Origin of the sequence: Dietzia sp. PP-33, from assembly GCF_033790845.1 — a bacterium.
Lineage (GTDB): Bacteria > Actinomycetota > Actinomycetes > Mycobacteriales > Mycobacteriaceae > Dietzia.
Map to the genome: position 1 here is coordinate 1 of NZ_JAMYEI010000013.1, position 56,688 is coordinate 56,688.

General features: G+C 66.4%; 54 protein-coding genes and 2 pseudogenes (1 of these 56 only partly in view). 29 read left to right on the forward strand and 27 right to left on the reverse strand.

Annotated features, from left to right (window positions below; translation table 11 throughout):
• The first annotated feature begins 149 nt into the window (after window positions 1–149).
• A complete protein-coding gene (locus NJE57_RS17765) occupies window positions 150–401 on the forward strand; it encodes a hypothetical protein (RefSeq protein ID WP_319029838.1) in 252 nt (83 codons plus the stop codon).
• A 289-nt stretch (window positions 402–690) separates the two neighbouring features.
• On the forward strand, window positions 691–1,149 hold the full coding sequence (locus NJE57_RS17770; protein ID WP_319029840.1) for an HTTM domain-containing protein: 459 nt from the start codon (window positions 691–693) through the stop codon (window positions 1,147–1,149).
• On the opposite strand, the gene NJE57_RS17775 is transcribed toward NJE57_RS17770, so the two are convergent.
• Entirely contained in the window at window positions 1,133–3,664 is a 2,532-nt protein-coding gene (locus NJE57_RS17775) for a helix-turn-helix transcriptional regulator (RefSeq protein WP_319029842.1), read from the reverse strand. The genes NJE57_RS17770 and NJE57_RS17775 overlap by 17 nt on opposite strands.
• Window positions 3,665–3,851: 187 nt before the next feature.
• Between NJE57_RS17775 and NJE57_RS17780 the strand changes: the two genes are divergently transcribed.
• Both NJE57_RS17780 and NJE57_RS17785 read left to right on the forward strand, forming a co-directional pair.
• Window positions 3,852–4,283, forward strand: a complete 432-nt coding sequence (locus NJE57_RS17780) for a hypothetical protein (RefSeq protein WP_319029844.1) — start codon at window positions 3,852–3,854, stop codon at window positions 4,281–4,283.
• A complete protein-coding gene (locus NJE57_RS17785) occupies window positions 4,280–5,839 on the forward strand; it encodes an alpha-L-fucosidase (RefSeq protein ID WP_319029846.1) in 1,560 nt (519 codons plus the stop codon). The genes NJE57_RS17780 and NJE57_RS17785 overlap by 4 nt, the downstream gene beginning before the upstream one ends.
• Window positions 5,840–6,047: 208 nt before the next feature.
• Here NJE57_RS17785 and NJE57_RS17790 read toward each other — a convergent pair whose 3' ends face one another.
• A complete protein-coding gene (locus NJE57_RS17790) occupies window positions 6,048–6,899 on the reverse strand; it encodes an endonuclease domain-containing protein (protein ID WP_319029848.1) in 852 nt (283 codons plus the stop codon).
• Window positions 6,900–7,238: 339 nt separating this feature from the next.
• Here NJE57_RS17790 and NJE57_RS17795 point away from each other — a divergent pair, with 339 nt between their 5' ends.
• A complete protein-coding gene (locus NJE57_RS17795) occupies window positions 7,239–7,490 on the forward strand; it encodes an SDR family oxidoreductase (RefSeq protein ID WP_319029850.1) in 252 nt (83 codons plus the stop codon).
• An 8-nt stretch (window positions 7,491–7,498) separates the two neighbouring features.
• Here the strand turns inward: NJE57_RS17795 and NJE57_RS17800 are convergent, their stop codons facing one another.
• Both NJE57_RS17800 and NJE57_RS17805 read right to left on the reverse strand, forming a co-directional pair.
• Window positions 7,499–8,137: a hypothetical protein gene (locus tag NJE57_RS17800; protein WP_319029852.1), complete on the reverse strand. Its 639-nt coding sequence runs from the start codon at window positions 8,135–8,137 to the stop codon at window positions 7,499–7,501.
• 407 nt (window positions 8,138–8,544) lie between these two features.
• Window positions 8,545–9,366, reverse strand: a complete 822-nt coding sequence (locus NJE57_RS17805) for an alpha/beta hydrolase (RefSeq protein WP_319029854.1) — start codon at window positions 9,364–9,366, stop codon at window positions 8,545–8,547.
• A gap of 80 nt (window positions 9,367–9,446) precedes the next feature.
• Here NJE57_RS17805 and NJE57_RS17810 point away from each other — a divergent pair, with 80 nt between their 5' ends.
• On the forward strand, window positions 9,447–10,064 hold the full coding sequence (locus NJE57_RS17810) for a TetR/AcrR family transcriptional regulator (protein ID WP_319029856.1): 618 nt from the start codon (window positions 9,447–9,449) through the stop codon (window positions 10,062–10,064).
• The gene (locus NJE57_RS17815; protein WP_319029857.1) at window positions 10,061–10,876 is read left to right on the forward strand and encodes a CPBP family intramembrane glutamic endopeptidase; all 816 of its coding nucleotides are present in this window, start codon (window positions 10,061–10,063) and stop codon (window positions 10,874–10,876) included. The genes NJE57_RS17810 and NJE57_RS17815 overlap by 4 nt, the downstream gene beginning before the upstream one ends.
• Before the next feature lie 36 nt (window positions 10,877–10,912).
• Here NJE57_RS17815 and NJE57_RS17820 read toward each other — a convergent pair whose 3' ends face one another.
• Complete coding sequence (locus NJE57_RS17820; protein WP_319029859.1) at window positions 10,913–11,581, reverse strand: hypothetical protein; 669 nt, start codon at window positions 11,579–11,581, stop codon at window positions 10,913–10,915.
• Between the two features lie 229 nt (window positions 11,582–11,810).
• On the opposite strand from NJE57_RS17820, the gene NJE57_RS17825 reads away from it, so the two are divergent.
• Together NJE57_RS17825 and NJE57_RS17830 are read left to right on the forward strand one after the other, a co-directional pair.
• Window positions 11,811–12,875, forward strand: a complete 1,065-nt coding sequence (locus NJE57_RS17825) for a TerC family protein (protein WP_319029860.1) — start codon at window positions 11,811–11,813, stop codon at window positions 12,873–12,875.
• A gap of 160 nt (window positions 12,876–13,035) precedes the next feature.
• Complete coding sequence (locus tag NJE57_RS17830) at window positions 13,036–13,905, forward strand: oxygenase MpaB family protein (protein WP_319029861.1); 870 nt, start codon at window positions 13,036–13,038, stop codon at window positions 13,903–13,905.
• Between the two features lie 36 nt (window positions 13,906–13,941).
• On the opposite strand, the gene NJE57_RS17835 is transcribed toward NJE57_RS17830, so the two are convergent.
• From NJE57_RS17835 to NJE57_RS17845, 3 genes and pseudogenes are all read right to left on the reverse strand, one after another.
• Window positions 13,942–15,078 carry an NAD(P)/FAD-dependent oxidoreductase gene (locus tag NJE57_RS17835; protein WP_319029862.1) on the reverse strand — a complete coding sequence of 379 codons (1,137 nt, stop codon included), beginning with the start codon at window positions 15,076–15,078 and terminating at the stop codon, window positions 13,942–13,944.
• Window positions 15,066–15,404: a Rieske (2Fe-2S) protein gene (locus NJE57_RS17840; RefSeq protein ID WP_319029863.1), complete on the reverse strand. Its 339-nt coding sequence runs from the start codon at window positions 15,402–15,404 to the stop codon at window positions 15,066–15,068. The genes NJE57_RS17835 and NJE57_RS17840 overlap by 13 nt, the downstream gene beginning before the upstream one ends.
• 115 nt (window positions 15,405–15,519) lie before the next feature.
• Window positions 15,520–15,819, reverse strand: a pseudogene (locus NJE57_RS17845) (DedA family protein); the annotation flags it as partial.
• A gap of 367 nt (window positions 15,820–16,186) precedes the next feature.
• Here NJE57_RS17845 and NJE57_RS17850 point away from each other — a divergent pair.
• Window positions 16,187–16,396: pseudogene (locus NJE57_RS17850) on the forward strand (transposase); the annotation flags it as partial.
• A gap of 33 nt (window positions 16,397–16,429) precedes the next feature.
• Here NJE57_RS17850 and NJE57_RS17855 read toward each other — a convergent pair.
• From NJE57_RS17855 to NJE57_RS17870, 4 genes are all read right to left on the reverse strand, one after another.
• Window positions 16,430–16,639, reverse strand: coding sequence for a hypothetical protein (locus tag NJE57_RS17855; protein ID WP_319029918.1), 210 nt, complete (start codon window positions 16,637–16,639; stop codon window positions 16,430–16,432).
• Window positions 16,640–16,958: 319 nt separating this feature from the next.
• Window positions 16,959–17,648, reverse strand: a complete 690-nt coding sequence (locus tag NJE57_RS17860) for a DedA family protein (protein ID WP_319029864.1) — start codon at window positions 17,646–17,648, stop codon at window positions 16,959–16,961.
• 154 nt (window positions 17,649–17,802) lie between these two features.
• A complete protein-coding gene (locus NJE57_RS17865) occupies window positions 17,803–18,405 on the reverse strand; it encodes a riboflavin synthase (protein ID WP_319029865.1) in 603 nt (200 codons plus the stop codon).
• An 88-nt stretch (window positions 18,406–18,493) separates the two neighbouring features.
• On the reverse strand, window positions 18,494–19,195 hold the full coding sequence (locus NJE57_RS17870; protein ID WP_319029866.1) for a GntR family transcriptional regulator: 702 nt from the start codon (window positions 19,193–19,195) through the stop codon (window positions 18,494–18,496).
• Window positions 19,196–19,488: 293 nt separating this feature from the next.
• Between NJE57_RS17870 and NJE57_RS17875 the strand changes: the two genes are divergently transcribed.
• Genes NJE57_RS17875 through NJE57_RS17900 form a run of 6 tightly spaced genes read left to right on the forward strand, consistent with a single transcriptional unit; the run spans window position 19,489 to window position 25,245 of the window.
• Window positions 19,489–20,907 (forward strand): FAD-binding oxidoreductase, encoded by a 1,419-nt coding sequence (locus NJE57_RS17875; RefSeq protein WP_319029867.1) that lies wholly within the window; start codon window positions 19,489–19,491, stop codon window positions 20,905–20,907.
• 33 nt (window positions 20,908–20,940) lie between these two features.
• The gene (locus tag NJE57_RS17880) at window positions 20,941–22,056 is read left to right on the forward strand and encodes an ABC transporter substrate-binding protein (protein WP_319029868.1); all 1,116 of its coding nucleotides are present in this window, start codon (window positions 20,941–20,943) and stop codon (window positions 22,054–22,056) included.
• Between the two features lie 28 nt (window positions 22,057–22,084).
• Window positions 22,085–22,933: an ABC transporter ATP-binding protein gene (locus NJE57_RS17885; RefSeq protein WP_319029869.1), complete on the forward strand. Its 849-nt coding sequence runs from the start codon at window positions 22,085–22,087 to the stop codon at window positions 22,931–22,933.
• A gap of 2 nt (window positions 22,934–22,935) precedes the next feature.
• A complete protein-coding gene (locus NJE57_RS17890) occupies window positions 22,936–23,766 on the forward strand; it encodes an ABC transporter permease (protein WP_319029870.1) in 831 nt (276 codons plus the stop codon).
• A 40-nt stretch (window positions 23,767–23,806) separates the two neighbouring features.
• Entirely contained in the window at window positions 23,807–24,826 is a 1,020-nt protein-coding gene (locus NJE57_RS17895; RefSeq protein ID WP_319029871.1) for an isopenicillin N synthase family dioxygenase, read from the forward strand.
• On the forward strand, window positions 24,823–25,245 hold the full coding sequence (locus NJE57_RS17900; RefSeq protein WP_319029872.1) for a hypothetical protein: 423 nt from the start codon (window positions 24,823–24,825) through the stop codon (window positions 25,243–25,245). Before NJE57_RS17895 ends, NJE57_RS17900 begins: the two co-directional genes overlap by 4 nt.
• A 66-nt stretch (window positions 25,246–25,311) precedes the next feature.
• On the opposite strand, the gene NJE57_RS20050 is transcribed toward NJE57_RS17900, so the two are convergent.
• From NJE57_RS20050 to NJE57_RS17915, 3 genes are all read right to left on the reverse strand, one after another.
• Window positions 25,312–25,422, reverse strand: coding sequence for an excalibur calcium-binding domain-containing protein (locus tag NJE57_RS20050; RefSeq protein ID WP_413464435.1), 111 nt, complete (start codon window positions 25,420–25,422; stop codon window positions 25,312–25,314).
• A 1,304-nt stretch (window positions 25,423–26,726) separates the two neighbouring features.
• Entirely contained in the window at window positions 26,727–27,071 is a 345-nt protein-coding gene (locus NJE57_RS17910; protein WP_319029873.1) for a hypothetical protein, read from the reverse strand.
• 63 nt (window positions 27,072–27,134) lie between these two features.
• Window positions 27,135–27,707, reverse strand: a complete 573-nt coding sequence (locus NJE57_RS17915) for a dihydrofolate reductase family protein (protein ID WP_319029874.1) — start codon at window positions 27,705–27,707, stop codon at window positions 27,135–27,137.
• Between the two features lie 95 nt (window positions 27,708–27,802).
• Between NJE57_RS17915 and NJE57_RS17920 the strand changes: the two genes are divergently transcribed.
• A complete protein-coding gene (locus NJE57_RS17920; RefSeq protein WP_319029875.1) occupies window positions 27,803–29,407 on the forward strand; it encodes an alpha/beta hydrolase in 1,605 nt (534 codons plus the stop codon).
• A gap of 82 nt (window positions 29,408–29,489) precedes the next feature.
• Here the strand turns inward: NJE57_RS17920 and NJE57_RS17925 are convergent, their stop codons facing one another.
• Entirely contained in the window at window positions 29,490–30,515 is a 1,026-nt protein-coding gene (locus tag NJE57_RS17925) for an alpha/beta hydrolase (RefSeq protein ID WP_319029876.1), read from the reverse strand.
• Window positions 30,516–30,581: 66 nt separating this feature from the next.
• Here NJE57_RS17925 and NJE57_RS17930 point away from each other — a divergent pair, with 66 nt between their 5' ends.
• From NJE57_RS17930 to NJE57_RS17965, 8 genes are all read left to right on the forward strand, one after another.
• Entirely contained in the window at window positions 30,582–31,190 is a 609-nt protein-coding gene (locus tag NJE57_RS17930) for a TetR/AcrR family transcriptional regulator (RefSeq protein WP_319029877.1), read from the forward strand.
• Between the two features lie 465 nt (window positions 31,191–31,655).
• A complete protein-coding gene (locus tag NJE57_RS17935; protein ID WP_319029878.1) occupies window positions 31,656–31,796 on the forward strand; it encodes a hypothetical protein in 141 nt (46 codons plus the stop codon).
• Window positions 31,793–31,894, forward strand: a complete 102-nt coding sequence (locus NJE57_RS17940) for a potassium-transporting ATPase subunit F (RefSeq protein ID WP_319029879.1) — start codon at window positions 31,793–31,795, stop codon at window positions 31,892–31,894. Before NJE57_RS17935 ends, NJE57_RS17940 begins: the two co-directional genes overlap by 4 nt.
• Window positions 31,891–33,591, forward strand: coding sequence for a potassium-transporting ATPase subunit KdpA (gene kdpA / locus NJE57_RS17945; RefSeq protein WP_319029880.1), 1,701 nt, complete (start codon window positions 31,891–31,893; stop codon window positions 33,589–33,591). The genes NJE57_RS17940 and kdpA overlap by 4 nt, the downstream gene beginning before the upstream one ends.
• A gap of 5 nt (window positions 33,592–33,596) precedes the next feature.
• Window positions 33,597–35,714 carry a potassium-transporting ATPase subunit KdpB gene (gene kdpB, locus NJE57_RS17950; protein WP_319029917.1) on the forward strand — a complete coding sequence of 706 codons (2,118 nt, stop codon included), beginning with the start codon at window positions 33,597–33,599 and terminating at the stop codon, window positions 35,712–35,714.
• Window positions 35,715–35,717: 3 nt separating this feature from the next.
• Entirely contained in the window at window positions 35,718–36,398 is a 681-nt protein-coding gene (locus NJE57_RS17955; RefSeq protein WP_319029881.1) for a potassium-transporting ATPase subunit C, read from the forward strand.
• A 9-nt stretch (window positions 36,399–36,407) separates the two neighbouring features.
• Window positions 36,408–38,918: a sensor histidine kinase KdpD gene (locus NJE57_RS17960; RefSeq protein WP_319029882.1), complete on the forward strand. Its 2,511-nt coding sequence runs from the start codon at window positions 36,408–36,410 to the stop codon at window positions 38,916–38,918.
• Window positions 38,915–39,598 carry a response regulator gene (locus NJE57_RS17965; RefSeq protein WP_319029883.1) on the forward strand — a complete coding sequence of 228 codons (684 nt, stop codon included), beginning with the start codon at window positions 38,915–38,917 and terminating at the stop codon, window positions 39,596–39,598. The genes NJE57_RS17960 and NJE57_RS17965 overlap by 4 nt, the downstream gene beginning before the upstream one ends.
• Window positions 39,599–39,703: 105 nt before the next feature.
• On the opposite strand, the gene NJE57_RS17970 is transcribed toward NJE57_RS17965, so the two are convergent.
• The gene (locus NJE57_RS17970; protein ID WP_319029884.1) at window positions 39,704–40,456 is read right to left on the reverse strand and encodes a hypothetical protein; all 753 of its coding nucleotides are present in this window, start codon (window positions 40,454–40,456) and stop codon (window positions 39,704–39,706) included.
• A 196-nt stretch (window positions 40,457–40,652) separates the two neighbouring features.
• On the opposite strand from NJE57_RS17970, the gene NJE57_RS17975 reads away from it, so the two are divergent.
• Window positions 40,653–41,195: a DNA starvation/stationary phase protection protein gene (locus NJE57_RS17975; protein WP_319029885.1), complete on the forward strand. Its 543-nt coding sequence runs from the start codon at window positions 40,653–40,655 to the stop codon at window positions 41,193–41,195.
• A gap of 100 nt (window positions 41,196–41,295) precedes the next feature.
• Here the strand turns inward: NJE57_RS17975 and NJE57_RS17980 are convergent, their stop codons facing one another.
• Window positions 41,296–41,721: an organic hydroperoxide resistance protein gene (locus NJE57_RS17980; protein ID WP_319029887.1), complete on the reverse strand. Its 426-nt coding sequence runs from the start codon at window positions 41,719–41,721 to the stop codon at window positions 41,296–41,298.
• A 783-nt stretch (window positions 41,722–42,504) separates the two neighbouring features.
• On the opposite strand from NJE57_RS17980, the gene NJE57_RS17985 reads away from it, so the two are divergent.
• The gene (locus NJE57_RS17985) at window positions 42,505–43,197 is read left to right on the forward strand and encodes a class I SAM-dependent methyltransferase (RefSeq protein WP_319029888.1); all 693 of its coding nucleotides are present in this window, start codon (window positions 42,505–42,507) and stop codon (window positions 43,195–43,197) included.
• 356 nt (window positions 43,198–43,553) lie between these two features.
• Here the strand turns inward: NJE57_RS17985 and NJE57_RS17990 are convergent, their stop codons facing one another.
• On the reverse strand, window positions 43,554–44,675 hold the full coding sequence (locus NJE57_RS17990) for a DegT/DnrJ/EryC1/StrS family aminotransferase (protein ID WP_319029889.1): 1,122 nt from the start codon (window positions 44,673–44,675) through the stop codon (window positions 43,554–43,556).
• A 123-nt stretch (window positions 44,676–44,798) separates the two neighbouring features.
• On the opposite strand from NJE57_RS17990, the gene NJE57_RS17995 reads away from it, so the two are divergent.
• Entirely contained in the window at window positions 44,799–45,407 is a 609-nt protein-coding gene (locus NJE57_RS17995) for a sugar transferase (protein ID WP_319029890.1), read from the forward strand.
• 35 nt (window positions 45,408–45,442) lie between these two features.
• On the forward strand, window positions 45,443–46,114 hold the full coding sequence (locus NJE57_RS18000) for an acetyltransferase (protein ID WP_319029891.1): 672 nt from the start codon (window positions 45,443–45,445) through the stop codon (window positions 46,112–46,114).
• A 338-nt stretch (window positions 46,115–46,452) separates the two neighbouring features.
• On the opposite strand, the gene NJE57_RS18005 is transcribed toward NJE57_RS18000, so the two are convergent.
• From NJE57_RS18005 to NJE57_RS18040, 8 genes are all read right to left on the reverse strand, one after another.
• On the reverse strand, window positions 46,453–47,649 hold the full coding sequence (locus NJE57_RS18005) for a glycosyltransferase family 4 protein (RefSeq protein WP_319029892.1): 1,197 nt from the start codon (window positions 47,647–47,649) through the stop codon (window positions 46,453–46,455).
• Window positions 47,649–49,262, reverse strand: coding sequence for a heparinase II/III family protein (locus tag NJE57_RS18010; RefSeq protein WP_319029893.1), 1,614 nt, complete (start codon window positions 49,260–49,262; stop codon window positions 47,649–47,651). The genes NJE57_RS18005 and NJE57_RS18010 overlap by 1 nt, the downstream gene beginning before the upstream one ends.
• 351 nt (window positions 49,263–49,613) lie before the next feature.
• Window positions 49,614–50,882, reverse strand: a complete 1,269-nt coding sequence (gene wecC, locus NJE57_RS18015; protein ID WP_319029894.1) for a UDP-N-acetyl-D-mannosamine dehydrogenase — start codon at window positions 50,880–50,882, stop codon at window positions 49,614–49,616.
• Window positions 50,882–52,048, reverse strand: a complete 1,167-nt coding sequence (gene wecB, locus NJE57_RS18020) for a non-hydrolyzing UDP-N-acetylglucosamine 2-epimerase (RefSeq protein WP_319029895.1) — start codon at window positions 52,046–52,048, stop codon at window positions 50,882–50,884. The genes wecC and wecB overlap by 1 nt, the downstream gene beginning before the upstream one ends.
• Before the next feature lie 168 nt (window positions 52,049–52,216).
• Complete coding sequence (locus NJE57_RS18025) at window positions 52,217–53,566, reverse strand: O-antigen ligase family protein (RefSeq protein WP_319029896.1); 1,350 nt, start codon at window positions 53,564–53,566, stop codon at window positions 52,217–52,219.
• Entirely contained in the window at window positions 53,563–54,924 is a 1,362-nt protein-coding gene (locus NJE57_RS18030; RefSeq protein ID WP_319029897.1) for an oligosaccharide flippase family protein, read from the reverse strand. Before NJE57_RS18030 ends, NJE57_RS18025 begins: the two co-directional genes overlap by 4 nt.
• Window positions 54,917–55,924 (reverse strand): polysaccharide pyruvyl transferase family protein, encoded by a 1,008-nt coding sequence (locus NJE57_RS18035; protein ID WP_319029898.1) that lies wholly within the window; start codon window positions 55,922–55,924, stop codon window positions 54,917–54,919. The genes NJE57_RS18030 and NJE57_RS18035 overlap by 8 nt, the downstream gene beginning before the upstream one ends.
• Window positions 55,921–56,688: the 3' portion of a glycosyltransferase family 4 protein gene (locus tag NJE57_RS18040; RefSeq protein WP_319029899.1), read on the reverse strand. 345 nt of this gene lie beyond the right edge of the window; the window shows 768 of its 1,113 coding nt (coding positions 346–1,113); its start codon lies off the right edge, out of view; it ends in the stop codon at window positions 55,921–55,923. Before NJE57_RS18040 ends, NJE57_RS18035 begins: the two co-directional genes overlap by 4 nt.

Sequence of the window (56,688 nt, forward strand, 5' to 3'; positions counted from 1 at the left end):
CGGACGGCTCGAACACCTGCGCGGCTCCGCACTCGGGTTCCGCAACCTGACCAACTACATCGCCCGAAGCCTGCTCGAGACCGGCGGCTTCAGACCCCAACTCCTACACCCCCGATTGGGATGAGCCCCGTTGGTCCACCGAGGGCTCCATGCCCACGACCGAATACCCCTTCAGTTGGCAGATGTACAGCACCGTCAATCCGGGCACGTACACCGGGACGACCGGTGACGGGTCGCATCGCGAACTGGGCCTTGATGGACTGCCACTGATCACACGGGCCGTCGCCTATAACGATGAGGTGCCGCGACTGTTGTGTGAACAGCATCCTGATCTGGAATCGGTCGCCCGATCCGATGCCGAGGACGGCTTGTCAGACCATGAGATCGACTATCAATGCTGACCATATTCCGATTTGTTTTCGGCGCACTCGTCGCCCTCAAGACCCTGCAATTGACAGCACGGGCATCGATATCAACTGATGGCGGGATAGGCCTCTCGGATCAGGCCTTCCTCGCACTGCCACTGGGCGCTGCCGTGCTCGTCTGCGTGGGCTTTTTGTCCTTAGAAAAGGGATCAGATTAGCCGCTTCGGCGATCCTGTCGGGTTTCCTCGTCTTTGTCTTCGCGTTTGATTTCTACAATCATCACACTTATCTGATCATCACGATCTGCGCCATCTTCGCACTAGGCGTGAGCGTTCCCCAGTTGTTGAAGATCCAGCTCACCATCGTGTACGCGTTTGCCGCACTCACGAAGATCAACGAGACCTATCTGTCGGGTTCCGAGCTCTATTCGTCGATGGTGCAGGCAGCCGCGTGGCAGGCCGTGTTCAGAGACGACCCCTCTCCCGAGTTCCTGATGATCGTGTCGGCGGCGTCCATCATGGTGGAGGCATTCCTCGCCGTCGGCCTGTGGTTCACACGAACCCGCAGCATCGCCCTTGTCGTGGGTCTCTGCTTCCACGCGGGGTTGGTCATCGCGGTCACGGGTGGATTCGACCTGTTCGCCGATCTGTCGATCTACGGAGGACTGATCCTGGCCCTCTACCTCCCCTTCTTCCAGGATGAGCTCGACCCGCTGGTCGGTGGCCGCACAGGGTCGACGACGAGCGTCCGAGACGCGGCCTCCTCGCCTACGAGTTCGGTCTAGAACCGCCCCGGGGGCGTCCTCGAAGGCGGGTGCCGGTCTTGGTGTAGATCCGGTTGAGGTGTCCCTCCACCGTGCGCTTGGACAGGTGCAGTTCAGCGGCGATCTCGGCATTGGTCAGACCCCGCCCCACCAGCTCGGCGATCTGGGATTCGCGGCGGGTCAGTGAGACGCCAGGCGGGACCGAGCCGGGGAGGCCGGCGAGCTCGGCGTGCGGCCCGCTGACTTCGGCGGTCGCGAGCATGCGCTCGGCCAGCGTGCGGTGCTGCGATCCGGGGGCGGCCATGGTGCGGGCGAGCTCGGCGGCCGCCGCGGCCATCATGTGCAGTCCGCAGTCCCGGGCCCGCTGAGCCGCGTCGAGCAGGTGCCGGGGATTCCCGGCCAGGTTGCCCACGGCCACATCCCGCACCAGCACGAGCACGTCTCCACTGACCTCGAGTTCGGCCACGATGCGGCAGCTCTCGGGGTCGGCCATCAGAACTCCGGCCAGTGCGGCGCGGACAGCGGAACCGTGGAGACCCTCGTCGACGAGCGACCGGACGATCCCGCGTGCCTCGTCGTGTTCGCCGAGGCAGTACAGCACCCCTGACTCTGCTCCGCGGATCTCGGGCCCGACCGGCGAGTTGGTATAGCCGACGATCGATCGCAGCCGCCGCAGTTGCTCCCGCGCGGCAGGGGTCCGTCCGGACAGCGCCGAGGTGAGGGCGTACAGGGAGATCGCGCGTGGCAGGAAGTCCTCGGGGCCGTCGGCCTCGATGGAGTCGACCGCGTCGGCGGCGGCGCTCACGGCGGCCGGCAGGTCTCCGGTCGCCAGCGCGATCTCCGCATCGGCGACCCGCCGCATCCCGTGATCGAGGCGGACGGTGTCCTCCTGCTCCACGGCGAGGAAGGGCGCGAGTTCCGAGAGCAGGGCGGTGATCCCGTAGCCGTGCAGGACCACCGTCAGCAGCGACGCCAGGTACTCCTCGGACGCCCACGTCTGGTGCTCCATCGTGCGCGTCCGACGGGCGAGGCGGCGCAGGAGCGCCAACGCGACATCCGGCTGGCCGAGGGCGTCCAGCGCGAGGGCGTGGTTGGCGTCGAGTCGTCGTTCCCACTCCGCCGGCAGGGGTGCGATGTGGGGCTGCGAAGCCAGGGGCGACGAGGCCGACGACTCTGCCGAGGTGAGCTCGGTGTACGCCCTGGCCGCGTCGCGGTACCGCCCGGAGTAGGTCAGGTGCACCACGGTCAGCGCGTCAAGCACCGTGTGCCCGGGATGGTCCGGCGGCAGAAGACCGTGCGCCGCGTCGATCATCGGCAACGAGTTCTCCGGCCCCCGGTCGCCGTAGTGCGCGAGGTCCGCCCGTGCGGTCACGTTCTCGATCAGCACCCGGGTGAACTCCGGCCCACCCGGCTCGTCGTCGTCACCCTCCCGCCGAACGGCCGGGGACCGCAGGCACATCAGCGACCGCTCGAACAGGCCGGCGGCCTCCTGCAGCCTGTCGAGCAGGCGCAGGCACGAGCCGGCTACCAGTGCGAATTCCGCCTCCAGCAGCGGCGTCATCTCGAGGAGGGCCCGCCCCGCGGCCTCGTACAGCTCGGCGCCGGTGAGATAGTCGTGCCCGTCGAGCGCCGCGCGGGCTGCGGCCACAGCGGTGACGGGCTCGACGGGACGCGCGTGGGACAGACCCCACAGCACTATCCGCGGGTCCGGAGGGACCGTCCCGGATCGAGCGAGGACGGCGTCGTACACGCTCTCGCGCCGCCGATGGTCCGCACCGTCGCGGAGCACGTCGGCCAGGACCGGCGGTTGCACGGTGAGCATCTCGACGCCGCCCACCTGACGCGCGACCAGCAGTGCCCGGGCGATCAGGTCGCTCACCGCGTCGTCGCCGTGCATGTCCACCATCTGACGCACGCTGATGCGGCGGGCGAGCGCGGCGGTGGTCATGGCCTCGACGTCGGCGTCGTCGATCCAGAGCCGCGGGTCGATGGCGATACCGGCGATCGCGGTGACCGGGTCCACGGTCAGCTCCAGGCGGTCGCGGGTGCGTCTGGTCAGGCCGCGGGTCGCCAGGTCGTCGTAGGTGGCGCGCAGTGCGGCGACGTTGCCGTGGGAACAGGCCCACAACGTCTCGACCAGCCGCGCCGACAGGGGCATCCCGACGGCGGAGGAGACCGCGGCCTCGGACTCACCGCGTGAGAGGTTCCGCAGCGGCAGCCGGGTGGTGCGGGTGCTCACCTCGTCGTCGTCCTCGGGGTGAAGCGCCGCGCCGAGGCGGGCCGAGGCGACCACCACCGTGCCACCCGGCAGTGCCCGCGTCCCGGAGGCGCCGCGGCGCCGGTCCAGGTCGTCCCACACGACGACGGGGACGCCCGCGGCGCGCAGACCTGCGGCGATATCGGCGGCACACCGGCTGGCTCCCGCACCCGGGGGCCCCACCACGAGCACGCCACGCCGGGTGTCGACGCACAACGCGACCGCGCGGGCCACGGTGTCGGCTCGCAGGGCCGCACGGGTCTTCTTCCACGCGGGCACCAGATCCTCCTCCGGTCATGCCTGGTCGGGGCGCTGAGGGGCGTACCGAGGGGACCCTGCGCCACCACCACTGACAAAAACAGGTGTGCCGCACTCTATCGACACCTGTCTACTCCGTTGGACCATAAGCACAACCTGAGCAGAGCCGCTCCATGAGGGCGCGGACACCGACCCGAGAGGTGCACTCATGACCCGACCGTCCTCCGTCTCCATCGCATCATGGATCTGGCTGTTCTGCGGCCTGTTCACCACGGTCACCATTGCCGAGGTCTTGTCCGCGACTAATGTTCTGGCGGTCCTGACCGGGTTGGCCGTGGACGGGGAGGACCTCGTGGCGGTAGACGTGATCAGCGGGTTCGGCTGGCTGATCGCCGCCACGCTGTTCGCTGCCATGGTGGTGCAGGTGGTGGCGGCGGTGAAGCTGCGCGACGGGGAGGGCTGGGCCCGCGTGCTGCTCTCGATCGCCGCGGTCATCTCGCTGGTGGCGGCGCTGTACGACATCACCATGTGGTCGGCGTGGGTGCTGTTCGTCGCCAACGTCGTGGCGATGGCCCTGGCCTACGGCGACGCCGCGACGGACTACCTGGAGGGGCGGCCGGCGTACCTGGTGTCGGCGTGACGGACCGCCACGAGGCGGGAAGCGGCACGACTGACGACGACGACACGGGCAGCGGCAACTCAGCCAGCGACAACGTGGGCGGCGACAACGTGGGCACAGGCGGGTGGGCGCAGCTGGCCGGGCGCGAGCTGCCGACCTGGTACGACGACGTCAAGCTGGGCGTCTTCATCCACTGGGGCCCGTGCTCGGTTCCCCGATGGGCGCCTCGCGTACCCGACATCCAGGAGCTGATTCGCGACGGCGGTCCGCGCCGGATGCTGCGCGAGAACCCGTACGCCGAGTGGTACTCCAACACCATGAAGATCCCCGGCAGCCCCACCGCCGAGCACCACGCCCGGACGTACGGGCCGGACTACGGCTACCACCGGTTCGCCGAGCAGTTCACGGCCGAGGCGGAGACCGCGGACGTGGACCAGATCGCCGAGCTGGCCGCCGCCTCGGGCGCCGGGTACGTGGTCCTGACCACCAAGCATCACGACGGCTACACCCTGTGGCCGTCCGCGCACCCGCATCCGAGGTTGGGCAGTTACGGCGCCGGTCGGGATCTCGTGGGCGCCGTCGACGCGGCCGTGCGGGCCCGTGGCATGCGGACCGGCCTCTACTACTCGGGCGGGTACGACTGGCCGTTCAACGACGCCACGCTGACGGGACCGGCGGACATGCTGCTGGCCATGCCGGACGATCCCGCCTACGCCGTCTACGCCGAGAACCATGTCCGTGAGCTCATCGAGCGCTACCAGCCATCGATCCTGTGGAACGACATCGGCTGGCCGGCCGCCACCGATCTGGCCGCGCTGTTCGCCGCCTACTACGCGGCGGTGCCCGACGGCGTGGTCAACGACCGCTGGGCGCAAACGGATCTGCCCCGTGGCGGGGCGACGGAGGCGGTACTGCGAGGGCTGGGCAGACTGGCGCAGCTGGCGTGGAAACTGCTCCCCTCCGGCAGCCGCGAGCTGACCTTCCCGGCCTCGCCGCACCACGACTTCACCACTCCCGAGTACGCGAGCTACGAGGAGATCGCGGACAAGAAGTGGGAGACGGTGCGAGGTGTGGGGCATTCCTTTGCCGCCAATCGCAACGAGGACCCGGCGGACATCGTGACCGCCCACGAACTCGTACATCTGCTGGTGGACGTGGTGAGCAAGAACGGCAACCTGCTCATCGGCGTGGGCCCGCTCCCCGACGGCTCCATCCCGCCGGAGCAGCAGGAACCCCTGCGGGCTCTGGGTCGCTGGCTGCACGAGAACGGCTCCGCCATCCGCGGCAGCCGGCCCTGGGATCAGCCCTCGGCCACCGCGGGCGACGGCACGCCTCTGCGCTTCACCCGCACCGGCGACGACCTCAACGTGATCACCCTGGGAACGCCCACCGCTTCCGAGCTGGTCCTGCCGGGGTTGGTCGCGGGGCCGGGTGCGCGTGCGCTTCTGGTGTCCACGGGACTGGAGCTGGAGGTCGGCGGCAGCGACGACGACGTGCGGGTGCTCTTGCCCGGCCGGCTACCCGTCTCGCCGGCGCACGTGGTGCGGCTGAGCGGGCAGGTGCGGCTGGGGTCGTAGGTGCGGCACCGCCGCGCCGGCTCTGGGCGGCGGCGGGCGCGGCGGGCGCAGCGGGCGCGCCGGGCGCAGCCGGCGCAACCCGCCGAGTGGTCGATCCCGTTCACGTTTTCCCAGGTGCGCGCGGCTGCAAACACGCATTTGCGACCACTCGGCGAGAGTGGCCGACTCGGCGAGAGAGTGGCTGGCGCGGCGAGGGCGAGCGCCCGGATCAGCTCAGCGCGGCGCGCAACTGTGAGGCGAGCTCGTGGGGCCGGCGGTACAAGAGGGTCGCCGTCACCGGGATGACCGTCCAGCCGGCCGCACGTAGGCGGTTCCACCGGCGTACGTCGTCTCCGTGCTGGGCGGCGTCCCGGTGGCCGGCTCCGTCATACTCCACCGCGACCTTGCGCTCCGGGTAAGCGAAGTCCAACCGGTACGGCAGCCCGGGGACCCGGTACTGAGCCCGGAACCCGGTCAGGCCCAGATCAACGAGGAACAGCCGCAGGCGCGTCTCCATCGGCGATTCGGTCATCGGTTCGACCAACGCGCAGCGCTCGAGAGCGATCCTGCGGCCCCGCAACCCCGGATACCTGTCGAGCAGCCTCGGTAGCGAGTGTCGGACGTCGTAGCCCGGCCCCATCCGGGATGCCCCGTCCAGGGCTATCACCGCGTTTGTTTTCTCGGTATGCCTGGCCAGGTCGAACAGTGCCCATTCCGGGCTTGCGAGACGGAGGGGCGAGCCGTCGGCGCCGAGGACGGACTCGACCTGATCGTCCGGGATGTCATATCGGCGCGCGATGATCCCCTCCCGGCGCACCCGCTTATCGCCGACTGCCAGGTCGATCGGATACTCGGGCGGCACCCACGGGTGGCCGTGGATCGCGGCGGCCAGCCACCCGGTCGCCACCGCACCCGGGCAGGCCAGCGTCGCCGCAGCCAGCCGGGTGATCGGCGTGGTGACTGTTGCCGCTGGTTCCCATACGCCGTGGTGGGCTCTGCGATACCCGTTCGTGGCCCGGTGCGTCCCGTAGGTCGCCTGCAGCTCGCCACGACGCCTCGGACCTTTCGATGCGAATGCCATGCGGAGCACTGTTGCGCACCGCCTCGTCTGCGTGGCCCGGCGAACGGTCGGTTGGCGGACGCACTGTGGAGAGGCCGAAAGCCTGTGGAAATATCTCGTAGGCGGGGCGACTGGCCTCGTTCGCTCCACCTGACGTCGCCGAGTGGGCGCTTCCGTTCAGATCCTGCGAGGACGCGGCGGCCGGATCCCCGCATTTGCGCCCACTCGCCGGGCGAGCGGGCCGGGCTCGCCGGCCGGGCTCGCCGGGCGCGCGCACCGCACGTATGCGAAACCCCACTACCACTACGACGGCGACGGGGCTGCGCGCTGTATTCGACCACCAAGGCGGCGGTCAGCCGGATGACGGAGACACTCGCCGTGGAGTGGGCCCGCACGTTCATCAACGTCAACGCCATCGCGCCGGTGGTCCTCGAGTCCGAGATGACGGACGGCATGCTCTCGCGCGTCGGCGACATCGCACCCGGGTTCCCGCGCAAGCGCCTCGGCGTGGCCGAACAGCTCGATTCGACGCTGCTCCACCTCGAGTCCGACGCGTCGGAGGCGGCCACCGGCACCGTCATCAAGATCGGCGACGGGCAGCTCCCCCGCTGACGCCGCGGCTACAGATCGGCGCCGCCCGCGTACGCGGCAGCGAGCTTCCGCAGTGCCTCGTGGTCCTCCCCCAACAGCTCCACGGGCGCGCGCCGCCCGGTAAGCGAGCCGGACGGCAGGGTCCACCAGGAGGTCGCCGCTTCCGGATAGTGCCCGGCATCGAGCATCCGGTTGACCGCGCAGATGATGTTGTTCGGGTCGCGCGGGTCGAAGTGGTCCAGTTGGAAGCGCGGGTACACCCATCTCCGGTCGCCGCGGAGTGCGATGAGGCGGCCGTCTCGCGCGAACGTCCGCAGCGCATCGGCGGCCGTGGAACCGGACAACACGCCACGCCGTGCGAGGACCTCGGCCGCTTCGATCGAGCACATGTGGGGCACCTGCATCGCGGCCCCCCGGGTCACGGAGGCGACCACGGCGTGGGCGCGGCGCGAGACGGTGGCGGTAGCGGCGGCGCGTTCGGGTGCCCGGGGCGGGCTCTCGGACGGAGCCCGGGCCGTCTTCATGGCCCCGTCGATCTGCCTGGCGACTCTGTCGAACGCGCGGCGGCGGTGCAGTTCCCGCAGGACGACGTCCGAGAAGACCTGGTCGTCGAGCTCCCTCAGAGCGCGGTTCGCTGTGTCCCCAGGCGCGGCGGATCTCTGGGACAACGGCTGATTCCGAGACGCCATTGGCGACCACCCCGCCTTCTGGGGACAAACTCTAGACGGTCCGGGCGGTTGCGGCGAGGGAAACTTCTGGGGTCGGCGCGCTGGCGTGCGTGGGCCCACCGCTGCGGGGCGTAGAAGGAGAAAGGAGAAACGACGACGACGAGGCCGCCGCGGTCACAGGTTCAGTCGCTGGATCCTGCGCGGTGGTCCGCGAATAGCTGCCACGGGGGCACGGGCCGCCACGTGGTCACTTCCAATCACGTTTCCCCAGGTGGGGTTTCCCGCACTCGTTCAGTTGCGACCACTCGCCAAGTGGACACATCGATCGCGGACTCTGCCGCCGGTGAAAGGGGCGAGCGGGCGCGAACGAGGCCCGGCTACCGGTGGCGGGCCATCTGGAGCATGACTCACGCTTCGGTCCGATGCCACCATCCACTGATCGCCGCGGCCAACTCGTCCGGCGTCTCCACCGGCAGCATGTGCCCGGTCCGGGCGATCTCCACGTAGGCCACCCTGTTGGCCCGGGCACTGCGTGCCGCCCGGTCGCCGCCCGCATCGCCGTCGTCGGCTTCGGCACCGCCGACCACCGCACCGTTCGCCTCAGCACCGCCGACCACTGGACCGTTCGCTTCAGCACCGTTCGCTTCAGCCCAGCGCCGCTGCTCCTCGGTGGGCACCACGTAGTCGTCCGATGCCCCCACGATCAGCACCGGGCAACCAGCCTGCGCGGGAAACGCCCAGCGGTCCGGGCGCGCGCCGATGGCCACGGAATGTGCGGCGAACCGCTGGGGCCCGTACGCGCGTGCCGCCCGCAGCCGCTCGGCTCTGACCTGTGGGTCGTGGCCACGGTCGCCGTAATACACCGCCTCCATGCCGTCGAGTGCGATCTCCTCGTAGGCCTCCGGACTCAGGTCCGCGGCACGGGCGGCGCGCGCCTTCGCCGCGTCCGGGTCCTCGGCACCCACGGGCGCGGTGACCAGGACGAGCCCGGCCAGGAGGGACGGGTGTCGTTCGGCGAGGTGCATGGCCACCACGCCTCCGAGGGAGTGTCCGACGACGACGCTGCCGGTGGCGATCTGCCGGGCAACGTCGTCCACGAGCGCGTCGAGGTCGGGCTCGGCCGGCAGATCCAGGGCCGTGGCGGTCAGATCCTCAGGCAGGGCGGCGAGGACCGGGGCCCACGTCTGCGCGTCACCGTGGAGGCCGGGCAGGAACACCAGGTTCGTCATGGTCGCGACCCTACGCGCGCCCTCGGAGGCGAAACTGGCCGAGGGAAGATTTATTAGCACGACTGTACTAATATGGCGATGTGCCCAGACTGATCGATCGTGCGAGACGGGAGCGGGAGCTCGCCGAGGCCGTGTGGCGGGTCGTGCTTCGCGACGGCGTCCCGGCGGTGTCGGTCCGCACGGTGGCCGCAGAGGCCGGATTGTCCGCGGGGTCCCTCCGCCACGTCTTCGCCACCCAGGCCGAACTGCTCGAGGTCGCACTGGAGCTCATCCACGAGACGGTCCGCGAACGTGTGCTCGGCATCCCGGTCGAGATCACCGGGCTCGACCGGGCGCTGCGGATCGCTGCCGAACTCCTCCCACTGGACCCGACCCGCGCCGCCGAACTTCAGGTCCAGCTCTCGCTGTCGACGCTGGCCTTCACCCAGGAGAAGCTGCGACGAGTTCGCGACGAGGCAGATCTCGCGGTGCGGGCGGGATGCCGGCAGATGATCGAGCACGCCACGAGCCCCGCGTCGCCACCCGCAGCCCGACTGGATCGTGAGACCCAGGCGCTGCACGCACTCCTCGACGGCCTGGCCGTGCATCTCCTGCGCGGCCCGCACCTCGTCAGCCCAGAGGCCGCCCTGACTGTGGTTCGCGAGCATCTTCACCGTCTGAGCCCGGTCTCCGCCTCCTCCGGGGAGACGCCGCAGTGACCGATCCCCGCCAAAGACACCGAGGACGCGAGTGGGTCTTCCCGACGGCCCTGCTCCTCATCGCGGCGGGGATCTGGTGGAGCGTCCTCCAGCTCTCCTCCGTGATCTTCGGCCCCGGTTACGGCCATGTGCTGGCCCACGCCGTCCGTGCGGTCAGCATCGCCGTCGCAGTGCTCCTCGTGCTGGCCGTCCTCCTACGCCTCCATCCAGCGGCCCGGGGCTACGGACTGATCCCGGACCGTCGTAGCCTGCGGCACCTCCTGGCAGGAGCCGCGGGTTATGCGGTGCCGATGGCGGGCGTGGGCGCGGTGGTCCTCGCCCTAGGCCTCGCGCAGATCGACCTCCCAGACGGGGTGCCCGCGGCGGCATGTCAGCTCCTCGCCGTACTGGTGCTGGTTCTGCTCTATGAGGCGATCCCCGAGGAGCTGATCTTCCGCGGTTACCTTTTCGGCTTCCTCGCCGATCGCGTGCCGATCTGGGCCACCGTCGTGATCCAAGCGCTCGCGTTCTGCGCGTTCGGCTTCCTCATCGGTGCAGCCCGCACCCCGGACCGGTTGCTGCTCTTCCTCCTGATGTCGTTGAGTATCGGCGTCATCCGCGCGATCAGCGGCAGCGTCTACGCGGCGATCGGCTTCCACATGCTCTTCCAGACGGCCACCCAGCCCCTGCTCGGGCACCACTGGACCGCATTCACGCTCGATGACCCGGACCTGTGGTTCACCGACCTGGCCTTCGGTCTCGGGCCGATGCTCCTCGGCCCGCTCCTGGTCTTCCTGCTCTACCGGACGGCCGCTCGTAGGGCCCGACGCTGACTCCTCCGCCGGTCGACCCCGTCGTCGCTCTCGTTCTCACACAACCCGCATCTGGACCTGCGAGCGGGACAGCTCGTAGGTCTTGACCATCCAGAACGCAGCGAACGCGTAGAGCGCCGCCGCTTCCCCCGCGAACAGCACCGCGGACGAGTCCACCACCCACGTGACGAGAACTGCCACCGCCGGAAATGCCACCACCAGCACCGCCAGAGCCCGGTAGGCCACGCGGTACCTCCGACGCAGCCCACGGTCCGGGATGGATTCCAGCGTCTCCTGCCCGTAGAAGAAGATCGAGAGTGCAGCCAGCACGAAGAAGCCCACTGCCGCCACTGTGTGGATGAGACTCGCCGGGTTCACCCCGCCCACCGAGGAGTTCCCCGTCGGGACCATCGCCACGACTATGGAGGCTCCACCGGCAGCGTTGAGTAGCGCGTTCTCCCCACGGGTGTAGCCGCGGTAGGCCACCAGCGCGACGCCGATAGCCACGAGGATGCCCACGAAGAAGCTGCGGGCCGGCGAGTAGTAGAAGGCGCTGAGCGAGCTCATCATCGCCAGCTCCGGATCGAGTGCCACCCACACCAGAAGCGCCGCGGGGAGGACAATCGCGCCACCGGCGATGACCATGCGCAGAACGAAGTAGGTCTGCACGATGTATGCCGCCGGCGCCTCGCAGAATGTGGCGTGAGCTCCCTGGGACTTCTGCACTGTCAGGCCTCCGATTCGCCGTGTGGGCGCCCCCGCTGGGTGGAACGTCGTCCGAGACGTTCGTGCAGGCAAGCTTGCCCGTACGTGATGCCTTCCGCTAATCTTGCCGCACCAGAAGGGGAGTATCCCTCACACGTTTCGTCGTCACTACGGCCCACGGGCCCGGCGGAGCGGGCCGCGCAGGCCGGGAGAGACCTTCGATCACCCACTGATCGAAAGGTCCCTAGTAATGCACACCCCCCTCTGGCTCTGGCTGGCTGTCCTCGCGTTCATCGTCGTGATGCTGGCGATCGACCTCGTCGCCCACCGCAAGGCCCACGTCATCGGCGTCAAAGAAGCTGCCACGTGGTCGGCGGTCTGGGTCGCGCTCGGCGTGGGGTTCGGCGCGATCATCTGGGCGTTCTGGGGCGCCGAGTTCGGCCAGCAGTACTTCGCCGGCTACCTCATCGAGAAGTCCCTGGCGGTCGACAACGTCTTCGTCTGGGCCATCATCTTTGCCCACTTCGCCGTGCCCGCCCAGTTCCAGCACCGCGTGCTGTTCCTCGGGGTGCTGGGCGCACTGATCTTCCGCGGGATCTTCATCGCCGGTGGCGCGGTGCTGATCGCCAACTTCTCGTGGGTGCTCTACATCTTCGCGGCGTTCCTGCTCTACACGGGCTTTCGGATGATCCGCCAGCGCGACGAGCACCTCAACCCCGACCAGTCGAAGGTGCTCGGGGCGTTCCGCCGGTTGGTGCCCATGACCGACACCTTCCACGGCCAGCGTCTGCTGGTCCGCAAGGGCGGGCTGATCATGGCCACTCCCCTGCTGGCGGTGCTGGTGCTCATCGAGACGACGGATGTGGTCTTTGCCGTCGACTCCATCCCCGCCATTTTCGCCGTCACCGACGAGGTGTTCCTGGTCTTCACCGCCAACGCGTTCGCGATCCTAGGACTGCGCGCGATGTACTTCCTGCTGGCGGACCTGATCCACCGGTTCGTGTACTTGAAGATCGGTCTGGCGCTGGTCTTGATGTGGGTGGGCGTCAAGATGCTGCTCAAGATCGACGTGTTCTACATCCCCACGCCCATCTCGCTGGCGGTCATCGCGAGCATCCTCGCGGTGTCGGTGATCGCCAGCCTGCGAGCGACGCGCGGCCAGGGCCGGCAGCACCTGCCCACCCCGGCCGACCCGCCCTTCCGCGTGGCCACCGAGGAAGAGGACGCGCAACTCGAGCCGCTGCTCCGCCGCCGCCGTCGCGTCGGTCGGACCGAGCACCCGGATCGGAACGACGCGACGCGGCCGCAGCGCTGATCGCCGAGCCCTGACTCACCGGTCCGAGGCCGGTCCGCCCGAAATTCGGGCCACCTGGCCGACTCGCAGCGCACACCGCGCGGGCACCCCCTTCCAAAAAATTAACCTGCACTTATGAAAGACTTGCGGCCGTCGCTGTCGCATACCTGAGGAGTTGCCAATGAGCTCACACCCGGTGAGAGATGCTGAGCGAGCCGATGACGGCTACTTCGGACCCGGCAGTGCGACGTGGAAGGTCTACTCCGACTCGGGCGCCTCGCTCGGCGCCGTGGCATCGGTGCTGCTCCAGGCCCTCGACACGGGGATGCTGAACCACTTCGATCACGTGTCGATCTCGTCCGAGAGTCCAGAGGCCGGCCAGGCCCGTTTTCAGCGCACGGGCGACTTCATCATGACGTGCGCATTCGGCGACAAGGCGCACGTGGATGCCGCAACCGCCCACGTCGACATGCTCCATGAGCGTGCCACCTGGACCAATCCCGAGACCGGCGAGGTCGAGGTGGCGAAATGGCCCGAGTGGCAGCGGTGGACCATGTACACCTTCGTGTGGGGCTCGCTCGAAGGCGCGATGAAGTTCGGCATGAAGCTCAGCACGGCAGAGCAGGACGCCTTCGTCAGAGAGCAACAACTGGTGGCCGAGAAGTTGCACGTGCCCGGCCCGCACCCCGACACCAAGGCCGAACTGGACGCGTTCATCGAGGCGGGCAAGAAGGACAAGGCTCTCAACTACCTCGGTTCCCAGGCTGCTCTCAGCCTGCGCCACCCGGCCAGGACACACAACCCCGCCAAGGACTGGGTCTCGGGCGTGGTGCTGGACGGCATCCTCTCGCTGCTTCCCCTGTGGGCACGGCAGATCTATGGCGTGGAGAACAGAAGCGAGCAGCGTCTGGCGCGAGCGCAACGCACCACGGCCCTTTTTCTCGCGGCCGCCCGCAAGAACTCATCCCTGCAGGAACTCGTCGACGCGGGAATCTCGCACGCCACGGAGCATCCGTATCAGAAGGTCAGGGCACGGGCGCCGAAAGCCTGAACCGACCTGATCGGCACCGCTACCGGTGCCCGCGGTTCAGGACCGGAGCATCTGTCTCAGCGAGATCGACGGATCCGCCAGCGCGTCCTGATCGACACGCACCTCGCGGTCGATGATGCGACGCGCAGCGCGGACGGTCATCGGATCGTCGATCGACGCCGCGCCGAGCAGTCGCTCGCCGTCGACCCGGAAGACCGCGACACCGGGGCGCACGATTTCCTCGCCCTTGCCGACCAAATCCCCCACGATCTCGACATGGGCGCCGTACCTGTCCGTCCAGTACCAGGCGGCACCGCGCGGCTCAGTCGGACGACCGAGCAGTCGGGCCGCGGCAGCCTGCCCGTCCAGCCTCGCGGCCTCCCAGTGCGCCGTCGGTGGCAGCACGATGCCACCGGCCTGCGCGACCGCGTCGACGCCCGGCAGTGTCCGGGGGCTGACGCCGATGCCCGCCACGACCAGGTCGGCGATGACCGTCGTACCGTCCGCGAGCGCGACCGAGAGCGGTTCGTCGCCACCCTCGCCGGCGTTGATCGTCGAGACGGCCGTGGTGCGCAAGTCCACGCCGTTGGTGAGGTGCATCCGGTGGAGCCAGCCGGCGAGCGTCGTGCCGAGCACGTGAGCGCCGGGCAGCTCGTGCGGATCGACCAGCACGACGGCCGTGCCGAGCGTGCGCAGCGATGCGGCGACCTCGGCCCCGATGAACCCGCCGCCGAGCACGAGCACCGTGTGTCCCGGCCCCGAGTGGGCTCGGATCCTCATCGCATCGTCGTAGCCGCGCAGGGTCACCACTCGCGGATCCTCGGCACCGGGCACCGTCGGCCGATTCGGTGCGGCACCAACCGCCACCACGATCGTCGACGCCGTCAGGAAACGGCCATCCGACAGTGCCGCACCGGTGGGCGTGACGGCTGTCGCCCCGACTCCCGCCACGATGTGTATACGCTGCTCCGCGAGCTGCGCCGGCGACGAGAACTCCAGGTCGGCCCGGGGGACGCCCTCGACGAGTGCACGCTTGGACAAGGGCGGATGATCGACGCACGACGGCTCCTGCTCGACGATCGTGACCGGTCCGTCAAACCCGAGATCACGCAGCGTCCGCGCCGTCGTATACCCCGCCAGACCGCCACCGACAATGAGGACGTCCGTCGGCGCCTCCGAATTCACACGAGGCACGCGGGGTTGGGCACCAACACGATGTCGGCCCCCTCCACACGCACCGTGTGCGCGGCGACACCGCTCGGTGCCGGCGGCGTCAACACCGCACCGTCGGTCAGGCGGAACTGCGCGCCGTGGAGCGGGCACTCGACACAGCCGTCCTCGACCCAGCCGTCGGCGAGACCGGTCTCCTCGTGGGTGCAGGTGTTGTCGAGTGCGTAGTACTGATCGCCGTCGAGGAACACCGCCACGTCGTCACGAGTCCCGGCACGCTCCCTGGGGATCGTGATCCCGGTGCCGTCGTCGATCTCGCCGACACGTGCGGCCACGATTCTCTGCACCATCTGACCAATGTTAGGGATTCTTTTATGTTCGTCAAGTCGGGGTGTGGGCGGCGGCACAGAGGGCGGTGTCGGAGGCGGGAGCGTCACGCCCGCGCGGAGAGTCGTCGGCCGGCCGTCACTGCATGCCGACGGCGCCTCGCCGCTTCAGCAGCCGCCGCACCCGCTTGACCACGAACCAGACGAACAAGATCACGATGATCGCGAGCACCGCGTTGGACAGCACCCCGCTCCACCGTTCCAGCGCAGGTCTGATCGCCGGGCCAAACAGGAAACCGGCGCCGATCCAGATCGCGTTCCACACACCTGACCCGATCAACGTGTACGCCGTGAAGTGCAGGATCGACATCCGTTCGATTCCCGCCGGGATCGAGACGAACGAGCGCACCAGTGGGACGCATCGCCCAAGTAGCACGGCGACGCCGCCCCAGCGTGAAGGGGTCCTGGGGAGTGAAAATACAGGTTCTCACACGCGCATCGAACACCCCAGGACCCGCTTTGAACGCTACCGCCAGCCTGCTTGACGACACCATCTGCCGCACCGTCGAGCTCGGGGTGACCATCACCGACGCCGCTGCTGCCGGCGAGTTCACCCACTTGTTCTGCTCCCCGGTCACTGTCGACCCCGGAAGGTGGCCGATCTGCCGATCGTCGGCCACCCCACCCGCCTGCACGTACGGGAACCGCGATTCAACTGCGACAATCTCGAGTGCGAGACGAGGGGCAAGGTCGCGATGTACAAGCTTGTGCGCTCGACCCGAGCAGGAATGCCCAAGAAACGACCCGAACTCGCCCAGCTCGGACGATCGCAGTGGTGGCGACGATCCGAGATCCTCGCGCGCTTCGATGTGGGCGCCTCCAACGGACCGGTCGAGGCCATCAACGGACGCCTCGAGCACCTCCGCGGAGTCGCCCCGAGCTTCCGCAACCTCGGCCACTACATTCAGCGATCACTAATCCAGTCCGGGCAGCTCCAGGCACGAATCAACGCACTCCAGAACCGGAAGAGCCGGGAAGTCGCTCCTTCGCTACCGGTGCCGCTCGATCGGTGGCTCGGTATCTGCCTTGCTGTCGAACACTCGCTCGTAGGGAATCCAGATCGCGATCACGGTCACGACGACCACCGTGAACTGCAGCCATTCAGATACGTCAGCGAAAATGAACCAAAGCATGAGCAGAATCAAGGGCGTGCAGACGAGGACGCGCGCCAAATAGGATTTTCGCCTAAAGGAATTCATTTATCTCCTTATCCAGTCGCAACCTTGAAGCCTACTGAAAGCGGGCTCGGCCGGGACCCCCACCGACACTCCCGTACCTCAGCTCCGCACCGGGAATTGCGCCTCGGAGCCTGCGGAGGGCGTTGCTCGCGGGAGCTGGCGCCAGTCGCCACGCGGCGATCGGGTGGAACAGTCTCGCACCCCCTGGAGCGCTCCGTGCTGGTCAGGGCGTGACGGGGAATGCTTCGGATCGGATGCTGATACCGATGTTGCGGGCTTTGGCTCGAGCAGGAACACGCCAGCCCAGAAGACTAAACGAACCGTTTTGACGTCCATTCCCTCACCGCACGCCCACCGCGCCTCGCCGCTTCAGCAACCGCCGCACCCGCTTGACCACGAACCAGACGAACAAGATCACGATGATCGCGAGCACCGCGTTGGACAGCACCCCGCTCCACCGTTCCAGCGCAGGTCTGATCGCCGGTCCGAACAGGAAACCGGCGCCGATCCAGATCGCGTTCCACACACCGGACCCGATCAGCGTGTACGCCGTGAAGTGCAGGATCGACATCCGGTCGATGCCCGCCGGGATAGAGACGAACGAGCGCACCAGTGGGACGCATCGCCCAAGTAGCACGGCGACGCCGCCCCAGCGCTGGAAGAACGCCTCGGATTTGTCGAAGTCCTCGTAGTCCAACAGGGGCGTTCGCCCCACGAGGCGTCTGGTGCGGTCCCGGCCGAGTGCGGCGCCGATGACGTACCAGATCCAGGCGCCGATCAACCCACCGGCCGTGGCCGCGACCCAGGCGAGGGTGAAGCTCATCCGGCCCTCGTAGGCGAGGAACCCCGCTCCGGGGAGGACGGCCTCCGACGGGATCGGCGGCAGGAAGGTCTCCAGCAGGATCGCGAGACCCACGCCGAGCTCGCCCAGGACCTCCATCTGGGTCAGGACCCACCCGATGAAGCCGCTGTACCCGGCAGAGGGATCGACCGGCGGGGCCGCGGCAAGGTTCATAACGTCGATGTCCATTCCTCCAACGCCCCGGAGTTCACGAGCGGCTTGCATGTCGAGCTGGCCGGCCCATGTCGGCCCGGTCGCAATGCAGTGTAGTGAGCGCCCGTCGGAGGGGGGCGACTCGATTCGCGGGCGAGCCTCACCCGGGGGACGAGTCCGGAGCGAGGACTCAGGCGGCGGCGAGGCGTTCGAGGTATTTGGCGATCACGTCGACTTCGAGGTTGACGGAAGTGCCCACGCTCGCGGTTCCCAACGTGGTCGCGGTGAGAGTAGTGGGAATCAACGACACCTGGAACCTGTGACCGGACTCGTCCTGAGCCAGATCACTGACCGTGAGCGAGACCCCGTCCACGGTGATCGAACCCTTCTGCGCGACATAGCGGGCGAGCTCCCGGGGAAGCGACACCCAGACCTCATCCCAATGCGTGGAGGGGTTCCGACCGACGACCATGCCGGTCCCGTCGACATGCCCTTGGACGATATGGCCGCCGAGGCGCGTCGACGGTGTCACAGCCCGTTCGAGGTTGACGGCCGCGGTGACCTCCGTCTTCTGGATGGTGCTACGCCGCGTCGTCTCCTGCATGACGTCGAGGGTGAACACCCCGTCGCTTAGGAGTTCGACGACGGTGAGGCAGACGCCGTTCACCGCGATCGAATCGCCCGGCCGGGCGTCCGAGGCCACGAGCGGGCCGCGGACGGTCAGGCGCAGTGCTTCGGGCAGGTCCTGCTTGGCGACGATCGTGCCTAGTTCCTCGACGATGCCGGTGAACATTGATCCCCCTGGGGCTCGGTAGATGGTGACGACAGACGACGGCTAGCCGCGATGGCAGAGAGAGGAGCCGCAGTTGTGGGCAGCGCACTCAACTTCCTGAGGTGCCGTGCCAGCGGGCGAGTCGGTTCCGCACGTTCCTCACGTGGGCGGCCGACGCCCGCTCGGCGTCATCGGCGTCCCCCGCGATCAACGCGTCGGCGATGGCGCGGTGCTCTCGCACCGACAGCCGGGCGTATTCGTGCTCCGACCAGGCGCTAGGGAACGCCAGGCTGGTCCTGGTCTCGAACTGGGCGAGGGTGGAGAGCAACGCCGTGTTGCCCGCCGCGCGGTTGATGAGGCCGTGAAAGCTCACGTCCATGGCCATGTACTGGCTCTGGTGGGTATCGACCTCGAGCGCGGCCTCCTGCTCGGCGATCATGGCCCGCAGGACCTCGACGTCCTGTTGCGTCAACCGGGTCGCGGCCAGACGCGCGGTGAGGCCCATCAGGGGTTCTTTGACCACGTAGATCTCGATCAGTTCGGAGATCTCCAACCTGGCCACTTCGGCGCCGCGGTTGGGGGCGTGGGTCGCCAACCCGTCGTGGATCAGCCGCTGAACCGCTTCGCGGACCGGGCTGCGACTGATGTTCAGGGTGCGGGCCAGCGCCGGGACACTCAACGGTGCGCCGGGAGGCAGCTGTGAGTCGAGGATGCGTCGCCGAAGGTCCTGGTACGCGCGGTCGGCGAGCGAGCCGCTGCTCGCGTCACTCACCACCGCGAGCTCCGCGGCCGAATCCTGAACCGTCGACATGGTGTCCTCCTCGACTGGTGATCCACGCTGACCGTCGATCTGCCGTCCATCGGATGTTGCATGCAGATCCTACATGCGGAGCGCAATCTGAGCGCGCTACGCCTGTTAACTAAACCGTGACACTCCGATCAACTGCGGAAACAATCGCGCGACTACCTTAATCGGCATCGCCAGCGTTACATGCAATCGGCTCCAGAGGTTGCTTCAAGCGCATGCAGTTCGTACCCAAGCACTTTTTGCATGTAAGCAACTCGGCTGGCGCTCCACCCCACGAGCACCGAAAGGCTCCACCCATGACGACAGTTGCAGAACCACAGTCCGACTACCTGGAGGACTTCAAAGACGTCGTCGGCGCCGACCAGGTGTTGGAGGGACGGAAGATCTCCAGGTATCTCCGCGACTTCTCGTGGTACAGCCCGATTCTGGAGAACGCGCTCGCCGACACGACGGTGGACGCGGTGATCCGCCCGGGCAGCGTGGAGGAACTGACGGCGGTCGTCGCGCTGGCCGCCCGCAACCAGGTGCCCATCACCCTGCGCGGGTCGGGTACCGGTAACTACGGGCAGTCGCTCCCCCTCGAGCAGGGCATCGTCGTCGACATCAAGGGGGTCGCCGGGATCCTGGAGCTCGAGGAGGGTCGAGTGTCGGTCCTGCCCGGAACGGTGATCAAGAACATCGAGTCGGCGGCCAACGCGGCCGGCCAGGAACTCGCCGTCATGCCGAGCACGTACCGGGTCGCCACCGCGTCGGGGTTCATCTCCGGCGGGTCGGGCGGGCTCGGCGCGGCCGCGCACGGTGACCTGTGGAGCAACAACATCCTCGCGGTGGAGCTGATCACCGTCGAGGAGACGCCCCGCACGATCCGCCTGGAAGGCGACGACGTCAACCTGGTGTTGCACATGTACGGAACCGTCGGTGTGCTCACGCGCATCGAGATGCGGCTGGTGCCGATGCGCACGTACGCCGCGGACATCGTGGTCTTTGACGACTTCGAACAGTGCTGCCGGTTCGGCTGGGACCTGGTCGCCTCCGATGTCCACACCCGCCTGGCCTCGCTGCAGCAGGCACCGATCGGCGCCATGATGACTCCCATCGCAGCGCAGATCCCGGACGGTGCCCACGTCGCACTGGTGTGGTCGGACGTCGAGCACGCGGACGCAATGGCATCCCTCGCGGGCCACTATGGCGGCACCGTCACACCCTGGCCGGAGGGCACTAAGCACATCACCCAGTTCCCCTACAGCCACACCATTCTGTGGTCGCGCAAGGCCGTCCCCGATTCCTCGTGGCTCCAGTGCGAGTACGCGGCCGGGGACAGGGAGCGGTTCATCGAGCAGGTCCGCGCGGTGAGCGAGCGCTATGCGGGCGTGTTCCTCCAGCACATCGAGATCAACACCTCCCCCTCCGGCGACGTCCGCTGCATGGGCATCCCACCGCTGGTCGACCTGCCGGATCACGAGGCGGCCCTGGACGAGCTGATCGCCTACTGCACGGGGCTCGGGATCTCTCTTCTCAACCCGCACAGCTTCGTGGTGGAAGAGGGCGGCTTCGTCGGAGACACCGGCCGCATGCTCGACCTCAAGAGGGACGTCGATCCGCTGGGCATCCTCAACCCCGGAAAGCTCGGCAAGAGCTTCTTCTCCGCCCGCGACGCCACCGTCGTCGCCGCGGACCGGGACATGCGCGCTCCAGAGCAACTCGCACGGGACTGACCTCTCACCATCCTCGACACCAATCGGAGCAGCATGAACACTCACACCGGAAGACGAACCACCACCGCCCTCTGCGCTGCGCTCACGACGGTCACCCTGGCGGGGTGCAGCAGTAGCAGCGGAACCACGGCCGACTCGGCCCCCGCCGAATCCTCGTCCACGATCGGCGCCGAGCGGTGCCAGCAGAACCGCGACGCGGGCCCGATCATCTACCTGACCTCCTACGATCTGGGCGGTGGGGCCGGCGTCCTGAGCCAGGTCGCTGCAGCGGGCATGGGGTTCTACGAGGACCTGTGCCTGGATGTGGAGGTGCGACCCAAGACGGACAACAACTCGCAGATGGTCAGCGCCGGCACCGCGCAGTTCGCGGGACTGGGAAGCGCCAGCGACGTGCTGGCGGCGCAGGCCAACGGGGCGCAGGTGATGGGCATCGGTACGTTCGGCAACGTCGGCCAGGTCGCTCTGGTCACCATGGCGGACGGCCCCATCCAGACCCTGTCCGATCTCGAGGGGGCGAAACTCGGTTACAAGGTCACGATGCCGGGCCAGCTCCGGTCGATGCTCGAGGCCAATGATGTCGACTTCGAGCAGGTCGAGGCCGTCAAGGTGGGGTTCGACCCGAGCATCCTCCCCCAAGGCCAGGTCGAGGCGCTGCAGGCCTACAAGGACAACGAACCCGGGATCCTCGAGGCGGCCGGGCACGACATCACGGTGTGGGATCCCGCCGAGTTCGGCGTCGAGGGCACCTTCTCCACCACCATCGTCAACACGGCGTGGGGCGAGTCCCACCCCACAGCGGTAGAGGACTTCCTGCGCGCCACCTACCACGCCTTCAACTGGCTGCGTGAGAGCGACGAGAACCTGGCGGAGGGCATCGCCTACGCCGAATCGGTCTCGCAGGCCGGGTTCGACGCGGAGCACGAGACCACCCGCTGGCACACGTCGAGCGACCTCGTCGTGGACAACCTCCTGGACGGCCACGGGGTCGGTTACCAGTCCACCGAACTGTGGCAGCCGGAGGCGGACGAGCTGCTGGAGTTCGGCACGATCTCCGAACCTCTCGACGTCGCCTCCCTGCAGACGGCCAGGTACGTCGACGCCATCTACGACGGCTCCGAACTCATCTGGCCCGCTCCGGGCGCAGAGTAACCGTCACACCGTTCGAAGGGACGACGTCATGACCTACGTAGCGGGCACACTCCCGGCCTCAACCCCGGAGTCTGCGAACGACAGGGAGACAGCGAACGACAGGATCGAGGTCCGAGGAGTCAGCAAGAGCTTCAGAGCCGGCGGAGGGTCGTTCACCGCGCTCGACACCGTGGACCTGGACCTGCCCGAGGGGAGCTTCACCACCCTGTTCGGCCCCTCCGGGTGCGGCAAGACCACGCTGCTGCGGATCCTCGCCGGACTCCAGACCCAGGACTCCGGCACGGTGTCGCTGTTCGGGCAGACCCCCGAGGCCGCGACAAAGGACAAGAACATCGCCTGGATCCCCCAGTCGTCGGCGCTGCTGCCGTGGCGCGATGTCCGGGCCAACGCCCTGTTGTCCCAGGTGGTCAACAAGCGTGCAGACCGCGGCCGGTCCGCGACCCGCGTCGACCAGGAGGTCGAGACGGTCCTCAGCGAGCTGGGGCTCCGGGACTTCGCCCGATCGGGCCCGGCTCAACTGTCCGGCGGCATGCGGCAGCGTGCCTCGCTCGCCCGCGGGTTCGTTCACGGCGCCCCGGTGATGCTGATGGACGAGCCGTTCTCGGCGCTCGACGAGTTCACCCGGGAAGCGCTGCGGTTCAAGCTCCTCCACATGTGGGAACTGCTGCGCAAGACCGTCGTGTTTGTGACCCACTCCGCCTCGGAAGCCGTGCTGCTGTCCGATCGCGTCGTGATCATGACCGCACGCCCCGGCCGGGTGCACCGGGTGATCGACATCGACCTGCCGCGGCCCCGCGACGCGGAACTCGAGCGGTCACCGGAGTTCCACGCCAAGGTCACCGAGGTCCGCCAGGCACTACAGGAAGGGTGGACCTGATCATGGTCGCTCACGTACACGCCCCGCCGCGTACACCGGCCGCGCTCGAGTCATCCCCCGCGCGTCGACCCGCGCGCAGGCGCTCCCTGGCACGCCCATCCACGCACGCCGTCGTCGCCGTGGTGGCCCCGGCCATCCTCATCGGCCTGCTCGCGATGGCCTGGCAGTGGGTCGCCACCACCAAGGTCACAGTTCTGCCCACCCTGGGCGCAGTAGCCGCCGACTTCGCCGGGCGACCGGAGTTCTACTGGGGCCAGCTGCAGTACACGCTGACCACGGCGCTGATCGGACTGGTGATCGGAATAGCCGTGGCCTTGATCCTCGCGATCCTGATCGTGCACATCCCGATCCTCCACGCCGCGATCATGCCGATCGCCGTGGTGGTGCACGCGACCCCGATCGTGGCCATCTCGCCGGCGCTCGTGGTCGCGTTCGGCTTCGGGACGACGCCACAGCTCATCGTCGTCGCCCTGATGGTCTTTTTTCCCATGCTCATCAACGCCATCACCGGACTCAAAGCCGTACCGACGGACATGCTGGAGGTGTTCCAGTCCATGTCGGCCACCAGAGCCGACGTCTTCTTCCGGCTGCGTCTGCCCGCGAGCCTGTCCTACCTATTCGCGGCCGCGAAGACCTGCGTCACCCTGGCCATGATCGGCGCCGTGGTCTCCGAGTTCCACGGGGCCACCCGGGGCCTGGGCGCGACCATCGTGCAGGCCATGACGTACCTCGACCTGCCCCAGATGTGGGCCGCCATCGCGATGTCGGCGCTCGTGTCACTTGTCCTCCTGGGGCTGGTCAGCCTGGGCCAGAAACTCATCGTCCGCTGGTGACCCCCTGATCCCGAGACTCCCTACACACAAAGGAACGGCCATGACCACCGAACAGACCGTCGTACCCATCATCGACATCAGCGGATTCCTGGACGGGACGGACCTGGTGACCGCGCCACGGTCGATCCTCCACGCCGCGACCACCAGCGGGTTCTTCCAGATCGTCGGTCACGGCATCGACAAGGCCCAGATCGACGCCTGCTACAGCGTCGCCACCGCACTGGACGCGCTGCCGCGCGAGGTCAAGGACACCCTCCGGTCACCCTCGGGGCACCCGTTCCGGGGAATGATGACCAACTACGACCTCACGGGCGAGGTCTGCTCGGAGGGCTTCACGATCTCGCGGTTCGACAACCCGGCCGAGGCGATGAGCAACGGCGTCGCTCCGGAACACGCCGAGTATTTCGCCGACAACGTGTGGCCGCCCGTCGAGGACTTTCATCCCGTGATGACCGCGTGGTCGGCGCGCGTCCGTGAGCTGGGGTCGCAGATGATGCGGATCTTCGCGGTGGCTCTGGACCTGCCGATTGACTACTTCGACAAATACACCGAACTCGACGCCTCGACGTCCACGATCCGCCTGTATCCCGCCCGGCACACGCCGCTGGAAGAGGTGCCCACGGTGATCTTCGACGAGCACTTCGACGGCGGGATGCTGACCATGCTGCACCAGCGTGGAACCTACGAGGGCCTGCAGGTCAAGACGCTCGAGGGCGAGTGGTTCCCCGTGCCGGTGTACGAGGAGGCGTTCGTCATCAACGTGGGTGAGCTAATGACCCGGTGGACCAACGGGCAGTGGCCGGCCACCCGGCATCGCGTGGTGGCCTCCGAGGACCCGGAAGGCTACCGGCACACCCTGCCCACCTTCTACAACGTCGCCGTGGACACCGTCGTGGAGCCGCTGCCGACCGTGCTGGACGAGGACGGGCCCCGGTTCGATCCGGTGACCGTGTACGGATGGTTCCGTCGCCACCTCAAGACGACCTACCAGGAGCGCACTCACACACGCGTTTCAGCCGAAGCCGAGGCGTTCGTCGCGAGCCTGCAGGACGCGCCGTGACGGTGCCGGCCTCTGCGTTCCTCGATCATCAGGGGTACGAGACGGTCGACATCGACGCCGAGGCGGCAGCCTTGACGACAATGGGAATGACGGTGTTGAGGTGGGGCGTCCACGCCGTGACGGGCAAGCGGATCGCTCTGCTGTCCGACGGGGTCGCCTCCAAGATCGAGCTGATGGAGGTCGACGCCGTCACCGGGGTGCTGGATCACTGCGCGTTCGCGGTGGCCGAGCTGGGCGAAGCGCACGCCGGGGCGGTGAGCAACGGGTGCGCGGAGGACCGCGCGCCCTTCCGGTTGGAAGCCGCGAAGGCGCGGACCTCGTTCGTTCGGACGCCGGCGGGCCGGCTCATCCAACTGGTGCAGTACGACGACGACAGTCCCGATCGGGCGCCGTGGGATCAGCCGACCTGGTCGGAATGACGCGTACGGCAGAAGGGGGCCGACCATCGCCATGGTCGGCCCCCTCGTCTTCCTCCTAGAACTGCATCACTCGCAGCCGATACCGTCGTTGTCCCGGTCGAGCGCCGGCCGGTAGAGGGGATCCCCGCGGTAGATCGGTGCGACGCCCAGCTGCCGCGCCTCCGTGCAGTTGGCCACGTGGCGGACCGGCGCGGGAGCGGGCGGCTGGACACGGACTGGAGCCGGTGCAGGTGCAGGTGCAACGCGCGCCGGCGGCGCCGGGGGAGCCGGGGGAGCCGGAGCGGGCGCGGGAACCGGAGCCGGAGGCACGAAGGGGGTCGCCCACACGAAGGGGAACGGGAGCGCGGGCAGCGGCGCAGCCTCGGATCCCATCGGTACGGGCACCACAACAGGCGCGATGTCAGGCACCGGGACGGCCCAGGGTCCGACCTGAATCTCGGCGGCGGAGGCGGCGGGCGCGCCGAATAGCAGAGCGGCGGTCGCCAGACCGATGGCGACAAAAGGACGTGTGTTCAAGGGGACCCCTCAGGGGATTCTGAGCCGGATGAACGGCAGGGATAAGTCCCGGCTCATAATAGTGCACCAATGTTGCCCGCGCTAACGTTAGGCCAAGTAACGTCCTTCGAAGTCGTTGCAGAGGGTGCGGCGTCCGCACGACACGAAGGTAGGTCCATGGCCAGCACCAGGCGCTCCAGGAAGACCGAGCCGTTCCGCGCCACCGCCAGAATGTCCGGGCACGGCGTGAGTGCGGGGCACGACCCGCTCCGGGTATCCCGCGTCACGCCCACCCGCCGGCGACTCGCCCTCGCCCTCGCGATGGCCGGCGTGGCAGCGGCTCTTGGCACACCCACCGCCGGCGCCGATCCGTCGACTCCAGCGACCGCCGGGCCGATTCCCGGGGGCCGGCCCGGTGGACCGCAGATCGTCGTCGACGTACTCGGGCCAGCCGACCCGGGATTCTGGAATCCGGCGGTCCCCGGCACCCGGGTGCTGACCCCGATCGATTCCGACCGCCAGGTAGCTTGCTTGACGCGCTTCGTGCCGGTAATCAACTGCTGGACTGTGAATAGATTCGTACTAGCACCGGAGCATCGCCCTCTCGTGCATGTCGACGTCCCTGTGATCGGCGGGCCACCGATGCGCGTTTGGGTGGACCTGCCTCGGTGGGGCGACGGTTCCACGGGTGAAGGCTCCACGCGCGACCTGACACAGCAAGTCGTGATCTGGTGGCTCACCAACCCGACGCCGTCGTAACCAGCACTCCGTGTCGTTGGTCAGTCGAGCCGAGGGTTGCCCCCAACGCAGCGCTGCCCATAACGCCACCTATGTGCGGGCGTGGGAGCCATCGACGGATAACGCCGTGGGGGCCTGTGGTCCGGAATCCCGGCGGCTTCATCTGGAAGGTCTACCCCACCCAACGCTTCGACGCCCTGGAAGCGGTCACTCTCCGTCCTCTGACGGCGCAACATAGCCGCCGGCTATTACCGGTCGTCCTCTCTGCGGGCATCGGGCAGTCCGCTTTCGTCCAGGCCGGACCATTCGACGTAGTCGGCCCATGCGCGGTCGAAGGCGACCTGTTGGGACTCGGCGTCAGGAGGCGGCAGTCTCGTCGCGGGCCGTCGTTGCCGGAACGGCCAGAGAATCTTCACCTTCTTATTCGGCAGCGACGCCACCCTGGATGGGAGCCGCCTGATCCAGCCCGTTCGGCCCGACTGCGGGAGCATCCTGGGGGCCATTGCAGACGGCGTGCAGCCTATGTTCATCAGCGTGGGCCGCACCGCGTAGAACCCCAAGTCGGTCTCGAGTTCCTTGATGACTGCTATCACCTGTGGGCGCCCGCGACGCGCCCACGCGCCGTCCCCGGCCAGCCGGTCCCGGCCGCCGGCGCCCTACTGCTGCGCTTTCTCCTTGGGCCGGTAGACGCGGCCGAAGCTGCGCGGACTGTCGGTGTCGATCTCGACGAGTTCCCAGTCGATCCGCCGGCCGCCGGGCACGTCGAAGATGCGGATACCGTCACCCAGGAAGACGGGCGCCACGAACACCTGGAGTTCATCGATCAGGTCGTGTTCAAGCGCTTGCCGGGCGATGTCGGCGCTGATGATCTGGACGTCCCGCTCACCGGCGATCTCCTTGGCGCGGCGCACCGCCTCAGTGACGTGGCAGTCCAGGGCGATCACGCTCGGATCGTCGGCCAACTCCTCGGGACGGTGGGTGAGGATGAACTCGGTGCCGGACCAGGCTCCGCCATAGGCCTCGGCGGTGAGCTCGTCCCTCTCGTCGCGCTGGGCAGCGGCGGCGTCGTAGCCGTCCCGCCCGGCGATGATCACCGCGACGTCGGCCGCCATCCGCTCCACCGTGCCCGGGGCGAGCGGTTCGGCGGCCTCCATCCAGCTCATGTCGTGCCCGGGTCCGGCGATGAACCCGTCGATCGAACACGTGAAGCCCCACACGACCTTGGCCATCGCCCCACCGTAATCCCCAGAGCGGTGCTCCATAAGGGGCGACGACGACGAGGTACACAGCCACCGGGCCCGAGGGGCGTGACAGAGTACACACCATGAACACGCGCGCCCCGGTGTCCGCTCGTCTCCGATCCCGCCGTTCCGCAGCCGCCGTGATGGCGGCCGCGCTCGCCGCTGCCGGCCTCGTCGTCGTCACCCAGGGCGCAGTACCCGCCGCCCACGCCGAACCCGCGTGGGGCCCGTGCCCCGAGACCGTCACGACCCCGTCCGCGGTGTGCACGAGCGTGAGCGTCCCTGTGGACTACTCGGTCCCCGACGGCGACCGCATCGAGGTGACGGTGTCCAGGTTTCCGGTACGCGACCCGGCTGCCAAGCGGGGGGTGCTGTTCGGCAACGCGGGAGGTCCGGGCGGGGATTCGCTGACGTATTTCGACGACAACGAGCTGTTCACCTGGCCCCAGGCGCTGCGGGACGAATGGGACCTCATCGGCGTCCAGCCGCGCGGGCTCGCGCACGCGGGCCCGCTGCAGTGCGCGCCGCTCGACCCGGCCGACTCGGTGATGCTCGCGACCAACCTGGGCGGTGCGCACCGCGCGGCGTGCGAGCAGGGCAGCGGCGACTACTGGCGCCACCTGACCACCGAGAACACGGCCCGCGACTGGGAGGAGGTCCGCCGCGCGCTGGGCCAGGAGCGCATCTCCATCCACGGCCTGTCCTACGGCACTCTCCTCGGTTCGACGTACGCGACACTGTTCCCCCAGCACACGGACAAGCTGGTGATGGATTCGGGAGCGAACCCGGACTGGATGTGGAACGACGTGCTGCTCCAGCAGAGCGAGCCCTACAAGCGGCGGGTGCTGGCGATGTTCGACTGGATCGCCGCCAACGACGCAGCGTACGGACTCGGCGACACCCCGCTCAAGGTCTATCAACGCTGGTCGCAGCGGGTCATGGCCGAGGCCGGCACCACCCCGACCCTCGCCCCTCCGCCGGCGCGGATAGGCGACGTTCCACCGGAGTGGGCCGCGCTCGCCCAGCAGTACATGGACGGCGTCACTCTCACCGGCCCGCTGCGGGCGCAGCTCGAGGGACTGTTCAACCAACTCCGCACACCCGGCGCGATGCAGTCCAATTCCCCGATGCTCGCCGCGACCCGCGGCCTGGCCCCGCAGAGCACCGCGTGGCCGGTGATCGCCGAGTCGCTGCGCGACGGCACCCCGCTCGGCCCGCAGGACCCCCAGATGCCCGAGCCTCCGCAGGAAGCGATCATCGCCGCGAACATGCAGGCCACCGTGCTGTGCAACGAGAACCGGGTGCCGCCGCGGCCGCTGGACTACCCGGCGTTCCTGTGGACCCAGTTCGTCACCGGCGACATCTTCGACGCCATCGGCCTGACCTACAGCTCCGGTGCCGCGTGCGCCGGAGCCGGTCCTGTCACCACGCCCGTAGAGGTCCACAACGCTGGCCTGGCCACAGCGCCGCTGCTCATCAACTCAGTGGGCGATCCGCAGACTCCCTACTCTGGCGCCCTCGGGCTGGCCGAGCGCATGGGCGCGCACGTGCTCACCGTGGAGGGCGGCGATCACGGGCAGGTGGCCAAGGGGAACGCCATCGTCGACGACGCCGTGGTGCAGTACCTGCGCACCGGCCACACCGACGTGGCCCACGCGCCGGCCCCGCCGATGCCGGTGGCCGGGTAGAGGCAAGCCGGGCACGCCGGAGCTGCACGCTCGCGGCTCGGTGCTGATCAGCTCAGTCCCGGTCAGCTCAGCGCTGTTCAGCTCAGCCCTGTTCAGCGAGGAACGCCTCGATCTCGAGGGCGATCTGCGCAGCCTCCTCGGACCCCACAGCGTGCGAGGCCTCGGGGTACACCACGACTGTGCCGCTGCGCAGCACCCGCTCGGCCACCTCGGCGGCCTCCGCGGTGTCGTGCATGACGGACTGGCCGGCCAGGATCGCCAGCACCGGCATCTCGAGAGCCGCCAGGTCGTCCTCGGGGATCAGGGCCGGCTGGGGCAGCCTGATGGAGTACGAGCTCATCGCGGTCTCGATCATTCGGGCCACCGGTACGTCCTCCACCGGTGCGCCCCCGGCGGTGTAGGAGGCGAAGGAGTCCCGCCAGGACTTCGGCAGCCAGGGCACCGAGGCCGGGATCGCACGCACGGCTGTCTCGAGGGGGATCGAGCCGAAGGTGTAGGCGGGGTCGATCAGCAGAAGGCTCGCCACCCGCTCGGGGTGGTGGGTGGCCATAGTGGTGGCCGTCCACCCGCCGATGGACGGTCCGAGCAGGTGGAACTTCTCCTCCGGTAGCTCGGCCAGGGTCTGGTCGAGCCACGCGGCGTTGTCCGCGGAGTCCTCGATCGGAACCTCCTGCACGCTCAGCCCCGGCTCTCCCAGCAGGTCCAGGACGTAGACATCCCCCAGCTCCAGCAGGGAGGACATGTTGTCCGCCCAGATCGGACTGGGCGAGGACCGGCCCGGCAGCAACACGAACGGGTGCTGCGCGGGAGACTCAGTCGGGGACTCGGTGGCGGCCTCGAACCGGTAGACGCGCACGAACCCGAACCCGGTGCGCACGTCCATCGTCTCGTCCGGCACGGGCATCGCCTCCCACGCCCGCTCGTAGTCAGCCATGAACTCCTCGTACCCGGCGCGCGAGTTCCAGTGCCCCACCGGGCCAGGGGTCCGCAGCGCGAACGCCCCGGCCACCGCCGTCACCACCAGCACCAGTCCGGTGATGCGCCAGGCCCGGCGACGACGCCCCCCGCGCACGGCCCCGAGGTTGGTCTCCTGCGTCTTGTCCGCCATGACTCCCCAGAGACTCGCATTTTTGACCGATCGGTCAACTATTGGGGTCGACGGTACCATTCCGCCATGCCCACGCGCGCGTCTCAGAGCGACGGTCGGACCCGGATCGAGCGGGAGCGGCGCACCCAGATCATCGACGCCACCATCACCCTGGTGGCCGAGCGTGGATACGCCGAGGCGTCCTTGTCGCAGATCGCACGGGCCGCCGGGGTGGCCAAGGGCACCGTCGTCTACCACTTCTCCACCAAGGACGCGGTCCTGGCCGCGGCGTACCAGCAGGTCCTGACGGCTCTGGTCACCCACGTAGCGGGGCAGGTCGAGGCCGCGCCCGCCCAGCTGGCCCCGGGAGCGTACGTGCGGGCGATGATCGGGCACCTCACCGAGCACCCCGAGCAGGCACGCACGATCGTGCAGGCCGGCGTGGCCGCCGCTGCCGAGGGCGACCGGCCGCGTCCGACCGGCCAGGAGCGCTGGGCGGCCCTGGCCGAGATCCTGGGTGCGGCCGCCAGAGCTGACGGCCGCAGCACGGACACGGGCGAGCTGCGGACTCTGGCGATCCTGGCCGGCGGCATGATCGACGCGGTGGTCGAGGAGTTCCTCGAGGACCCCTCCTACGACGCGAATGCGGCGGCAGAGACGATCGTCAGACTCCTGACCGAAGCATCAGGTTCCTAGACGACGCCGTGGCGCGGCACCTGCGCACCGGCCGGGCTCGAACTCGCCGGACTGAGCCGAACCGGATGGCGCGTCGTGAGGTCGATCCTGTTCACGTTTTCCCGGGTGCCTGTGCCGCCACCGGTTCATCTGCGACCACTCGGCGAGGTCTTGACTAGCTCGGCGCACGCGATCGTCTCGACGGTTCTGCCAGGTGCAGCCGAACCTCGGAGAGAACGACGGCCCACACGTTCTGCAGGCGTGGCTCATCGGATACAACCCACAATTGGACGACGAGACCCCGGCCGACGCCATGCCGGCCACCAGCCTCAGGCAGTCAGCACGTCAGCAATGGATAAAGATCCACGCTCGGGGCGTCAAGAAGCCGTAAAGGCCACTTCCGCCGGAGGGCGCCGGGCCGCACGCTGCTTGAGCAGTGTCGGCCACCGCCGCACTGGTTCCCGAGCGAAAGTGACCGTGCCCGCGATGCTCGATATCGCCTACCTCGCGCTCATGCTGGCCTGCCTGGCCGGCTGCGTGTTCCTCGTCGACCGGCTCTCCCGGTCCGAGGAGTCCACCCCCTCCCCCGACGCCGCGTCCTGCAAAACCACGGCGGCCGGCCGATGACCGTCGCGGGCGTCACCACCGTGGTCCTGCTGGTGGTGGCGGCGAGCCTGTTGGTCTACCTGGTGCTCGCGCTGGTCGACCCGGAGCGGTTCTCATGAGTCCGGCGCTCGCCGCGGGACTGCAGGTGGCCTGCCTCCTCGGGCTGCTGGCCGCGCTGTACATCCCGCTCGGCGACTACATGGCCCGGGTGTTCACCAGCGACCGCGACCTCGGGGTCGAGCGACTGCTCTACCGGCTCGCCCACGTGGACCCGCGCCGCGAACAGTCCTGGCGCGTGTACGCGCTCGGGGTGCTCGCGTTCTCGGCTCTGAGCATGCTGGCCCTCTACGTGATCCAGCGCGTCCAGCAGTGGCTGCCGCCGCTCGGGGCCCATCAGGACGCCGTCGAACCGGCCATGGCGTTCAACACCGCCGTCTCGTTTGTCACCAACACCAACTGGCAGTCGTACACGCCGGAGCAGACCCTCACCAACCTCACCCAGATGATCGGGCTGACGGTGCAGAACTTCGTCTCCGCCGCCGTGGGCATCGCCGTGGCGGTCGCGGTGGTCCGCGGGTTCTGCCGGGTCCGCAGCAGCGTGATCGGCAATTTCTGGGTGGACCTGACCCGGGCCGTCGTCCGCGTGCTGCTCCCCCTCGGACTGATATTCGCCGCCCTGTTCCTCACCCAGGGCATGATCCAGTCGTTCTCCGAAGGCGTGGCCGTGACGGCGCTCGACGGCACTGCGCAGCAGATCTCCACGGCGCCGGTCGCCTCCCAGGAGGCGCTCAAACTGCTCGGCACCAACGGCGGCGGCGTGCTGGGGGCCAACTCGGCGCACCCGTTCGAGAACCCGACCCCGCTGGCCAACCTGCTCTCGATCTTCGCGCTGCTGCTGATCCCGGTGGCGCTCACCCGGACGTTCGGCACCATGCTCGCCGAGTCGGGGGCGGGCAGCCGCCGGCACGGGCTGATGATCCTCGGCGTCATGGCCACCCTGTGGGGCGGCATGCTCGCGGTGGTCACCTGGGCCGAGTACAACGCCACCGGAGTGGCCGCGCAGGCCGCCGGAATGCAGATGGAGGGCAAAGAGGTCCGCCACGGCATCCCGGCCTCGGTGCTGTTCGCGGTGTCCACCACGGGCACCTCCACCGGCGCGGTCGACTCGGCGCACGACAGCTACTCGGCGCTCGGCGGCGGGGCGCTCATCCTCAACATGCTGCTCGGCGAGATCGCGCCCGGCGGCGTCGGCACCGGCCTCTACGGGATCCTGGTGCTGGCCGTGCTCGCCGTGTTCGTGGGCGGGCTGCTCGTCGGCCGGACGCCTGAGTTCGTGGGCAAGAAGATCGGCCGGCGCGAGATCACCTGCGCCAGCCTGTCGCTGCTGGTCATGCCCGTGCTCGTCCTGACCGGCGTCGCGATCACGGCCGTGCTGCCGTCCGCTCTCGACGCCCAGGGCAACAGCGGGCCAGCCGGATCGCCCAACTCGGCGCACGGACTCAGCGAGTACCTCTACGCCTTCACCTCCGCGGCCAACAACAACGGCTCCGCGTTCGGCGGCCTCACCGTGACCGACCACTGGTTCCAGGCCGCGCTCGGGGTGTGCATGATCCTCGGTCGGTTCCTGCCGATCGTCTTCGTCCTGGCCATGGCCGGATCTCTCGCGGCGCAGAAGCGCAGCGACCCCGGCCCCGGCACCCTGCCGACCCACGGACCGCTCTTCGGCGGCCTGTTGCTCGGCGTCATTCTCCTGGTGGCGGCGCTGACCTTCGTGCCCACGCTCGCCCTCGGACCTATCGCGGAGGCACTCCAGTGACCGCCCTGCTCGATACCCGACAACTCACCGCGGCCGCCCCCGGCGCGCTGCGCAAACTCGACCCACGGCACCAGTCCCGCAACCCCGTCCTCTTTGTGGTGTGGGTGGGATCGGTCCTCACCACGATCCTGGCGGTGATGGACCCCAGCGTGTTCAGCGTGGCCACCGCCGCGTGGTTGTGGGCCACCGTCCTCTTTGCCGGGTTCGCTGAGTCGATCGCCGAGGGACGCGGCAAGGCGCAGGCGGACAGCCTGCGCAAGGTCACCACCGAGACCACGGCCCGAGTCCAGCGCGGCCCGCACGAGACCCAGATCGTCCCGTCGACCGAACTCACGGTGGGCGACCTGGTCGAGGTCCTGGCAGGCGAGACCATCCCCGGCGACGGCGACGTGGTCGAGGGCATCGCCACCGTCGACGAGTCCGCGATCACCGGGGAGTCCGCACCCGTCGTGCGGGAGTCCGGCGGGGACCGCAGCGCCGTCACCGGCGGGACCGTGGTGCTCTCCGACCGGATCGTCGTACGGATCTCCTCCGCGCCCGGCGAGTCCTTCGTCGACCGCATGATCGCCCTGGTCGAGGGCGCAGAGCGCAAGAAGACCCCCAACGAGATCGCGCTGAACATCCTGCTGGCGATGCTCACGATCGTCTTCCTCGTCGCCGTGCTCGCGCTCGGCCCGGTCGCCGTCTACTCCGGCGGCGGGATCGACCCGATCCGGCTGATCGCACTACTGGTGTGCCTCATCCCCACCACCATCGGCGCCCTGCTCTCGGCCATCGGCATCGCGGGGATGGACCGGCTCGTGCAGCACAACGTGCTGGCCACGTCGGGTCGGGCGGTCGAGGCGGCCGGCGACATCGACACCCTGCTGCTGGACAAGACCGGGACCATCACCTTCGGGTCCCGCCAGGCGACGTCCCTCGAGCCAGCGACCGGCGCCACCGTGGCGGAGCTCGCCGCGGCCGCGCGGGTGGCGAGCCTGGCCGACGAGACGCCGGAGGGACGGAGCATCGTGGAGCTCTGCGTGCGCGAGCACGGCCTGCCCGCCGAGGCCACGCCGTCGGAGGCGACGGCGGAGACCGTCGAGTTCACCGCCCGGACCCGGATGTCCGGGATCGACCTCCCGATAGACGACGGCGCGGCCCCCCAGAATCAGCCGGCCGGGCAGGCCCAGCAGGTCCAGCAGGGCCAGCAGATCCGCCAGATCCGGAAGGGCGCCGCGGACGCGATCCTCGCCTGGGTGGACGCCAACGGCGGGCGGGCACCGGAGGGGGTCCGGGAGGCCGTCGAGCGCATCGCCCGACGCGGGGCCACACCGCTGGTGGTGGCCGAGATGACCGCCACCGTCTCCGCCGACCGGGACCCGGTCCCCTCCGGCGAGCCCCGCGTCCTCGGGGCCGTGGAGCTCTCCGACGTGGTCAAGCCGGGGATGCGCGAGCGCTTCGCGGAACTGCGGGCCATGGGGATCCGCACCGTGATGATCACCGGAGACAATCCGCTCACCGCCGCGGCGATCGCGGAGGAGGCGGGGGTCGACGACTACCTGGCCGAGGCCACCCCGGAGGACAAACTCGAGCGCATTCGCGCCGAGCAGACCGGGGGTCGCCTGGTCGCGATGACGGGCGACGGCACCAACGACGCCCCCGCCCTGGCCCAGGCCGACGTGGGCGTGGCCATGAACACCGGGACCACCGCCGCCAAGGAGGCCGGCAACATGGTGGACCTGGACTCGGACCCCACCAAGCTCATCGACATCGTGGGGATCGGCAAGCAGCTGCTCATCACCCGTGGGGCGCTCACCACGTTCTCGCTCGCCAACGACCTGGCCAAGTACTTCGCCATCCTGCCGGCGCTGTTCGTGGGGATCTTCCCGCAGCTGGACAAGCTCAATGTGATGGGGCTGGCGAGCCCGGAGTCGGCGATCCTGTCCGCGGTGATCTTCAACGCCATCGTCATTGTGCTGCTGGTCCCGCTGGCGCTCAAGGGCGTCAAGTACCGGGCCGCCTCCGCCGCGTCGCTGCTGCGGCGCAACCTGCTGATCTACGGGGTCGGCGGCGTCATCGCGCCGTTCCTCGGGATCTGGCTGATCGACCTCCTCGTCCGACACCTCCCCGGGATCGCGTGACTCATGTCCACTCTCACCACTGCCCTGCGCCAGCTGCGGCCGGCCCTCGTCGTCGTCGCACTCTTCACCCTGTTATGCGGTCTCGCCTATCCGGTCTCCGTCTGGGCGGTCTCGCGGATCGACACCGACTCGGCCGAGGGGTCGATCGTCCGGGACGGCGCCGGATGCGCGGTCGGCTCCGCGCTGCTGGCCACGGACCCGCAGGTCGAGCCCGGCCAGCCGGATCCCTACTTCCACTCCCGCGTCGTGGGGTCCGGGGACCACACCGACCCGACCGAGGCCGCCATGGCCCCCGGCGACCCGGCGGCCGGCGCCCCCTCCCACCTGGGACCGTCCAACCCGGAGCTCGCCGAGTGGATCGCCGTCCGGCGTGAGGTCATCGCCCAGCGGGAGGGCGTGGACCCGGACCGGGTGCCCGTCGACGCCGTCACCGGCCCCGGCTCCGGGCTGGACCCGCACATCTCGCCCGAGTACGCCGCGATCCAGGTCGACCGGGTGGCGCGGGAGAACGGGCTCTCCCCCGGCCGGGTGCAGGCCCTGGTGGCCGAGCACACCGATGGCCGCCAACTGGGGTTCCTCGGCCAGCCCCGGGTCCGGGTGACCGAGCTCAACAGTGCACTCAACAGCGCGCTGGGGCTCACCGCTCCCGGTTGCGCGGAGTCCGGCCAGGGAACACAGGGATAGGGTCTGACCATGTCCGGATCGACGCGGGGGCGGCTCCACATCTACCTCGGGGCCGCCCCCGGCGTGGGCAAGACCACCGAGATGCTCGACCGCGCCCATCGCCTGGTCGCAGAGGGCAAGAACGTCGTGGTGGGCCTGGTGGAGACTCACGGCCGGGCGGGGACCGCCGCGCTGCTCGACGGTCTCGAGTCGGTGCCGCGCCGGACGGTGTCCTACCGCGGGACCAGGATGACGGAGATGGACCTGCCCGCGGTCCTGGAGCGGGCCCCGCAGATCGCCCTGGTCGACGAGCTGGCCCACACCAACGCCCCCGGCGTGGAGCACGCCAAGCGCTGGCAGGACGTGTCCGACCTGCTCGACGCGGGCATCGACGTGCACTCCACCCTCAACATCCAGCACCTCGAGAGCCTGAACGACGTGGTCTCGCGGATCACCGGGTCGGAGCAGCGGGAGAAGGTCCCGGATGCCGTGGTCCGTGCGGCCGATGAGATCGAACTCGTCGACCTCAGTCCCGAACAGCTCCGGGGCCGGCTGCTGGCGGGGCAGGTGTACCGCGCCGAGCGCGTGGACGCCGCCCTGGGCAACTACTTCCGGGTGGGTAACCTCACGGCGCTGCGCGAACTCGCCCTGCTGTGGTTGGCCGACCGGGTGGACGAGGCGCTGTCCCGCTACCGGGACACCGAGCGGATCACCGACACCTGGGAGGCGCGGGAGCGGGTCGTGGTGGCCATCACCGGCGGACCCGAATCGCTGACCCTGGTCCGACGTGCGAGTCGTATCGCCTCCCGCTCGTCGGCGGAACTGGTGGTCGTCCATGTCCTGAGCGGCGACGGGCTGGTCTCCGCCGGTGACAGCATGCCGGAGGTCCGGGAGGTCGCGGAGAGTCTGGGAGCGACGGTCCACACCGTCGCGGGGGACGACGTCGGCTCGACCCTCCTGGATTTCGCCCGCGGGGTCAACGCCACGCAGCTGGTCCTCGGGACGTCCCGCCGCAGCCGCTGGCGGCGACTGTTCGACGAGGGGATCGGCTCGGCGGTCCTGCAGGACTCCGGCCCGATCGACGTCCACATGGTCACCCACCCCGAGGCGTCGGGCGCCCGTCGCCGGGGCGCGCCGCGGCCCGCGGCCCGGCGCACCGCGGCCTGGGCGGGGGCGATCCTGGTGCCCGTCCTGGTGGGCGGGGTCAACCAGCTGTTCGACGAGCGGCTGGACTTCAGCTCACAGGGGTGGTTCTTCCTCGTGGGCGTGCTGGCGGTCTCGCTGCTCGGCGGGGTGTGGCCGGCCGCGGTGTGCGCGATCGTCTCGGGCCTGGTCCTCAACTTCTTCTTCACGCACCCGCGGTACAGCATCACGATCGCCGAGCCCGCGAACCTCGTGTCGATCCTGGTGATGGTGGCGGTGGCCATCGCCGTGTCCGTGCTGGTGGACCAGTCCGCGCGGCGGCACCGGGAGGCCACGCAGTCCGGGCGGGACGCCGAACTGCTCACCCTGTTCGCCAGGGCGGCACTGCGCGCACCACGTCTGGACGCGCTCCTGGAGAAGGTGCGCGACGTCTACGCGCAGGACGGGGTGGTGTTCCTCGGCGTGGATGGCACGATCCTCGCCGGCGCCGGGGCGCAGCCGCCTGCGGACGAGGACGCTGCGACGACCTCGGTGGAGACCGAGCCAGGCGACCGGCTCCTGCTCGCGGGGCCGCGGCTCACCGGGCACGACCGCAAGATCCTCGCGATAGTCGCCGGGCACGCGTCGGCGCTCGTGCGGAACCAGGAACTGGCCCGGGCCGCCGCCGACAGCCAGGCCCTGGCGGAGGCGGATCGGCTGCGCCGCTCGCTCTTGTCCGCTGTGGGCCACGACCTGCGCACCCCGCTGGCGGCGGCCAAGCTGTCGGTCTCCTCGCTGCGGTCGGGTGACGTGGACTTCGGCCCCGAGGACACCGGGGAGCTGCTGGCGACCGTCGAGGAGTCAGTCGATCACCTGGCCGCACTGGTGGACAACCTGCTCGACTCCTCGCGGTTGGCGGCGGGCGCCGTCAACCCGTCCCCTCAGGAGGTGGACGTGGAGGAGACCGCGGTGACGGCCCTGGTCGCCGCGACGGTGGGCCGCAAGTCGGACCGCCAGCGAGTCACCGTGGACACTGACGGCGCCACGGCGTGGGCGGACCCCGGCCTGCTGGAGCGGGTCCTGGGGAACCTGCTGGACAACGCGCTGCGGCACGCCCCGGAGTCCGCGGTCCGGTTGACCGCGCGCACGCTGTGGAACACCGGTCGGGCCCGGACGCTCATCGCGGTGGCGGACGACGGCGAGGGGATCGCCGCCCCGTCACGGGAGGCGGTCCTCCGCTCGTTCCACCGCGAGGGGGACACCAACGCCTCCTCCGGGATCGGCCTGGGACTCTCCGTGGTCCGGGGCTTCGTGGAGGCGATGGGTGGCACCGTGTCGATCGACGAGACCCCGGGCGGCGGCACGACGGTGGAAGTGGATCTCCCCGCCTGCCGGGACGCCGGGAAAACGGCCCGATGACCAAGACGGTGCTGGTGGTGGACGACGACCCGCAGCTGCTGCGCGCCCTGCGCATCAACTTCCGGGCCCGCGGGATGACGGTGGTCACGGCCGAGACGGCGGCCGACGCCCTGGCGCGTGCCGCCGACCACGACCCCGACCTGATCATCCTGGATCTGGGCTTGCCGGACCTGGACGGGATCCACGTGCTCCACGGCCTGCAGGGCTGGTCGCGGGCCCCGGTGATGGTGCTGTCCGCGCGGACGGATTCCTCCGACAAGGTCCAGGCGCTGGACGCCGGTGCCGACGACTACGTGACCAAACCGTTCGCCATGGACGAGTTCTTCGCCCGCGTCCGCGCGGCGCTGCGGCGCGGCAGCAAGGAGGACGCGGCGGGTGACGCGGTGATCGAGACCCCCGGGTTCACCATCGACTTCCGCACCTCCGAGGTGACGCGCCACGGCCAGACGATCCACCTCACCCCCACCGAGTGGGGAGTGCTGGAGATCCTCGCGCGCAATCCCGGCAAGCTGATCACTCAGCAGGAGATCCTGCGCGCGGTCTGGGGCGAGGGCTACCAGAAGGAGACGCACTACCTGCGCGTGTACATGGCGCAGCTGCGACGCAAGCTCGAGGACGACTCGGCCGCGCCCCGGCATCTGCTCACCGAGTCGGGGCGCGGGTACCGGTTCGCGTTATGAGAGCGGGCCGGCTCGCCGTGGAGCGAGCCGGCCCGGTCGGTGTCGGTACATCGGACAGATCGGACAGGGCGACGACGACGAGGTCCGCCGCCGCGCCCCCGGCGATCAGCTACCCGCCAGGCCGCCGATCAGCTGACCCAGGTCGAGCCCGTTGATCAGGTCGGCCGAGAACGTGGCCGGGTTGGCCCCGATGTCGCCGAGTGCGGTGGAGCCGGTGGTCAGCGAGCCCAGTCCGAGGCCGTCGAGGCTGCCGGTCACGGACTCGACCGGGTTGGGCTCGCGGATGGTCACGCAGGTGCCGATGGGGTTGGCCACCCTGTCGCCGTTGATGAACCCCAGGATGCTCATGCCCGCTCCGGTGTTGAGCTCCTCGCCCGGGGTCGCGTCGGCGGGAACGCGGTAGGTGGTCTCCAGGGTGATGTGCGCGTTACCGGCGGTAGTCCAGCCGGCGCTCTCCTTGTAGACGGAGTTGGTGGCCGAGTCGCTCCGCACGTCGTCGGTGACGGTGCTCCACTCCTGTCCGCCGATCAGCTTCCACACGCTCTCCCGCGCCTGCACCAGCTCGAACCCCTCGGGGTGGTAATCCTCGATCCGGTCGATCAACGCGCCTGCGCCGCTGACCGTGGTCCGGAACGTCACTGTGCCGCCGGGGGCCGCAGTGCCGTCGCCCACGACCTCCTTATGGAGGGTGTAGTTCGTCCACGCCGTGTTGATGTCGTTGAAGGTCACGGTCTGGGTGGTGGCGCACGCGGCCGGCGCGGCGCCGGCGATGGCGGCGCCGGTGCCCACGGTCATGCCGGAAGCGATGAGCAGCGCGGCGGCGCCGGTCGCGACGGAGCGGGTGGTGCGTGATCGCATGTGATTCCTGTCTGCAGGCGGGCGGCACCCGGGAGTTGGGGCCGAACGGAGGTCGAATAGTCGCCGGGACTCCGCGCGAACAGCGGTTGCACACCGGCGCTACCGACCTTATATTCTCCTTACTTTCACCGGCCGCTATTGGTGTAACACGTTCCTATCGGTCGCACGTTCGGTGCTGCGCGGCTACGGTCGGGTCATGCCTGAATTCACTGTTCCCGGATTGTCCAACGCTGATTCCTCCACCCTGGTGGACACGCTGCAGAAGCGACTGACGGCGTGCAACGATCTGCACCTGACGCTCAAGCACGTGCACTGGAACGTGGTGGGACCCAACTTCATCTCGGTCCACGAGATGCTGGATCCGCAGGTTGAGCTGGTCCGCGGGTACGCGGACGTGCTGGCCGAGCGCATCGCGACCCTGGGCGGCTCGCCCGTGGGCACGATGGGCGCCAATGCCGATCACCGCTCGTGGGACGACTATTCGCTGGGCCGCGACACCGCTCAGGCGCACCTCGGTGCGCTGGACAAGGTGTACGACGGGATGATCGGCGACCACCGCAAGGCCATCGCGGTGGCCGGCGAGGTGGACCCGGTCACCGAGGACATCCTCATCGGTCAGACCGGTGAGCTGGAGAAGTTCCAGTGGTTCGTCCGCGCCCACCTGGAGAACGCTTCCGGCGCCCTGTCCACCGCGGGCGACTCCACCGAGAAGGGCGCGGCGCGGGACGCCTCCGCCTGATCACACCGCGCTGAACGGCAAACGGGCCGGATCCCCATGAGGGGGTCCGGCCCATTGCGTTATCTGGACGGCCGTCTGTGACGACGGTGGCGGGCCAGTGTCAGTCGTCGGACACCGACACACTGACCTCGATGTTGCCTTGCGTGGCGCGGGAGTACGGGCACATCTCGTGGGCGAGCTTCGCGAGCTCCTCGGCCTGCTCGGATTCCATGCCGGGGATGATCACCTCGAGCTCCACCGCCAGGTCGATGCTCCGCTCCCCCGACGGCACCAGCGACACCCTGGCACCGACCGAGGAGCCCTCGATCTTGACCTTCTTGCTCCGCGCGGCGCTCTGCAGGGCGGAGTGGAAGCAGGCGGCGTAGCCGGCGGCGAACAGCTGCTCGGGGTTGTTGCCCTCCCCCGACCCACCGAGTTCGGTGGGCGGGGCCATCTCCAGGTCCACGGCCTTGTCGGCGGTGGCGACGTGGCCATCGCGGCCCCCGCCGGTGGACAGTGCTTCGACGGTGTACAGCGGGTCTGCCATGTGGGCTCTCCTCTACAGGTGCGGGTTCTGCTGCCGCCAAACGTACGCCGCTGAGTTCGGCGATGCCGGTGGCCTCTTTCCGCGGGACACACCGGCGTGGGTCTGCATCCGGGTTACCGCGCCGCGAAACCCCGAGTCATGACGCCGGCCACGTCACCAACGCGCCCTCTACCTGGTCGGCGGGCCAACCGCCGACCAACACCGGCGTCGCGATCCGGGCGATCGGCCATGTCGACGTGGGGCAGCTGGCCGGCGCGGCTTGTGCCCTCCGGCTTCGAAACGAACGTCGAGCGGCCTCGAATCTTCGGGCGCCACTCACCACAGGCAGGCTGCCGACTCTGCTCAGCAGTCTGTGATTGCACGGCCCCATGGGTCGCCTGGGCACAATCTTCACCAGTATCGACCTCCACGTCGACAGGCTTGCATTGCTGGCCTTGGCGTTTTCCACGGCGCGAACGGGTTGAATGCGGCGGTCGGGGTCGCAAAGGCTGCAGGATCGCAGACGATGAGCGTCAGCTCGAGATCTGAGAAGATGAGTCCGACGCTGCGCCGGATTGACGCATACGAAATGGTGGGTTTCCAGTGTCTGCTCGGACTTATTAGGGGGATCCAGTCAGCTGGGCAGAACGCAAGCGCATTAGTCTCTCTTCGTACCACTCACCACACTTGTCTCCGAGTCGCGACCGCACTAAATTGAGCCCGGTCGGTTCCCGACTTCCGCGCACACTGGGCGGTATCGCGGAGTACTCCCGCGGATGTCGTACGCCAAGTAGAGTAGAAGCCATGTTTACAGCCCTTCGGCGCTCCATTACGCAAGCGCCAATTAATACTTCCCGGTACTACCTTCGGCAATGGGCGCAAGAGGCCGCGAGTTTGGGGGACGGGGAGCAGCATCGGGTCCTCGATGTCGGAGCGGGAGATGCTCCGTACCGTAGTCTGTTTAGCCACGTGACCTACGAGACCGCAGATTTGCATGTCTACCAGAAGCAGTACAGCGAGCTAGACCATGTATGCGACATCACCAACATGCCGATGCCGGACAACACCTACGACCAGGTGTTCTGCTCGCAGACGCTGGAGCATGTTCGGGAGCCGGTCCAAGCACTCCGTGAGATCGCCCGGGTTCTCAAGCCTGGGGGTACTGCCTGGTTGACCGCGCCATTCTTCTATGAAGAACACGAGAAGCCATATGACTTTTTTCGCTATACCAGCTTTGGCTGGGAACATATGGCAGAAACTGCGGGGTTGGTGGTTCACGAAATCGACTGGCTCGAGGGCTACTTCGGTACCGTGTCGTATCAGTTGAACATGGCCGCGAGAAGTCTTCCCAGCAACTTCATTATCCGGTTCGTACTGCTAATCCTCTCCCGTCACTTTGCGAAAGCCGACATTCGCCAGCGGGTCACGGATCGCGGAATGTGCAAGAACTTTCGAGTCGTCCTGGGCAAGCCCCATCCGGAAGCCGTGAACGCATAACTATCGCGACTGTCGAGGTCAGTAACATCTAGGTTGAACCTCCTGCCAGGTTTCCACGCGGGGGGTTCCGCGCCCAAATAAGCGGCCACGACCCCGAATTGCTAGCCCTTAAGAAGTCGGCCCCGTCGACGCCGCACAGGTTGTATTGGCGTGTTTGCGCCCTGGCCGGGGGCGTTCGGAAGCTGCGTTCGACAACGTTGCAGCACTAGAATGGGAAGTCGTGGAGTAGGGCGCCGACGAGGTGGGCGCAATGCTCCAAGACAACCAGTCAATACTGTAAGTGTCACGTCTCGTTTGCAGCGGCATAACAAATAACCAGAGCAGAAACCCTAGTGACACAAGTTCTGTTCGGCTAGCTACGACCGCCCGAGCTTACTACGGAACGCTCCGATTACCTGCTCGATTTCGCTGCTTGTGAGCCCTGACCCGCTCGGCAGGGTGATCCCCCGACGAAACAACGTCTCGGAAGCGCCATTAATGAAAGCTCGAGAGTCCTTCCAGAGCGGCTGCATGTGCATTGGCTTCCAGAGGTGACGTCCCTCAATGTCGTTCGCGTCAAGATGAGCGACCATCTCGTCGGCGTTGACTCCGATTTCTGTTCCCAGATCTATCGCTGTAAGCCAGCAATTTTCTGCAGTTCCATCTATATCCTCGGCGGATCCGAGGAACCGTAGACCATCTATATCGGAGAATGCGTCCACGTACATCTGACGAATAGCGCGACGCCGGACGATGAAGTCGTCGAGCTTGGCCAGCTGCGCGCGTCCGATAGCCGCCAAAATATTGGACATTCGATAGTTGTAACCTATTTCTGTGTGTTCGTACCAGGGGGCCTGCTGCCGGGCCTGGGCGGACAGGTAGCGCGCACGATTAATCAGCTCGGAGTCGTCCGAGACCAACATCCCACCCCCGGAGGTAGTCATAATCTTGTTGCCGTTGAAAGAGAACGCGGCTGCGCGACCGTAAGCGCCGGCCGCTCTCCCATTGAACGTCGCTCCGAGGGACTCCGCGGCATCAGCCAGCATCGGCACCCTCAGCTTGGCCAATCCAATATCAAGTACGTCGTACTCCACACAACGACCAAAGAGGTCCACCGGGATGGCAGCGACAACCTCTCGCCCCTCGCTCTGGAGTACGCGGACTGTCTCCAGCATCATTTCGGGGTCAACGTTTCCATCGGATTCCCGCGAGTCCACGAATACGGCTTCAGCGCCGGTGTAGGCCACGGCGTTCGCGGTGGCAGCGAAGGTCATCGATGAGAGGACGACGCACACCCCTGGCTTGGCACCCAACTCCAGCAGCGCGAGGTGAAGAGCGGCGGTACCCGATGACAGCGCAAGGGCATGCCGTCGGCCGGTTCGCGCACAAATCTCTGCTTCGAAAGCATCGACCTCGGGTCCCAGCGGCGTAACCCACCCGGACCGGATCGCCCTGATCAATGCCTCCTCCTCCTCAGGACCAACGGTCGCCTTGGACATGAGGATGCGAGACACAGGGGCGCGCCTTTCTAACGAGAGATGTTGATGCAATGCTAGCCGCAGACCCCTGAACTTCCGACTGTCGCTGGCCCCCGCACCCCCCGCATCGCTTAGGAGCTTTTCATGCCGTACAGAGGAAAACGGACACTCGACATCGCCATCGCGGTGCCCATGTTCATTCTGACACTGCCTGTGCAGGCATTCGCCGCGCTCGGGATCCTAGCGACGATGGGTTCACCGGTTCTGTTCGCGCAAGAACGGCCCGGGCTCGGCGGAAAGCCATTTGTCATGCGAAAATTTCGAACGATGCGACCGATTGATCCGGATAGGGGGTGGATCGACGACGCCAGTCGCATGACCTATCTCGGAGCGTTTCTCCGTTCAACCAGCATCGACGAGTTGCCCGCGATCTGGAACATCGTGAGCGGCGACATGAGCCTTGTCGGCCCCCGCCCCCTCCTCATGCGGTACTTGGACCGCTACTCGCCCGAGCAAGCCCGCCGAATGGAGGTGGCTCCCGGCTTGACAGGCCTCGCGCAGGTCTCGGGCCGAAACGCTCAAAGCTGGGGCGAACGCTTTGCTTACGATGTCACCTACGTCGACAACTGCTCGCTTGGACTTGACATCAGAATCCTCGCGCGTACCGCGTGGACCGTACTCCGCCGAGAGGGGGTCTCCGCGGAAGGGGAAGCCACGATGTCTGAATTCTGGGGTAGCGCCCCTAACCGATAACCCTGCGTCATCAGTCCTCTACTACGATCAGCGACATGGCAACACCATTGGTCATCCTGGGCGCGGGCGGCCACGGTCGAGAGGTCTTAGACATCGTCAATGACATCAACGACCAGTCGCTCGGCGACTCGCCCACCGAGTACTTCGAATTCATGGGGTTTATTGATGACGGCGAGCCAGACATGGACCGGCTTTCTCGTATTGGTGCTCGCTTCATCGGGCCAACCTCGAGCCTCGAACACCTCCCCCCGGGATGCAAGTACACGATCGGCATCGGATCTGGGGCCGTCCGCCGAAAGTTGAACGACGCTGCGGCTGCCGCTGGACTCGAACCTGCGACACTCATACACAGTTCGGCTACCATCGGCTCAGATGTGCGCATTGCCCCGGGCGCGGTGATTTGTGCCCAAGTATCCGTCACGACGAATGTGTCGATTGGCCGACATGCACACATTAATCGCAACAGCGCGGTGGGGCACGACGCCACACTTGCTGATTATTCGACAGTCAATCCGCTGTGTGCGATTTCCGGTGAAGTCACTGTGGGAGAGGAGGCGATGGTCGGTACGAACTCGGCGATCAATCAGGGGCTCATCATAGGCCGTGGATCTATTGTCGGATCTGGTTCAGCGGTGACTAAGAGCGTAAACGACTACACACTCGTTGCTGGTGTTCCCGCTGTCGTCAAGAAAACACTCCCCCACTGAGCCGCCGCCACGGACCACCAGCCGACCGTCGGTTCGTTCACGAACCCGATGCTGTGCGATGGCCGACGGGACCCGCTGCATGAAAAGTTGACATCTGATCTGTGTCATTGGAGGGCGCTACCGGAGGGGGTTTGCCGGTGCCTAAGACAGTCCTGCGATGCCGCAGTTCGTTTCGCAAGAAACTCGACCGTACCCTTTTGATCGTCCCAACTTCCGCGTCAGCGAGTTCCCCCTGTCGACAAAGTAGGCGACCTCGTTCACTGCAGATCGCCACCCTCTGTAAAGCCCAGGGCCCCACAACCGTCCACGGGTGGTGGACCGCGTTCGTCGGCGCCATGTCAGTTTCGTTGCTTCACCTCGGCAAACATGTCTGCCAGTCGCTTTGCCATTGCGGACCGCGACTGGTTGGTCCGCAGCCAGTCCTGCCCAGACTGACCGAACGCGTTACGGCCAGCTTCATCCTCCGCCGTGAAGGCCCGCAACCCCTCCGCCAGTTCCCCCGGAGTCACGGTCCATCCGCATCCCGCGCTAACGACCCAGTCGCCCACGAGCCCCGGAGAGTTCGTCAATATGGGCAAACCTGCGGCCATGTAGTCGAAAAGCTTGTTGGGGCTCACGGCCGTGCGAAACAGCTCTACGTCCGCAAGAATGTGCAATCCAAGATCGGCGGCCGACAAGATGTCTGCGATCTCCGTTTTCGGTATCGGATCGATGAAACGTACATTTTCAAGTTTCATCGCTGCGGCCTGCTCTTGGAGTGCTGGCTTCGCCACCCCACTACCCACGAGGACAATATCTAAAGGAAGATGCGCAGCCTCTTCGGCAGCAGCCAGGACTAAACCTAGTCCGTTGGCCGGGCCGTGAGCTCCGGCGTATACCGCCGTCAACCGCGTGAAGCCATATCGATCGCGCAATACCGCGCGCTCGGCCGAGGGAACGAAGTCCTCAGGGTCTGCACCATTTGGGATATAGACGATTTTGTGGGCGGGGATTCCCCGGCCCACCAGTTCAACCTCTGTGCCCGGCGCCATCACCACGACCCGGTCTGCATGTCGGTAAAGAGCTTCCTCCAGCCGCGTCAAAGCCCGATAGATCAGTTGCGTTTCACTCATCTGGCCCATGTGGAGCAGGATTTGCGGCCACAAGTCTCGGATCTCAAGGACAAAAGGAACACGACGCACCTTCGCCAGGATTAGGCCCGCCAGGCCTGCGAGTAGGTGAGGCGACGAGGCGTAGATGATGTCGATTTTGCCCTGACGAAGCCCGGCCCACAGAGCACCCCAACTGTAACTGGCCCAATTTAAAATCCTCCGGAGACCGTTCGAGGAGTAACTGACGGTCGACACAGGCAATAGTCCAGCTTCCGCAAAAACCGTCCTCCCAGTGAGGTGGTTCTTGTCTGCGGCGATGATGAGGTGGTCCCACCCCTCAAGGCGAGAGAACATCTCCACGTGCCGGGTTCCTCCGGCCTGGCCGCGAGGCGCTGCGAAGTGGTTGAGCACCAGAACACGAGATTTACGTGGTTCGCCGACCATTAACTTGCTCCTCTTACCGTGAGCTGCACGCTTTCGGTGCCAGTGTTCAAGTGCGCCTCCACGAATCCCGCATTCCAGCGGAATTCCACGTTCACGGCGCTGGGCTCTCCGATTCCCCAACGCTTCGTCTCGTCGAAGGTGCACGCGACTTCCAACCAGGTTGACCTCTCCCACGTTCCATAGGTCGGGCTGCGCCAACCGCGCCAAGGCGACTCTTCTCCCACGTGGGGGGCGATTTCACCGAGCCCAAAAAACTCATCCTGAATCGCACTATTGCCCAAGGGGAGAGTCATCGTCCATGACCCGCCAGGGTATTCGACCGCGTCCACGACCGTGACCCCAGACGAGGCCACCAGAATCACTCGAGCCACACGACCGTGCGTCTTAGCAAAAGCGTTGTGGACTGAGAGAAATGCCGTGCAATCTCCAACATGAACCGCGTAAGACCCAGTAGCAGAGACCGAACGCAGCCACCGGAACGCGCGGTGAGGCTGCAACTGATCCTCCCCCACAGGCACCCAAACCGGGTGCGCAGCAGACGTCCGGAAACCGTTTCGAATCTGCAACGGACCGTTGTAGGTTCCTGTGCCCGGGTCCTGAACGAGCCACCGGCCCTTCTCCAGAATCCAGACGGAAGAGACGTCCGCGTGTTGATGGCTCTGACCACTACCGGTCTTGAACCAGATCCGCCGGTCGTCAGAGTCGGCTCTAATGAAGTCGCCAGCACGAACCCAGTCGCGCTCTCGCCGCGGTAGTTCGTGACCGTCCCCCTTCGAGGTGACGTACCACGCCAACTCGTCATACTCATCAAATCGCTCCGCAGGAACTTCGTAGCCACTGAGTGCCAGCGCGGCCCAGGCACTGCCGGCGGTCGAGCCCGCGCTAGCCGAATCCGCGAGCACCCGTCCCTCGTCCCAGTCTCCGAACTGCGGGACCGGGCCGTCGAAAACCCCCAGCCTTACGAGATGGAGGCCCGCGCCCTCGAGCGCTCGTTCGATCTCGACAGGAGCGCCACCGAGCAACTGTCGCACCGCGAGCATCTCGAGCACGAAGCGGTGGTAGGACAGGGAGTCCTCGATCATCGAGCCATCAGAGTGCATGTGCCGCCGCAGCTGGGCCAGCATCAGTCTGTCCCCTATGCGACGCCACCGCTTCCCCTGCTCGGGAAACATCATGCCGAGGACGACTAGCCCGAGCCCGTCACCTAGAAGATGATTGTTCTTCATACTGCTAACTGTGTAGGGCAATTCTACGAAAATATGCCGCGCGCTGGCCATCAGCTGGTGGTCCAATTGTCCACGTAGCGTTTCCGCGATTCCGTCCCCTACCAAAGCGATAACCTGCGCCCACGCAATGGCGCGGAGAGCAAGTTCGAGGCTCGAATACCAATTGACGCCGCGCTCAGGGCGGCATTCAGCCACCCATCTCTCGAGCATCTCGATCAGGTGATTCATCCAGACGCCGTCTGGGTCAAGGACGGCCGCGCGGGCCAGCACGACGAGATCGCGATGCCTTCCTGCTTCCCAGACGAACTTCACGTCGGAGAGGCGTTGATCGGTTCGAATATCGATCTGCCACCACGGCGTGGTCTCTGGCCACAGCGAGTCGACCAACGGATCGAGACTCCACGGCGCCAACGAACCAGTACGCACTCGGCGCCCGAAGACTCGGACTCCCTGCTCCAAGATTAGCCGAGCATCCTCGAGACAACGCTGGCGCGCGCGAGGTCCGGACGGGATAGTCGTTCCGAATTCGAGCACCGCACTGCGTGGCACCGTCGAGGGGTCGACGTCACGGAAGATGACCCGGTGGAAGTTGCTCCGCTTCGACGCTTCGTATGCCGCACGAACCGGAGCCGATGCTCCGAGCGCTTTAACGTCACGAAGAACGCGACTAGCGTTCCCTTTGCCTATCGTTGGTATAGGACTCACTATCTTCTCCTTTGCGACGGGGGCTACGGAGAGTTAGACGCGTTCGCGCCATACACCTCTGGTGTCGAGCACGGATCTGCCGGCGAGCGCATGCGCCGGAACTTCCCGGAAGCGACGATGGTCGACGAGGAGAGCGACGACGTCAGCTTCCGTGAGCGCGGTCCCCAGAGCCGTGAGCTCTACGTTGGGGAGGTCTACCAGCTGACGCGGCAGAAAATCCACGTGAGGCTCCACTACGAGCAGACGGCGGTCGGGCTCTGCGGCAGCCAGCTTGACGACGATTTGGACCGCCGGAGACTCCCGCAGGTCATCGATGTCAGCCTTGAAGGCTAGGCCAAGCAGAGCAATCGGTTTGTCGGTTCCAGCTGCCATTGAGCGGATTTTATCGACCACTGCTCCAGGCCGGCTGTCGTTTGTCTCGCGCGCGCGGCGGATCAGGCGGGCCTGCTCCGGAGCTGCCGCGACGATGAACCACGGGTCAACGGCGATGCAATGCCCACCTACGCCGGGCCCGGGTTTGAGAACGTTGACGCGAGGATGGTGATTTGCCAACGATATGATCTCCCAAACATCGAGGGCGAGGTGCTCGCAAATCTGGGCCAACTCGTTGGCAAAGGCAATGTTGACGTCCCGAAAGCTGTTCTCGACCAGTTTCGCCATCTCGGCGCTCGCCGCGTCTGTCAAGACGATCTCACCCTTGCAGAAGACACGGTAAACCTCAGCTGCGCGCTCCGCGCACGACGGGGTCAGCCCGCCGACGACGCGGTCATTCTCTACGAGCTCGATCAGAATCCGGCCCGGGAGGACGCGCTCGGGGCAGTGTGCGACATGAACATCAGGGTTTGCCGGGTGTTCGTGGGGGAATTTCAAGTCAGGACGGGCTTCCGCCAGCCATTGACTGATCTTGACGGTTGTACCGGGTGGCGAGGTCGACTCAAGGATGACCACCTCTCCTCCGCGAAGTTTCGGCGCGATCGACGTAGTTGCGGCTTCAACGTATGCCAGGTTCGGCTCGTGGTCGCCCTTGAAGGGCGTCGGGACGGCAATCATGAACACATCTGCCTGAGGCACTTCGGTTGATGCGGAAAGCATGCCACGGACCACCGCGCCGGCCACCGCGACGTCGAGGTCCGGCTCGACGATCGGCGCCAAACCTGCGTTCACCGCGGCCACCGTGTCAGGGTTAACGTCCATCCCCTTAACTCGCACTCCATGCATGGCGAGTGCGGCACTCGTCGGGAGGCCGATGTAGCCGAGCCCGATGACGGCGATCTCGCCGGTCCACTGGGGGGCATTAGTCATTAGCGTCTTTCCTCTCGTAGTGTGGCGAAATCGGCGATTCTGTTGCCCGTTCCGAAACAGTTGGAAATTGCGGCGAGTGACCGCTCCGCGGCTCGGCCGTCACCGTACGGGTTCACAGCTCTTGCCATTTCGTCGTAGGCGTCCGAGTCCTCGATCAGTCGCAGAAGCCAATCTCGGAGCATGACGCGCTCAGTACCTACCAAGCGCACTGTGCCTGCGTCGACAGCTTCGGGTCGTTCGGTATTGGCGCGCATCACCAGTACCGGCTTACCGAGGCTCGGCGCCTCTTCTTGCACGCCTCCGGAGTCGGTGAGAACCAGCTGAGCCGCCTTCATGGCGTGACAGAACTGGTGGTAATCGAGGGGCTCGCACAGGACCACCTGCGGCAGGTCTCCCAGTACCCCCCCGACCACCTCGCGAACAATCGGATTCCGGTGCATGGGCACGAGCCACGTCAACTCCGGGTGCCGAAGGGCAACGTCGCGGACTGCATTCATGGCCTCGCGCATCGGATCACCCCACGATTCGCGCCGGTGAGCCGTCACGAGGACGAACGGGTGGGTTCCCTCGACTACGTCACCCACACGCTGCTCCGCAAAGTCGACAGGAACTCCGATGGTTTCGAATAGCGCGTCGATGACCGTATTGCCAGTTACCGCGATCATCGCGGCGTCGACCCCTTCGGACAACAAATTAGCTTTCGACGTCGCGGTGGGCGCCAGGTGCAGCTGAGCAATGCGACTTAGAAGCTGTCGATTGCCTTCCTCCGGGAACGGCGAAGCCAGGTCGCCGGTCCTCAGACCCGCCTCAACATGAATGACGGGCACCTGCTCATAGAACGCAGCCAGACCCGCCAAAAAGGCGGTCGAAGTGTCACCTTGGACGAGCACAGCGTCCGGCCGCTCCTCAGCAATCACTGAACCCACCGAGGATAGTGTGCGGCTGGCCAAACTATTCAGCGTCGCCCCGGGCTCCATTAGGTCGAGATCATGGTCAGGGACGATCCGAAACAACGAGTTGACTTGGTCGAGCATCTCACGGTGCTGACCGGTCACGGTAACCACAACCGAGTAGTCCGGATGCGCTTCGAGTGCCTTGATGACCGGCGCAACTTTGATGGCTTCGGGGCGAGTCCCATAGACGACCATAAGCTTGATCATTAGCATTTCACTCCATTCTGTTTGGGCGAGAGACCGACCACGATTGAGCTTCCGAGACACGCAGAGCCCGCGCAGGCGTTCCCGCACACGACATCACGCCCCGGTCAGTAAGATCCCCCAGGCTTAAGCGCGATATGCCGTAGCCTGCGACCTTCGGAGCGGTCATCCTTCTGTTCAATTTGGACGCCGCCTGCGCTCTGCCGGCATTCGTCTGTTTACATCAGCGCCTAGCCCTTCCTCGCTGGCCGCTCTGTGCGGCGAGATTTGATAGTCGCCGTGGGTGTTCAAACGAGTCGTGCCGGAAAACGATCTTCTCTTGAGAGTTTGTGGAGCAGAACTTTCCGCTTGCTTCGGCAACACGAAGGCGCATGCAAGAATCACGAGAGTGATGCGGTTACCGTTAATATCGCTCGACGTCTGCGCGACCGCTAGCCAGTAGATCGCTAGAGCGAATGTAACCGCTCCTACAGCGCTGCCTGAAGCCAGCCAGAGTCTCCATAGCGCAAGTACAACGAAGACAACGAGGGCAACGCCGGCAATCCATCCGCCCTCCAGGAACACTTCGAGGAACAGATTGTGCGGGTGTGTTGAACCGCTATTGTCACCCATGAGCAGCGAAAAACCGCCCCAGCCAATACCAAGCGGGTGGTTCTCGATGTTCTGCGTCGCAGCACCGATCAGGGAGTTCCGCGCTACGTCAATCCGCTCCCCTGAAAGAAAACCCAAAGTTCTCTGCGCGCCCTTTATATTCATTGAAGCGGCCCAGAAAGCAACGAGACCGAGGCCCAATGCACCGACGAAAAGACTAGACCATCGAGAATCCCTAAAGAGGCGTGCCGAAAGAAGCACTACGACAATCGTCAAAACGGCGCCGAGCAAGGGGCCACGACTCCCGATGGAAACTAATAGTGCGCCGAGCAAGAGGCTCATCACTGCCAAAATCGGGCGCAGGCGGTGCTGGCGAACGCATGCCAACAGAACTACCGACACAAAAGCAGCTCCGATGACGCGCGCCGTGGCAATCGTCGAGGAACCTTCGATGCCTAAGCGGCCAAAGGTCTCGGTGTATCCCAAATTAGGATCGATAAGACTGAACGCCGCGACCACCAAGCCGGCTACGATCGTTCCCTTTATCCATCGACGCAAGTCCGTCTCTGTCTGTAACACTACCGATGCAGCCAAGACCGAGATAAGCGTGATGCTGAACAAATATGCGGTCTTGTAGGGATTATAGCCCGAGCTTAGCGCGTAAACGGCACCGGGAAGAAAGAGAGCCCAAAGCGCAAGAACTGGAGCCCAGCGGTGAAGTCCTCCTTGCTGGTGACCCAACTGTCGGTATAACACGTAGATCGCAAGGATGAGGACCAGCGGAGCCGTCGGATCGAATCCGAGCCATCGAAGCAAAAGTGTTGCCTTGAAGTACCCGATATAGGAGACCGCTAGCAACAGAGCGATAGGAATCCACCCGACCGAGCGAGGACTGTCGCCACGGCTTCGCGCTGCTGTTCGGGGACCCGCCTTCATCGGAGAGCCCTTCTACGCGATACCAACAGGGCCCTAGTCACGATCACAGCGCCAAGTGTGGCAGCCAGTGACAGGATCTGCCAGCTGTGACCCGTGCTCCACGTTAACGCGGCAATAGAACAAGTCATAAGAGAGAGTAGAGGCCACATGATGGCGCGACCGATCTCTACCGGGCCTGCTTCAGGGAAACACAGGGCGATTCGAATCACGGCAATAATCAGCTTCCAAATCGCGATGGCGCCGGCCAGTGCAAGAACGGAATCAGTCAACGCCACAAGGGCCGTCGCAGCGGTCCCTACTGTGTCAATCAAGTTCACTGAAGCGCTACGCCACCAACGGTCATCCGCAACCTGCCTAGACTCCGCTACTGGCGCTACGAACCGCGACGGCAGAGATCCGAGGAGCAAGACTATCACAACTGGAGCTTCGACCCATGAGTCGGGAAACAGGGGCTGGCCGACGTAGACCAACAGAGCCAGGCAAACCACAGTGAAAGCAACGGCACCGGTCACCTTCCTGAGCAATGACATCGCGACCGACCTTTCGTCGGCCTCCAACTGACCGAACTCGGCAAGCGACGACTTCATCAACGGGCCCGTGAGGAGAGCGCTGATGCCGGCTGTGGCCTGGTATGCGAAGTAGTACAACCCGAGCACGTACGGCGAGCTGACCACCGCAACCACCGCGTAGTCGATCTGGGTGGGGAAAGCCTGACTCAAAGAATGCGCAGCCCACTTAAATCGGGCCTTTCGCAGCGGCGTCTCGTCAGAAGCCTCGCGCGGCATATTCCGTCGAAGAAAAACTTCCAATGGAATCGCCATCGTTATCGAATATGCTATAAGAGCAAGCGCAAGAGCCACCGGGGATTGCCACGTCGCAGCTACTAGGATACCTATGAGCAATTTAAGACTAGCTGCTGCCATTTGCGAAAGCACAATCAAGCGAACGCGACCGTGGCGAACGGCAATGGCATACAAAGCCAACGTTCTTCCCATTAAAGGGACCTGAACTGCTAGCAGAGCGACTATCCAACCTAGAATAATTCGGTCTTGTATCAGATACACCGAGGCGACAAGTAGCGCCAAAAATGAGAGGAGAAGGTTCAGCTTCAAGGTCGATTTGAGAAGCAGGCGTTCACTCCACCCTTGATTGGATAAATAGCCAGTTACATCTCCAAGATTAACCAAGGCGAACAGTATAAACAGAGAGGCATTCGCAGTAGCGAAGAGCCCAAAGTCTGACGGCGTCAACCAGGCAGCGAGAAGAAACTGACTGGCCGTGCCCAAACCTTGAGCGACGAAAGTGCCAATAGTAAGGTACGCAGTGGTGCGGATAATTCGGCTCTGAGTGCTACTCATCGCGCCGGAGGAATGTCAGGTTCTCTGCGGCTTGCAGGGACTGCTCGAAAACGCCCGCCAGTTTGTGATACCCAGAATCGACCAAGATGACCCGCTTTCCCAGTATGGTCCCCGGGATAGCGACATGCAGTCGATTGGTGACGATATACTGGGCCGTCGAAATCTTCTCCACGAACCGTTCAAAACTGCAGAGCGTAGGGTCACTGATGTCGACATCGCGTGCCGTCTCCCCGATGTTTTCCAACGTCTTCGCGAGATCCGGTGGCAAGCTCGAAATCATTTCTTGGTTAGCTGCTAGCTGACGATGCCGGGTGAGTTGGCGTCGAACGGCAATTTTTGCGTATTGCGGCATTGCATTGAAGGCGCTTACCGCAGTGTTGCGAATTCGTCCTGCGGAGGGCAAGTCCGTCTCGGTTCTCATATCCGTCGCCTCGACCCCAAGACGCGAAACGAGTAGCCCGCAATTGCCTTCGGATCCACTAACGGATTTGAACCGTGGGATAATATGCCGATGTCCCGACACAACGACGTCGTGGTCGAGCGCAAGGGTGACGTTCCTTGCCTGCAACGAGTCGTCCCACTGCTCACTCAAGTGATCAAACGAGTGCTTCTCGCGCAGAATCCATAGCGTCGGAGCAGTGCGCCCCGAGAAGATCTCCGCGGGGTCCTTGGTCCGGAAAAGTGCTGACGAAGGAAATAGGATGAGTGGCTTATCCGGAAGAGTAGCAATACGACGAGCAAGCAGACTGGGAGCTTCGTAAGTGTCGACCAAGGCGCCATTCGGCGGCAGGACGAGATAGTCCGGCTCTTTAGACTCGAGGGATGCTAGCGTCATGCCGAATTCATTAACCAGCTTCTCGAAAGCCAAGTCTAATAACCGATCGCCGTTATTGCCCAGCCGCTTTCCCCTTTCCGACCGAAGCTCAATTACGTAGCCACTTCCTTGAGCCCATGGCTGAATCAGCCCAAGAAGACCGTCGGTAGTTGGAAAGGGACTCATGAGAGGATCTCCTTGAGTGTTTTGAGATAAGCTTTCGAAACGGACGTCGACGAGAAATGAGCTGCGGCGTACAGTTTGGCGCTTCGCGACATTGCTGTCCATCGATCTTCCGACGACAGAATTTCGCCAATTGAGTCAGCCAGCGCACCCACGTTCGGCGCGACAATCGCACCGCCCTTAGCTTCCCGCACAACCTCTCCCATGGCCCCGACGTCAGTCACGACGGATGGCAAGCCCATTGCCATCGCTTCGACGAGTGCGCCGGGCAGACCCTCTTGTGACGATGGCAGAACGAACACGGTCGAACCCGCCATCGATGACACAACATCCTCCTGATATCCCAGGTTAGTGACCCAGGGGTTCAACCCGAAGGCGCCAACCGCTTGGTCGAAGCTCCGCTTCGTTTCTTCGTCGGCGAACGGCCCTACGAAGAGACCAACGGCGTCGTGGCCTCGATTTCGTAGCTCCGCCAGCGCGTCGAGAACCAAGCCCGGACGTTTTCGCGCAGACAGTGAACCCACGAACACGAGTCGTTGATTGCCCCACGACGGCGAGGAGTTAAAGAACGCCGAGTCCGCGATATTTCCTATGCTGTGAATTCGCGAGGGCTTCATGCCCCAATAACTTAACTCTTCACCGACGCTGGCGGCGAGCGAAAACCCACCAGCAGACCTCGAAACAATGAATCTACGGAGAATTCTGACCAGGAACATTCGGGATGACCGCGAGTCTACTGCGAGGTCTCCCCCTCCTGCCAACGGCAG

Bases quoted from the DNA above. Each gene is read 5' to 3' on its own strand.
- NJE57_RS17765 (WP_319029838.1), top strand. From the start codon at position 150: ATGCCCACGACCGAATACCCCTTCAGTTGGCAGATGTACAGCACCGTC.
- NJE57_RS17780 (WP_319029844.1), top strand. From the start codon at position 3,852: ATGACCCGACCGTCCTCCGTCTCCATCGCATCATGGATCTGGCTGTTC.
- NJE57_RS17790 (WP_319029848.1), bottom strand. From the start codon at position 6,899: ATGGCATTCGCATCGAAAGGTCCGAGGCGTCGTGGCGAGCTGCAGGCG.
- NJE57_RS17795 (WP_319029850.1), top strand. From the start codon at position 7,239: ATGACGGAGACACTCGCCGTGGAGTGGGCCCGCACGTTCATCAACGTC.
- NJE57_RS17805 (WP_319029854.1), bottom strand. From the start codon at position 9,366: ATGACGAACCTGGTGTTCCTGCCCGGCCTCCACGGTGACGCGCAGACG.
- NJE57_RS17825 (WP_319029860.1), top strand. From the start codon at position 11,811: ATGCACACCCCCCTCTGGCTCTGGCTGGCTGTCCTCGCGTTCATCGTC.
- NJE57_RS17830 (WP_319029861.1), top strand. From the start codon at position 13,036: ATGAGCTCACACCCGGTGAGAGATGCTGAGCGAGCCGATGACGGCTAC.
- NJE57_RS17840 (WP_319029863.1), bottom strand. From the start codon at position 15,404: ATGGTGCAGAGAATCGTGGCCGCACGTGTCGGCGAGATCGACGACGGC.
- NJE57_RS17855 (WP_319029918.1), bottom strand. From the start codon at position 16,639: ATGAATTCCTTTAGGCGAAAATCCTATTTGGCGCGCGTCCTCGTCTGC.
- NJE57_RS17860 (WP_319029864.1), bottom strand. From the start codon at position 17,648: ATGGACATCGACGTTATGAACCTTGCCGCGGCCCCGCCGGTCGATCCC.
- NJE57_RS17865 (WP_319029865.1), bottom strand. From the start codon at position 18,405: ATGTTCACCGGCATCGTCGAGGAACTAGGCACGATCGTCGCCAAGCAG.
- NJE57_RS17870 (WP_319029866.1), bottom strand. From the start codon at position 19,195: ATGTCGACGGTTCAGGATTCGGCCGCGGAGCTCGCGGTGGTGAGTGAC.
- NJE57_RS17875 (WP_319029867.1), top strand. From the start codon at position 19,489: ATGACGACAGTTGCAGAACCACAGTCCGACTACCTGGAGGACTTCAAA.
- NJE57_RS17880 (WP_319029868.1), top strand. From the start codon at position 20,941: ATGAACACTCACACCGGAAGACGAACCACCACCGCCCTCTGCGCTGCG.
- NJE57_RS17885 (WP_319029869.1), top strand. From the start codon at position 22,085: ATGACCTACGTAGCGGGCACACTCCCGGCCTCAACCCCGGAGTCTGCG.
- NJE57_RS17890 (WP_319029870.1), top strand. From the start codon at position 22,936: ATGGTCGCTCACGTACACGCCCCGCCGCGTACACCGGCCGCGCTCGAG.
- NJE57_RS17895 (WP_319029871.1), top strand. From the start codon at position 23,807: ATGACCACCGAACAGACCGTCGTACCCATCATCGACATCAGCGGATTC.
- NJE57_RS17915 (WP_319029874.1), bottom strand. From the start codon at position 27,707: ATGGCCAAGGTCGTGTGGGGCTTCACGTGTTCGATCGACGGGTTCATC.
- NJE57_RS17920 (WP_319029875.1), top strand. From the start codon at position 27,803: ATGAACACGCGCGCCCCGGTGTCCGCTCGTCTCCGATCCCGCCGTTCC.
- NJE57_RS17925 (WP_319029876.1), bottom strand. From the start codon at position 30,515: ATGGCGGACAAGACGCAGGAGACCAACCTCGGGGCCGTGCGCGGGGGG.
- NJE57_RS17930 (WP_319029877.1), top strand. From the start codon at position 30,582: ATGCCCACGCGCGCGTCTCAGAGCGACGGTCGGACCCGGATCGAGCGG.
- NJE57_RS17935 (WP_319029878.1), top strand. From the start codon at position 31,656: ATGCTCGATATCGCCTACCTCGCGCTCATGCTGGCCTGCCTGGCCGGC.
- NJE57_RS17940 (WP_319029879.1), top strand. From the start codon at position 31,793: ATGACCGTCGCGGGCGTCACCACCGTGGTCCTGCTGGTGGTGGCGGCG.
- kdpA (WP_319029880.1), top strand. From the start codon at position 31,891: ATGAGTCCGGCGCTCGCCGCGGGACTGCAGGTGGCCTGCCTCCTCGGG.
- NJE57_RS17955 (WP_319029881.1), top strand. From the start codon at position 35,718: ATGTCCACTCTCACCACTGCCCTGCGCCAGCTGCGGCCGGCCCTCGTC.
- NJE57_RS17960 (WP_319029882.1), top strand. From the start codon at position 36,408: ATGTCCGGATCGACGCGGGGGCGGCTCCACATCTACCTCGGGGCCGCC.
- NJE57_RS17965 (WP_319029883.1), top strand. From the start codon at position 38,915: ATGACCAAGACGGTGCTGGTGGTGGACGACGACCCGCAGCTGCTGCGC.
- NJE57_RS17970 (WP_319029884.1), bottom strand. From the start codon at position 40,456: ATGCGATCACGCACCACCCGCTCCGTCGCGACCGGCGCCGCCGCGCTG.
- NJE57_RS17975 (WP_319029885.1), top strand. From the start codon at position 40,653: ATGCCTGAATTCACTGTTCCCGGATTGTCCAACGCTGATTCCTCCACC.
- NJE57_RS17980 (WP_319029887.1), bottom strand. From the start codon at position 41,721: ATGGCAGACCCGCTGTACACCGTCGAAGCACTGTCCACCGGCGGGGGC.
- NJE57_RS17985 (WP_319029888.1), top strand. From the start codon at position 42,505: ATGTTTACAGCCCTTCGGCGCTCCATTACGCAAGCGCCAATTAATACT.
- NJE57_RS17990 (WP_319029889.1), bottom strand. From the start codon at position 44,675: ATGTCCAAGGCGACCGTTGGTCCTGAGGAGGAGGAGGCATTGATCAGG.
- NJE57_RS17995 (WP_319029890.1), top strand. From the start codon at position 44,799: ATGCCGTACAGAGGAAAACGGACACTCGACATCGCCATCGCGGTGCCC.
- NJE57_RS18000 (WP_319029891.1), top strand. From the start codon at position 45,443: ATGGCAACACCATTGGTCATCCTGGGCGCGGGCGGCCACGGTCGAGAG.
- NJE57_RS18005 (WP_319029892.1), bottom strand. From the start codon at position 47,649: ATGGTCGGCGAACCACGTAAATCTCGTGTTCTGGTGCTCAACCACTTC.
- wecC (WP_319029894.1), bottom strand. From the start codon at position 50,882: ATGACTAATGCCCCCCAGTGGACCGGCGAGATCGCCGTCATCGGGCTC.
- wecB (WP_319029895.1), bottom strand. From the start codon at position 52,048: ATGCTAATGATCAAGCTTATGGTCGTCTATGGGACTCGCCCCGAAGCC.
- NJE57_RS18025 (WP_319029896.1), bottom strand. From the start codon at position 53,566: ATGAAGGCGGGTCCCCGAACAGCAGCGCGAAGCCGTGGCGACAGTCCT.
- NJE57_RS18030 (WP_319029897.1), bottom strand. From the start codon at position 54,924: ATGAGTAGCACTCAGAGCCGAATTATCCGCACCACTGCGTACCTTACT.
- NJE57_RS18035 (WP_319029898.1), bottom strand. From the start codon at position 55,924: ATGAGTCCCTTTCCAACTACCGACGGTCTTCTTGGGCTGATTCAGCCA.